The organism is Kosakonia sp. LAM2021 (genome assembly GCF_016620385.1).
Taxonomy (GTDB): Bacteria; Pseudomonadota; Gammaproteobacteria; order Enterobacterales; family Enterobacteriaceae; genus Kosakonia; species Kosakonia sacchari.
The window spans coordinates 1-56,416 of sequence record NZ_JAENHT010000013.1; the positions used below are offsets into that span (position 1 = coordinate 1).

At 55.2% G+C, this 56,416-nt stretch carries 58 protein-coding genes (1 of these 58 cut by a window edge); 32 read left to right on the plus strand and 26 right to left on the minus strand.

What is annotated here, in order from left to right; all coding sequences use genetic code 11:
• Positions 1-388 precede the first annotated feature (388 nt).
• The 6 genes from JKP81_RS20895 to opgB all read left to right on the plus strand — a co-directional run bounded on the left by JKP81_RS20895 (position 389) and on the right by opgB (position 5,881).
• Positions 389-844: a MarR family winged helix-turn-helix transcriptional regulator gene (locus JKP81_RS20895; RefSeq protein WP_200553223.1), complete on the plus strand. Its 456-nt coding sequence runs from the start codon at positions 389-391 to the stop codon at positions 842-844.
• A gap of 83 nt (positions 845-927) precedes the next feature.
• Positions 928-1,356, plus strand: coding sequence for an organic hydroperoxide resistance protein (locus tag JKP81_RS20900; RefSeq protein ID WP_200553224.1), 429 nt, complete (start codon positions 928-930; stop codon positions 1,354-1,356).
• Between the two features lie 160 nt (positions 1,357-1,516).
• Positions 1,517-2,056 (plus strand): primosomal protein DnaT, encoded by a 540-nt coding sequence (gene dnaT / locus JKP81_RS20905; RefSeq protein ID WP_200553225.1) that lies wholly within the window; start codon positions 1,517-1,519, stop codon positions 2,054-2,056.
• Positions 2,057-2,058: 2 nt separating this feature from the next.
• Positions 2,059-2,796: a DNA replication protein DnaC gene (gene dnaC / locus JKP81_RS20910; protein ID WP_017457818.1), complete on the plus strand. Its 738-nt coding sequence runs from the start codon at positions 2,059-2,061 to the stop codon at positions 2,794-2,796.
• A 75-nt stretch (positions 2,797-2,871) separates the two neighbouring features.
• On the plus strand, positions 2,872-3,369 hold the full coding sequence (locus JKP81_RS20915; RefSeq protein ID WP_200553226.1) for a DUF2501 domain-containing protein: 498 nt from the start codon (positions 2,872-2,874) through the stop codon (positions 3,367-3,369).
• Positions 3,370-3,592: 223 nt separating this feature from the next.
• Complete coding sequence (gene opgB, locus JKP81_RS20920) at positions 3,593-5,881, plus strand: phosphatidylglycerol--membrane-oligosaccharide glycerophosphotransferase (protein ID WP_200553227.1); 2,289 nt, start codon at positions 3,593-3,595, stop codon at positions 5,879-5,881.
• A 3-nt stretch (positions 5,882-5,884) separates the two neighbouring features.
• Here the strand turns inward: opgB and JKP81_RS20925 are convergent, their stop codons facing one another.
• Positions 5,885-6,697, minus strand: a complete 813-nt coding sequence (locus JKP81_RS20925; protein WP_200553228.1) for a GNAT family N-acetyltransferase — start codon at positions 6,695-6,697, stop codon at positions 5,885-5,887.
• Positions 6,698-6,782: 85 nt separating this feature from the next.
• Entirely contained in the window at positions 6,783-8,453 is a 1,671-nt protein-coding gene (tsr, locus tag JKP81_RS20930) for a methyl-accepting chemotaxis protein (protein WP_200553229.1), read from the minus strand.
• A 348-nt stretch (positions 8,454-8,801) separates the two neighbouring features.
• Here tsr and JKP81_RS20935 point away from each other — a divergent pair, with 348 nt between their 5' ends.
• From JKP81_RS20935 to yjiA, 3 genes are all read left to right on the plus strand, one after another.
• Positions 8,802-10,955: a carbon starvation CstA family protein gene (locus tag JKP81_RS20935; protein WP_200553230.1), complete on the plus strand. Its 2,154-nt coding sequence runs from the start codon at positions 8,802-8,804 to the stop codon at positions 10,953-10,955.
• 173 nt (positions 10,956-11,128) lie between these two features.
• Complete coding sequence (locus JKP81_RS20940; RefSeq protein ID WP_007373011.1) at positions 11,129-11,332, plus strand: YbdD/YjiX family protein; 204 nt, start codon at positions 11,129-11,131, stop codon at positions 11,330-11,332.
• Positions 11,333-11,342: 10 nt separating this feature from the next.
• The gene (yjiA, locus tag JKP81_RS20945) at positions 11,343-12,299 is read left to right on the plus strand and encodes a GTPase (protein ID WP_200553231.1); all 957 of its coding nucleotides are present in this window, start codon (positions 11,343-11,345) and stop codon (positions 12,297-12,299) included.
• Positions 12,300-12,327: 28 nt separating this feature from the next.
• Here the strand turns inward: yjiA and JKP81_RS20950 are convergent, their stop codons facing one another.
• The 3 genes from JKP81_RS20950 to JKP81_RS20960 all read right to left on the minus strand — a co-directional run bounded on the left by JKP81_RS20950 (position 12,328) and on the right by JKP81_RS20960 (position 14,401).
• Positions 12,328-12,633 carry a BrnA antitoxin family protein gene (locus tag JKP81_RS20950; protein ID WP_200553232.1) on the minus strand — a complete coding sequence of 102 codons (306 nt, stop codon included), beginning with the start codon at positions 12,631-12,633 and terminating at the stop codon, positions 12,328-12,330.
• Entirely contained in the window at positions 12,620-12,901 is a 282-nt protein-coding gene (locus JKP81_RS20955) for a BrnT family toxin (RefSeq protein ID WP_200553233.1), read from the minus strand. Before JKP81_RS20955 ends, JKP81_RS20950 begins: the two co-directional genes overlap by 14 nt.
• Before the next feature lie 129 nt (positions 12,902-13,030).
• Positions 13,031-14,401 carry an NAD-dependent succinate-semialdehyde dehydrogenase gene (locus JKP81_RS20960; RefSeq protein ID WP_200553234.1) on the minus strand — a complete coding sequence of 457 codons (1,371 nt, stop codon included), beginning with the start codon at positions 14,399-14,401 and terminating at the stop codon, positions 13,031-13,033.
• Between the two features lie 474 nt (positions 14,402-14,875).
• Here JKP81_RS20960 and JKP81_RS23665 point away from each other — a divergent pair, with 474 nt between their 5' ends.
• Positions 14,876-14,956, plus strand: a complete 81-nt coding sequence (locus JKP81_RS23665) for a SymE family type I addiction module toxin (RefSeq protein ID WP_234455754.1) — start codon at positions 14,876-14,878, stop codon at positions 14,954-14,956.
• 219 nt (positions 14,957-15,175) lie between these two features.
• Complete coding sequence (locus JKP81_RS20970) at positions 15,176-15,691, plus strand: VOC family protein (protein WP_200553235.1); 516 nt, start codon at positions 15,176-15,178, stop codon at positions 15,689-15,691.
• Positions 15,692-15,693: 2 nt separating this feature from the next.
• Here JKP81_RS20970 and JKP81_RS20975 read toward each other — a convergent pair whose 3' ends face one another.
• From JKP81_RS20975 to JKP81_RS20985, 3 genes are read right to left on the minus strand one after another with little or no spacing between them, the layout of a single operon-like run.
• Positions 15,694-16,797, minus strand: coding sequence for a M20 peptidase aminoacylase family protein (locus JKP81_RS20975; protein WP_200553236.1), 1,104 nt, complete (start codon positions 16,795-16,797; stop codon positions 15,694-15,696).
• A 17-nt stretch (positions 16,798-16,814) separates the two neighbouring features.
• Positions 16,815-17,282, minus strand: a complete 468-nt coding sequence (locus tag JKP81_RS20980; protein WP_200553237.1) for a YjiG family protein — start codon at positions 17,280-17,282, stop codon at positions 16,815-16,817.
• Entirely contained in the window at positions 17,275-17,958 is a 684-nt protein-coding gene (locus tag JKP81_RS20985) for a nucleoside recognition domain-containing protein (RefSeq protein WP_200553238.1), read from the minus strand. Before JKP81_RS20985 ends, JKP81_RS20980 begins: the two co-directional genes overlap by 8 nt.
• A gap of 377 nt (positions 17,959-18,335) precedes the next feature.
• Between JKP81_RS20985 and JKP81_RS20990 the strand changes: the two genes are divergently transcribed.
• From JKP81_RS20990 to JKP81_RS21025, 8 genes are all read left to right on the plus strand, one after another.
• Positions 18,336-19,232 carry a LysR family transcriptional regulator gene (locus JKP81_RS20990; protein ID WP_200553239.1) on the plus strand — a complete coding sequence of 299 codons (897 nt, stop codon included), beginning with the start codon at positions 18,336-18,338 and terminating at the stop codon, positions 19,230-19,232.
• Between the two features lie 42 nt (positions 19,233-19,274).
• Positions 19,275-20,045, plus strand: a complete 771-nt coding sequence (locus JKP81_RS20995; protein ID WP_200553240.1) for an AraC family transcriptional regulator — start codon at positions 19,275-19,277, stop codon at positions 20,043-20,045.
• 48 nt (positions 20,046-20,093) lie between these two features.
• On the plus strand, positions 20,094-20,735 hold the full coding sequence (locus JKP81_RS21000) for a LysE family translocator (protein WP_200553241.1): 642 nt from the start codon (positions 20,094-20,096) through the stop codon (positions 20,733-20,735).
• A gap of 40 nt (positions 20,736-20,775) precedes the next feature.
• Positions 20,776-22,056: a DUF445 domain-containing protein gene (locus tag JKP81_RS21005; protein WP_200553242.1), complete on the plus strand. Its 1,281-nt coding sequence runs from the start codon at positions 20,776-20,778 to the stop codon at positions 22,054-22,056.
• Between the two features lie 16 nt (positions 22,057-22,072).
• Positions 22,073-22,312, plus strand: coding sequence for a DUF2164 domain-containing protein (locus tag JKP81_RS21010; RefSeq protein ID WP_200553243.1), 240 nt, complete (start codon positions 22,073-22,075; stop codon positions 22,310-22,312).
• Positions 22,313-22,430: 118 nt separating this feature from the next.
• Complete coding sequence (locus JKP81_RS21015; RefSeq protein WP_200553244.1) at positions 22,431-23,582, plus strand: double-cubane-cluster-containing anaerobic reductase; 1,152 nt, start codon at positions 22,431-22,433, stop codon at positions 23,580-23,582.
• A 9-nt stretch (positions 23,583-23,591) separates the two neighbouring features.
• Positions 23,592-24,356: a putative 2-hydroxyacyl-CoA dehydratase activator YjiL gene (gene yjiL / locus JKP81_RS21020; RefSeq protein WP_200553245.1), complete on the plus strand. Its 765-nt coding sequence runs from the start codon at positions 23,592-23,594 to the stop codon at positions 24,354-24,356.
• Positions 24,356-24,592 (plus strand): DUF3343 domain-containing protein, encoded by a 237-nt coding sequence (locus JKP81_RS21025; protein WP_200553246.1) that lies wholly within the window; start codon positions 24,356-24,358, stop codon positions 24,590-24,592. Before yjiL ends, JKP81_RS21025 begins: the two co-directional genes overlap by 1 nt.
• An 87-nt stretch (positions 24,593-24,679) precedes the next feature.
• Here the strand turns inward: JKP81_RS21025 and JKP81_RS21030 are convergent, their stop codons facing one another.
• The 7 genes from JKP81_RS21030 to JKP81_RS21060 form a co-directional block, all read right to left on the minus strand.
• A complete protein-coding gene (locus JKP81_RS21030; protein ID WP_200553247.1) occupies positions 24,680-25,747 on the minus strand; it encodes a DUF2955 domain-containing protein in 1,068 nt (355 codons plus the stop codon).
• Entirely contained in the window at positions 25,737-26,804 is a 1,068-nt protein-coding gene (locus tag JKP81_RS21035; protein WP_200553296.1) for an HlyD family secretion protein, read from the minus strand. The genes JKP81_RS21030 and JKP81_RS21035 overlap by 11 nt, the downstream gene beginning before the upstream one ends.
• A 4-nt stretch (positions 26,805-26,808) precedes the next feature.
• Complete coding sequence (locus JKP81_RS21040) at positions 26,809-27,276, minus strand: MarR family transcriptional regulator (RefSeq protein WP_200553248.1); 468 nt, start codon at positions 27,274-27,276, stop codon at positions 26,809-26,811.
• Positions 27,277-27,369: 93 nt separating this feature from the next.
• Positions 27,370-27,786 carry a FosA family fosfomycin resistance glutathione transferase gene (locus JKP81_RS21045; RefSeq protein ID WP_200553249.1) on the minus strand — a complete coding sequence of 139 codons (417 nt, stop codon included), beginning with the start codon at positions 27,784-27,786 and terminating at the stop codon, positions 27,370-27,372.
• A gap of 77 nt (positions 27,787-27,863) precedes the next feature.
• Positions 27,864-28,913 carry a DUF1176 domain-containing protein gene (locus JKP81_RS21050; protein WP_200553250.1) on the minus strand — a complete coding sequence of 350 codons (1,050 nt, stop codon included), beginning with the start codon at positions 28,911-28,913 and terminating at the stop codon, positions 27,864-27,866.
• A 126-nt stretch (positions 28,914-29,039) separates the two neighbouring features.
• A complete protein-coding gene (locus JKP81_RS21055; protein WP_370568908.1) occupies positions 29,040-29,633 on the minus strand; it encodes an ATP-dependent Clp protease proteolytic subunit in 594 nt (197 codons plus the stop codon).
• Between the two features lie 103 nt (positions 29,634-29,736).
• Complete coding sequence (locus JKP81_RS21060; protein WP_017457790.1) at positions 29,737-29,898, minus strand: DUF1127 domain-containing protein; 162 nt, start codon at positions 29,896-29,898, stop codon at positions 29,737-29,739.
• Positions 29,899-30,073: 175 nt separating this feature from the next.
• Between JKP81_RS21060 and JKP81_RS21065 the strand changes: the two genes are divergently transcribed.
• Complete coding sequence (locus tag JKP81_RS21065) at positions 30,074-31,489, plus strand: PLP-dependent aminotransferase family protein (protein WP_200553251.1); 1,416 nt, start codon at positions 30,074-30,076, stop codon at positions 31,487-31,489.
• A gap of 2 nt (positions 31,490-31,491) precedes the next feature.
• Here JKP81_RS21065 and JKP81_RS21070 read toward each other — a convergent pair whose 3' ends face one another.
• Together JKP81_RS21070 and JKP81_RS21075 are read right to left on the minus strand one after the other, a co-directional pair.
• The gene (locus JKP81_RS21070; RefSeq protein ID WP_234455750.1) at positions 31,492-31,950 is read right to left on the minus strand and encodes a C40 family peptidase; all 459 of its coding nucleotides are present in this window, start codon (positions 31,948-31,950) and stop codon (positions 31,492-31,494) included.
• A gap of 223 nt (positions 31,951-32,173) precedes the next feature.
• Positions 32,174-32,857, minus strand: coding sequence for a FliA/WhiG family RNA polymerase sigma factor (locus JKP81_RS21075; protein WP_200553253.1), 684 nt, complete (start codon positions 32,855-32,857; stop codon positions 32,174-32,176).
• A gap of 402 nt (positions 32,858-33,259) precedes the next feature.
• Here JKP81_RS21075 and JKP81_RS21080 point away from each other — a divergent pair, with 402 nt between their 5' ends.
• Together JKP81_RS21080 and JKP81_RS21085 are read left to right on the plus strand one after the other, a co-directional pair.
• On the plus strand, positions 33,260-34,144 hold the full coding sequence (locus JKP81_RS21080; protein ID WP_200553254.1) for a winged helix-turn-helix domain-containing protein: 885 nt from the start codon (positions 33,260-33,262) through the stop codon (positions 34,142-34,144).
• A gap of 16 nt (positions 34,145-34,160) precedes the next feature.
• Complete coding sequence (locus JKP81_RS21085; RefSeq protein WP_234455751.1) at positions 34,161-34,586, plus strand: hypothetical protein; 426 nt, start codon at positions 34,161-34,163, stop codon at positions 34,584-34,586.
• Here JKP81_RS21085 and JKP81_RS21090 read toward each other — a convergent pair.
• Positions 34,540-35,229, minus strand: coding sequence for a hypothetical protein (locus tag JKP81_RS21090; protein WP_200553255.1), 690 nt, complete (start codon positions 35,227-35,229; stop codon positions 34,540-34,542). The genes JKP81_RS21085 and JKP81_RS21090 overlap by 47 nt on opposite strands.
• 326 nt (positions 35,230-35,555) lie before the next feature.
• Between JKP81_RS21090 and murQ the strand changes: the two genes are divergently transcribed.
• On the plus strand, positions 35,556-36,467 hold the full coding sequence (gene murQ, locus JKP81_RS21095) for an N-acetylmuramic acid 6-phosphate etherase (protein WP_017457783.1): 912 nt from the start codon (positions 35,556-35,558) through the stop codon (positions 36,465-36,467).
• On the plus strand, positions 36,467-37,906 hold the full coding sequence (gene murP / locus JKP81_RS21100; protein WP_200553256.1) for a PTS N-acetylmuramic acid transporter subunit IIBC: 1,440 nt from the start codon (positions 36,467-36,469) through the stop codon (positions 37,904-37,906). The genes murQ and murP overlap by 1 nt, the downstream gene beginning before the upstream one ends.
• 43 nt (positions 37,907-37,949) lie before the next feature.
• On the opposite strand, the gene JKP81_RS21105 is transcribed toward murP, so the two are convergent.
• From JKP81_RS21105 to JKP81_RS21115, 3 genes are all read right to left on the minus strand, one after another.
• Positions 37,950-40,043, minus strand: coding sequence for a TonB-dependent siderophore receptor (locus JKP81_RS21105; protein ID WP_200553257.1), 2,094 nt, complete (start codon positions 40,041-40,043; stop codon positions 37,950-37,952).
• A 142-nt stretch (positions 40,044-40,185) separates the two neighbouring features.
• Positions 40,186-41,136, minus strand: coding sequence for an AraC family transcriptional regulator (locus JKP81_RS21110; protein WP_200553258.1), 951 nt, complete (start codon positions 41,134-41,136; stop codon positions 40,186-40,188).
• Positions 41,137-41,254: 118 nt separating this feature from the next.
• Positions 41,255-42,175, minus strand: a complete 921-nt coding sequence (locus tag JKP81_RS21115; protein ID WP_200553259.1) for a LysR family transcriptional regulator — start codon at positions 42,173-42,175, stop codon at positions 41,255-41,257.
• An 87-nt stretch (positions 42,176-42,262) separates the two neighbouring features.
• Between JKP81_RS21115 and JKP81_RS21120 the strand changes: the two genes are divergently transcribed.
• The 8 genes from JKP81_RS21120 to JKP81_RS21155 all read left to right on the plus strand — a co-directional run bounded on the left by JKP81_RS21120 (position 42,263) and on the right by JKP81_RS21155 (position 51,688).
• Positions 42,263-43,048 carry an NAD(P)H-dependent oxidoreductase gene (locus tag JKP81_RS21120; RefSeq protein WP_200553260.1) on the plus strand — a complete coding sequence of 262 codons (786 nt, stop codon included), beginning with the start codon at positions 42,263-42,265 and terminating at the stop codon, positions 43,046-43,048.
• 265 nt (positions 43,049-43,313) lie between these two features.
• Positions 43,314-43,892 (plus strand): TetR/AcrR family transcriptional regulator, encoded by a 579-nt coding sequence (locus tag JKP81_RS21125; RefSeq protein WP_200553261.1) that lies wholly within the window; start codon positions 43,314-43,316, stop codon positions 43,890-43,892.
• Between the two features lie 115 nt (positions 43,893-44,007).
• Entirely contained in the window at positions 44,008-45,129 is a 1,122-nt protein-coding gene (locus tag JKP81_RS21130) for an efflux RND transporter periplasmic adaptor subunit (RefSeq protein WP_200553262.1), read from the plus strand.
• Positions 45,129-48,236: an efflux RND transporter permease subunit gene (locus tag JKP81_RS21135; RefSeq protein ID WP_200553263.1), complete on the plus strand. Its 3,108-nt coding sequence runs from the start codon at positions 45,129-45,131 to the stop codon at positions 48,234-48,236. Before JKP81_RS21130 ends, JKP81_RS21135 begins: the two co-directional genes overlap by 1 nt.
• Before the next feature lie 2 nt (positions 48,237-48,238).
• Positions 48,239-49,603, plus strand: coding sequence for an efflux transporter outer membrane subunit (locus JKP81_RS21140; RefSeq protein WP_200553264.1), 1,365 nt, complete (start codon positions 48,239-48,241; stop codon positions 49,601-49,603).
• 41 nt (positions 49,604-49,644) lie between these two features.
• Positions 49,645-50,805 carry a multidrug effflux MFS transporter gene (locus JKP81_RS21145; protein WP_200553265.1) on the plus strand — a complete coding sequence of 387 codons (1,161 nt, stop codon included), beginning with the start codon at positions 49,645-49,647 and terminating at the stop codon, positions 50,803-50,805.
• Between the two features lie 89 nt (positions 50,806-50,894).
• Positions 50,895-51,230 carry a type II toxin-antitoxin system PrlF family antitoxin gene (locus tag JKP81_RS21150; RefSeq protein ID WP_200553266.1) on the plus strand — a complete coding sequence of 112 codons (336 nt, stop codon included), beginning with the start codon at positions 50,895-50,897 and terminating at the stop codon, positions 51,228-51,230.
• 5 nt (positions 51,231-51,235) lie between these two features.
• Complete coding sequence (locus tag JKP81_RS21155) at positions 51,236-51,688, plus strand: type II toxin-antitoxin system YhaV family toxin (RefSeq protein WP_200553267.1); 453 nt, start codon at positions 51,236-51,238, stop codon at positions 51,686-51,688.
• On the opposite strand, the gene JKP81_RS21160 is transcribed toward JKP81_RS21155, so the two are convergent.
• The 5 genes in view from JKP81_RS21160 to JKP81_RS21180 are tightly spaced (at most 16 nt apart) and all read right to left on the minus strand, a layout consistent with a single transcriptional unit that may run on beyond the window.
• A complete protein-coding gene (locus tag JKP81_RS21160; RefSeq protein WP_200553268.1) occupies positions 51,685-52,578 on the minus strand; it encodes a MurR/RpiR family transcriptional regulator in 894 nt (297 codons plus the stop codon). The genes JKP81_RS21155 and JKP81_RS21160 overlap by 4 nt on opposite strands.
• A gap of 9 nt (positions 52,579-52,587) precedes the next feature.
• A complete protein-coding gene (locus JKP81_RS21165; protein WP_200553269.1) occupies positions 52,588-53,535 on the minus strand; it encodes an iron-siderophore ABC transporter substrate-binding protein in 948 nt (315 codons plus the stop codon).
• A 16-nt stretch (positions 53,536-53,551) separates the two neighbouring features.
• A complete protein-coding gene (locus tag JKP81_RS21170) occupies positions 53,552-54,604 on the minus strand; it encodes an iron ABC transporter permease (protein ID WP_200553270.1) in 1,053 nt (350 codons plus the stop codon).
• Positions 54,601-55,626, minus strand: a complete 1,026-nt coding sequence (locus tag JKP81_RS21175; RefSeq protein ID WP_200553271.1) for an iron ABC transporter permease — start codon at positions 55,624-55,626, stop codon at positions 54,601-54,603. Before JKP81_RS21175 ends, JKP81_RS21170 begins: the two co-directional genes overlap by 4 nt.
• A protein-coding gene (locus tag JKP81_RS21180; protein ID WP_200553272.1) for an ABC transporter ATP-binding protein crosses the window boundary here: on the minus strand, positions 55,623-56,416 show its 3' portion. 34 nt of this gene lie beyond the right edge of the window; only the last 794 of its 828 coding nucleotides appear in the window; its start codon lies off the right edge, out of view — the gene reads right to left on this strand; the stop codon is at positions 55,623-55,625. Before JKP81_RS21180 ends, JKP81_RS21175 begins: the two co-directional genes overlap by 4 nt.

The following is a 56,416-nucleotide window of genomic DNA, read 5'->3' on the forward strand; positions in this document are numbered from 1 at the left end:
ACAACCTGTTTGACTGCTTCAGTTTTAAACTCTTCGGGATAACGCTTACCGCTCATGGGCACCTCTCTTTAAGCCATCTTAAATGACTCTGAGGTGTCTGTTAAACCCGTGGCGATTCAAAGAGACTTAATGCTATTGCGTAACGCACAGCGTAATTCCATGATGCAGCTGGGATTCTTGCTCAAAACAGCGAGTTACCAAACACAGTAAACAATGTTCATTTTCACGTGATCGACAACATTTGCGCCTTCGCAATTTTTTGCAAAATTGCCCCGGTTCTGGTTACGAAGCGCCACTACCATGCTGAAAGGACGGCAAATTCTCGCGCACATGCCTTTTTGTAAAAAATAACTTGCAATAAAATCGCGCGCTATCTATATTCAATCCCATGAAGAAGACATCGACTCCAACCGCGAATGCGCAGCTCGCGTTAGATAACCAGTTTTGTTTTGCACTTTACTCAACAAATCTGGCGCTGCATAAGCTCTACCGGCAGCTACTGGCACCGATGAATCTCACCTACCCGCAATATCTGGTGATGCTGGTGCTGTGGGAGAAAGATGACATCACGGTATCGGAAATTGGCGAGCGCCTGTATCTCGACTCTGCCACGCTGACGCCGCTGCTGAAGCGTCTGGAAAGCGCAGGCCTGATTCGTCGTCAACGTTCGCGCCAGGATGAACGCCAGGTGGTGATCACCCTAAGCGAAAGCGGGCGTGACCTGCAGCAGCAAGCGACATCGATTCCGGAAGCGATCGGCTGTGCAATGGCTTGCGATACCGCAACGCTTGCCGATATCAAGCAGCAACTGGAACGGCTTCGCCAACAGTTTCAACGGGCATAAGCTCCCTTTGCAGGGAGTTTATTTCCAGCAACAAAATAGCACGCTACTTTATAGCAAACACTCTAGATAATAAGGAACCTGCCATGTCTTTAGAAAAAGTTGTTTATACAGCCAAAGCCAAAGCAACCGGAGGCCGTGATGGCCGCGCAACCTCTTCCGACGGCGTACTGGATGTCAAACTGGGCGTGCCGAAAGAGATGGGTGGCGCTGGTGGTGAAGCCACTAACCCGGAACAGCTGTTTGCTGCGGGCTACTCCGCGTGCTTCCTCGGCGCGATGAAATTTGTCGCCGGTCGCGACAAAATCGCCATGCCGAAAGATGCGTTTATCGAAGGCGAAGTGGGTATCGGCCCTTTGCCGACCGGCTTTGGTATTGAAGCCAAACTGAATATCCATCTGCCGGGAATGGACGCCGCTGAAGCCAAAAAACTGGTCGATGCCGCGCATATTGTTTGCCCTTACTCCAACGCCACTCGCGGCAACATCGACGTTACGCTGAATATCATTGCGTAACGCACAAAAGCCAACGTTTTGGGAAAATCACAAGCCGGGGAAACCCGGCTTTTTCATGCTGTACTGCCCTTTGCGCTCACTGTGTTACTATGTGTGATTATGCCTGTGTAAAAAAAACGCAGTGCACCGTATCCGTAGTAATCCTGTTTGAGAACGCGTTATGTCTTCCAGAATCCTGACGCCGAATGTCATTGGCATTGATGAATTTATGCGCGATCCTGCCTGCGTGCTGGCACGCACGGAAGGCGGCGCCATCGCCGTTTTTGCCAATAATAGCCCCGTATTTTACGCTATTACGCCGCAGCGCCTTGAACAGCTTCTGGCGCTTGAAGCACAGCTTGCGCGCCCGATGAGTGATATTTCACTCGATGCACAATTTTATGAAGAACCAGCCGCTACGCCGGTAAATGTGCCAATGGGCAAATTCGCCATGTACGCGGGCTGGCAGCCAGATGCTGACTTTCAGCGCCTGGCGGCGATGTGGGGCATTGCGCTGGCCCATCCCGCCACGCCGGAAGAGCTGGCCTCGTTCGTGGCTTACTGGCAGGCCGAAGGCAAAGTTTTCCATCACGTCCAGTGGCAGCAAAAACTGGCACGCAGCCTGCAAATGGGCCGTAGCAGCCAGAACGGCGCGGCAAAGCGGGACATTAACGCCCTGTCCGAACCAGATGATCAAATCCCACCAGGTTTTAGAGGATAACGATGAAAAACGTCGGCGAATTGATGAAGCGACTGCAAAAAATGATGCCTGCCAACACCGAGCCTGCTTTTAAAACCGGCGAAGAGTTGATGGCGTGGCAGAAGCAACAAGGCGAAATCCGTTCGGCGGCGCTGGAGCGCGAAAATCGCGCCATGAAAATGCAGCGCACCTTCAACCGTTCCGGCATTCGTCCCCTGCACCAGAACTGCTCTTTCGATAATTATCGTGTTGAGACAGAAGGCCAAATGCGGGCGCTGAGCCAGGCACGGCAATATGTGGAAGAGTTCGACGGTAACATCGCCAGTTTTATCTTTTCTGGCAAACCCGGAACCGGCAAAAACCATCTGGCAGCAGCTATCTGTAATGAACTGCTGTTGCGCGGTAAATCGGTACTGATCATTACCGTTGCCGACATTATGTCCGCCATGAAAGAGACTTTTGGTAACAAGGAAAACAGCGAAGAGCAGTTGCTCAATGACTTAAGCAGCGTTGACCTGCTGGTGATTGATGAAATCGGTATGCAGACAGAATCCCGCTACGAAAAAGTGATTATTAATCAGATTGTCGATCGCCGCTCTTCGTCCAAACGCCCGACAGGCATGCTGACCAACAGTAACCTGGAAGAGATGAATAAGCTGTTGGGCGAACGCGTGATGGACAGGATGCGCCTCGGCAACAGCCTGTGGGTGATCTTCAACTGGGAGAGTTACCGCAGCCGCGTCACCGGTAAAGAGTATTGAGAATTTTCCCATCCGTGGCGCGCCCGCGCCCGGGTGTATACTGACCGCCTTCGTTGACATCAGGATCCGCACGACATGAAATTCACCCAACGCCTGCTTTGCAGCGCCGCACTTGGTAGCGCGCTGCTCACCGGCTTCGCGCAAGCCGCCTCCTGGCAGGACACGCTTTCCAGCGCCGCCAGCGAACTCAGCCAGAAATCGACTACGTCACAATCCCAGCAAGGAGGCCTTTCACTCTCCTCCCTGACGGGTCTGCTTAATGGTGGTAACCAGGCGCTCAGCGCTGACACCATGAACAATGCGGCGGGCGTGATGAGCTGGTGTGCAAAAAACAAGCTCTCCACCCTGACCAACACCGAAAATGTGAAAAACCAGGTACTGGATAAACTGGGTCTGGGTGCCGCTCAGCAGAAACAGGACACCAATTATCTGGAAGGTATTCAGGGGATGCTGAACACCAAAAACGGTGAACAGCTGAATTTGAGCAACATCGGTAGTACGCCGCTGGCGGAAAAAGTGAAATCCAAAGCCTGCGATATCGTCCTCAAGCAGGGCGTTAACTTCCTCTCCTGATATCCCGCCGCGTTCAGCCAGAACGCGGCCTTATCCTTCCCCGCTTTACCGAAACGCCGCCAGTGCGACAGCTATCACTATTACGCCTTTCTAAACCAATTCTGAATAAGCCCGCTAAAAAGTGACACTACAATTGCAGATATGTGACATGAACATTAAATTATACGCCCTGTTACAAAAATTCATGGCCAGCAATATGTCTGGCGTTGATGAGGAATAACGGTTGTCCGAGTTGCTCTCTATCGCGCTGTTTCTTGCCTCTGTGGCTATCTATGCCTGGAAAGCGGGCCGTAATACCTGGTGGTTTAGCGCCACCCTGCTGGTGCTGGGTCTGTTTGTCATCCTGAATATCACACTTTACGCCAGCAATTATTTTACCGGCGACGGCATCAACGACGCGGTGCTATACACCCTGACCAACAGTCTGACAGGCGCGGGGGTCGGCAAATATATGCTTCCCGGCGCGGGGTTAGTGTTAGCGCTGGTGGCGGTGTTTTGCGCGCTCGGCTGGGTGCTGCGCCGTCGCCGCCATCTGCCGCACCATTTCGGCTATAGCTTACTTGCACTCGCACTGGCGCTCGGTTCGGTAGACGCCAGCCCGGCGTTCCGCCAGATTACCGAGCTGGTAAAATCCCAGACGCGCGAAGGCGATCCTGATTTCGCCACTTTTTATAAAGTGCCAGCAAAGCAGATCCCCAACCCCAAACTGAACCTCGTCTACATCTACGGTGAAAGTCTTGAGCGCACCTATTTTAACGAGGAGGCGTTTCCCGGCCTGACGCCAGAACTGGGCGCGCTTAAAGAAGAAGGCATTGATTTTAGCCATACCGAACAGCTACCCGGCACCGATTACACCATCGCCGGCATGGTCTCTTCGCAGTGCGGCATTCCGCTGTTTGCGCCGTTCGAAGGCAACGCGTCGGCCTCCGTTTCCAGCTTCTTCCCGCAGAATCTTTGCCTTGGCGACATCCTGAAAAACTCGGGCTACGAAAACCATTTCGTACAGGGCGCTAACCTGCGTTTCGCCGGGAAAGATGTGTTTTTGAAATCCCACGGCTTTGATTATCTGACCGGTGCAGAAGAGCTGAAAAACGAGGTCACGGACCCGCATTACCGTAACGACTGGGGTTTTTATGACGATACGGTGCTGGATACCGTATGGAAACAGTACGAGGCACTCTCCCGTTCCGGTAAACGCTTTTCGCTGTTTGCGCTGACGGTGGATACCCACCACCCGGACGGTTTTATCTCTCGCGGCTGCGAACGTAAAAGCTACGCCTACGATGGCAAGCCGAACCAGTCCTTTAGCGCGGTAACGTGTAGCCAGCAAAATATCGCTGCGCTTATCAATAAAATCAAAGCGTCGCCGTGGTTTAAAGACACGGTGATCGTGGTGTCGTCGGATCACCTGGCGATGAATAACACCGCGTGGAAATACCTCAACAAGCACGATCGCAGCAACCTGTTCTTTGTGCTGCGCGGCGATGAACCGCAGCAGGATATCTCCGGTATTAAGCGCAGCACCCTCGATAACGGCGCAACCGTGCTGGATATTCTCGGCGGCGATAATTTCCTCGGCCTTGGTCGCAGCAGCCTCTCCGGGCAGTCGCTTTCGGGTATTTTCCTTAATATGAAAGCGAAAATGCTGGCGTGGAAACCGGACATTATCCGGCTGTGGAATTTCCCGAAAGAGATGAAAGAGTTCACCATCGACACGAATAAACAGATGGTGGCGTTCTCTGGCAGCCAGTTCCGTTTGCCGCTGCTGGTGCGAGTGTCAGATAAAGTTGAACCGCTGCCTGAAAGCGAATATTCCGCACCGCTGCGCTTCCAGTTGGCGGATTTCGCCCCGCGCGATAACTTCGTCTGGATCGACCAATGCTACAAAATGGCGCGTTTATGGTCGCCGGAACTGGCACTTTCTACCGACTGGTGCGTCTCGCAGGGACAATTGGGCGGCGAACAGCAAGTCCAGCGTGTCGACAACGCGCAGTGGAAGGGGAAAACGGCGTTTAAACAAACAGTGATCAGTAGCGAGCGCTATCAGAAAAACGTCGATACCCTGAAGATCCTCGACGATAGCATTCGCTACAAAGCCGACAGTTTTGTCTTTAACGTGGCGGGCGCGCCGGAAGAGATAAAACAGTTCAGCGGCCTCTCCCGCCCGGAAAGCTGGGGGCGCTGGTCGAATGCCAATCTGGGCGAGGAAGTGGCCATCGAATATAACCAACCGCTGCCGGAACAGTTCGAGTTGGTGATCACCGCCAAAGCCTTTGGCCCGAATGCTAACCGGCCGATTCCGGTGCGTGTTGGCGATCAACAACAAACGTTGACGCTGGGTAATGAGCTCACCACCACCACACTGCACTTTAGCAATCCGTCTCACAGTAACCGGCTGGTCATCGTGCCGCCGGAGCCGCAATCGACCAACGAAGGCAATATCCTTGGTCATTCGCCACGCAAACTGGGTGTCGGTCTGGTGGAAATAAAAGTGGTGAGCCGGGAAGGCTGACCGCTACAGTTCCGCTTTCATTTCGTACTGGCTGATAGCCATGGTGGCGTAGCCCGCGCGCTGAAACAGAGATGAAAAACGCTCTGGCACTGCTACGGTGGTGCCAAGCGCCGGAAAATGCTGATTCAACGCCTGCAGCAACTCGCAGGCAAATCCTTTGCGCCGGTATTCTGACTCCACATACATAAACCGCAGCAGGGGTTTGTCGCCGAGGGTGGAAACCAGCGCATAAGCATGTTTGCGGTACTCGAACGCCCGCGCGGGCAGCGATACCGCAGTGAGCGGATCCACCTGCCACGGCAGCCGGTCATGGCATTCACTGATGGCGCTGCGCACCACTGCCAGCGGATCGCGCTCCTGTAACGTGCAGCTCTCTTCAGCCACATCGGCGCGTCCCTGGTAGCCAAACAGCGGCTGAACGGTGGCAAACCCCAGCGCATGATAAAGGGCGATACCGGCATGATTATCGCTCATTACTTCCAGCCACATCTGGCGAACGCCTTTGGTACGCAGTGCTGCCATCAGCGGTGGCAATATTTGTCTGCCCATGCCCTGGCCGCGAAATTGCGGGCAAATCGCAAAGGCTGCCAGCCGGGCGCAATCGCCACGCCGGGCGATCAAAGCCACAGCGGCAGGCGTGTCGCCCGCCAGCCAGACGCAGGAATCGACAAGGCTTAACCCTTCGGCAAGAAAGCGTTGTGCAAAAACATCGGGCGGCAGGGAAAACGGTACGCGATAGCCTTCAAAGCAGGCACCGGTGATAGTGGTCAGCGCTTCGCAACTATAGTGGATGGCAGGAATAGCGACGAGGTTCATAAGGCTTCTCCGCGACATGATGCAATGAGCATAGCACGGAGAAGCGGGTGAAAATGCGCCCCGACGGGCAGGGCGCGAATATCGATTAGAAGGTTTCCCAGTTCTCGCCCGCGTCGGTCGCAGCTTTACGCGGCAGCGCGGTTGCAGGTTCCGCTTTAACGAAACTGGTTGGCGTTGCGCCAGCGTTTTTACGCTGATCCTGCATGATGCGGAACACGGAAACGGCCTGCGTCAGGCGGCTGGCTTGTTCTTCCAGCGCGGCTGCAGCGGCGGCTGACTCTTCCACCAGCGAGGCGTTCTGCTGGGTAACGCGGTCCATTTCAGAAACCGCCAGGCCAACCTGGTCAATGCCGCGGCTCTGCTCATCAGAGGCAGAGGCAATTTCGCCCATGATGTCGGTAACACGCGTAACGGCGTTGACGATCTCATCCATGGTTTCACCGGCGCTTTCCACCAGTGTGGAACCCACTTCAACGCGGCCAACAGAGTCTTCAATCAGGCTCTTGATCTCGCGAGCCGCCTGGGCGCTACGCTGGGCAAGGTTACGCACTTCACCAGCAACCACGGCAAAGCCGCGACCCTGTTCACCCGCACGTGCCGCTTCAACAGCAGCGTTAAGCGCCAGGATGTTAGTCTGGAAAGCAATGCCGTCGATCACGCTGATAATGTCAGCGATTTTCTGCGAACTGGCGGTAATATCGCGCATTGTCTGCACCACGTTATCCACCACTTTACCGCCTTTCTGCGCGGTTTCAGACGCGCTCAGCGCCAGGTGGCTTGCCTGGCGGGCGTTTTCGGCGTTCTGTTTCACCGTGGCGGTCAGCTCTTCCATGCTGGCTGCGGTCTCTTCCAGAGAAGCGGCCTGCTGTTCCGTACGGGAAGAAAGGTCGTTGTTACCCACGGAAATTTCGCTGGCACCGCTGTAAATGGCGTTGGCACCGTTACGCACATCGCTAACGGTACGCACCAGTTCGCTTTGCATATGGCGCAGACTCTCTGCCAGCACGCCCATTTCATTGGAACCCTGCACTTCAATGCGCTGCACCAGATCGCCACCAGCAATATGGCGAATGTTGTCGATCAAATGGTTGAGCGGCTTAATCAGCGCCCCTTTGATCCCCACCCAGACACAGACAATCACCGCCAGTACCACGAGCAGTACGGTGATAATCACCCACACCGCAGAACCGTAGGAGCTTTCGCTATCGTGAACCGCTTGTTCATACAGACGGTCGTTCTGCTGCAAATAGTTAACGTATTGTTTCTCAAAACCATCCTGATAGCTCTGGGTCGGCTGGTCGAAGAAGTCATTAATTTTGCCAGCGCCCAGCAACTGGATCAGCTCCGCCAGCGCGTTGTGGTAGATATCGTAGTTACGTTTGATCTCTGCTGCGGCTTCTTCACTCTGGCGCGGATCGCGCGGCAGCGCCTGGTAAGCGTTCCAGTTAGCTTCCGCCTGTTTCAGCGAGGTGCTGGCAATCTGCATCAGATCCGACACGGTCGCGCCGCTGCCGATATTGCTCTGATCCATCATGTAGCGGATACCCGCGCGGTTAAGGGTGTTACGGGTTTGCAGCAACGCAACCCAGCTACCGTTCAGTGTGGATTGCTGCTGGCGAATGGTTTGTAAGACGGTGAAGTTTTCTTTGTCCTGTTTCAGCGCGTTGAAGAACAAGCCGCCAGAAGTGAGTTGTAACAAGCCAAATAAAGCCAATACCAGCAACAAACTGGTCACAAGTTTAATACGAGTCAACATGTTTTCTCTTTCCCTATAAACAGATACCAGGTTTTCGGCCTGGCATAGGAAAACTTTATGGTTTAACGTGCTATTTTTTCACCAGTTACACATTGATTACAGTGCGGCAAAAATCGCGCTATCCCTTACCAGACAAGGGTTCAGCGTGACGAACATCACAGATTTCCGTCCCCTTTCGCCCACTGAAAACCGCTTATGACGCATCCGTTACCGCTCACCACCTTTTTCCAACCACTCAGTCAAATCGCTGCCGATTCGCGCGCGTAATTTGCCATCATAAATGCCAGCATTTCAGCCAATTCAACATTTCAAATCCCATTCACTATTTCTGCTAAAACCAGGTCTGATATGGATACTAAAAAACTACTCAAGCACATACCCTGGGCAATCCTCGGGATAATCGGTGCATTTTGTTTATCCGTTGTCGCATTACGCCGGGGCGAGCATGTCAGCGCGCTGTGGATCGTGGTTGCGTCCGTTTCCGTTTATCTTGTGGCCTACCGCTACTACAGCCTTTACATCGCCCAGAAGGTGATGAAACTCGATCCCACCCGTTCCACCCCGGCGGTAATCAATAACGACGGCCTCAACTATGTGCCGACCAACCGCTACGTGCTGTTTGGTCACCACTTTGCCGCGATTGCTGGCGCTGGTCCGCTGGTTGGCCCGGTACTGGCCGCACAGATGGGTTATCTGCCGGGCACGTTGTGGCTGCTGGCGGGCGTGGTGCTGGCCGGTGCGGTGCAGGACTTTATGGTGCTGTTTATCTCTTCACGCCGTAACGGCGCGTCTCTTGGTGAGATGGTGAAAGAAGAGATGGGCCGCGTGCCGGGTACCATCGCGCTGTTTGGCTGCTTCCTGATTATGATCATCATCCTTGCGGTGCTGGCGCTGATTGTGGTGAAAGCGCTGGCGGAAAGCCCGTGGGGTGTGTTCACTGTCTGCTCCACCGTGCCGATTGCCCTATTTATGGGTATTTATATGCGCTTCCTGCGCCCGGGACGTGTAGGCGAAGTATCAGTTATCGGTATTGTGCTGCTGGTGGCGTCCATCTGGTTTGGCGGCGTTATCGCCCACGATCCTTACTGGGGACCGGCGCTGACCTTTAAAGACACCACCATCACTTTCGCGCTGGTCGGTTACGCCTTTGTCTCCGCACTGCTGCCGGTGTGGCTGATCCTCGCCCCGCGCGACTACCTGGCAACCTTCCTGAAAATCGGCGTGATCGTCGGTCTGGCGCTGGGCATCGTGATCCTCAACCCGGAACTGAAAATGCCTGCGGTGACGCAGTACATCGACGGTACTGGGCCACTGTGGAAAGGTGCGCTGTTCCCGTTCCTGTTTATTACCATCGCCTGCGGTGCGGTCTCTGGTTTCCACGCTCTGATTGCTTCCGGCACCACGCCGAAACTGCTGGCTAACGAAACCGACGCGCGCTTTATCGGTTACGGTGCAATGCTGATGGAATCCTTTGTGGCGGTGATGGCACTGGTTGCCGCGTCCATTATCGAACCGGGTCTCTACTTCGCCATGAACACACCGCCAGCAGGGCTGGGCATTACCATGCCGAACCTGCATGAGCTGGGTGGTGATAACGCGCCGATGATTCTGGCGCAGCTGAAAGATGTCACCGCGCACGCAGCGGCGACCGTTAGTTCCTGGGGCTTTGTGATTTCGCCAGAGCAGATCCTGCAAACTGCGAAAGATATCGGCGAACCGTCCGTACTGAACCGCGCCGGAGGCGCACCGACGCTGGCTGTCGGTATTGCCCACGTGTTCCACAAAATTATCCCGATGGCGGACATGGGCTTCTGGTACCACTTCGGTATTCTGTTTGAAGCGCTGTTTATCCTCACCGCACTGGATGCCGGTACGCGTGCGGGCCGCTTTATGCTGCAAGACTTGCTGGGTAACTTCGTGCCATTCCTGAAGAAAACCGACTCGCTGGTTGCCGGCGTCATTGGTACAGCGGGCTGTGTGGGTTTGTGGGGTTACCTGTTGTATCAAGGCGTGGTTGATCCGCTGGGCGGCGTGAAAAGCCTGTGGCCGTTGTTCGGTATCTCTAACCAGATGCTCGCAGCCGTCGCGCTGATGCTGGGTACCGTGGTGCTGGTGAAAATGCAGCGTACCAAATACATCTGGGTCACCGTGGTTCCTGCCCTGTGGCTGCTGCTGTGCACCACCTGGGCGCTGGGTCTGAAACTGTTCAGCACCAATCCTCAGTTGGAAGGTTTCCTGTATATGGCTAACCAGTACAAAGAGAAGATTGCCGCTGGTGGCGGTGATCTGACCGCGCAGCAGATTGCCAACATGAACCATATCGTGGTGAACAACTACACCAACGCAGGGCTGAGCATTCTGTTCCTGGTGGTGGTGTACAGCATCATCTTCTACGGCATCAAAACCTGGCTGCAGGTACGCAACAACACCGTGCGTACCGACAAAGAAACGCCGTATGTGCCGGTGCCGGAAGGCGGCGTGAAAACGTCATCTCACCATTAAACCTGATGCCGGATAGCGCTACGCAATCCGGCATACAACACATCATGATGTAAACCACCCTGAGGGTGGTTTACATCCGTTTCACAGGCGTCAGTTTGAGCGCATACAGCGCGCAGTAGATCCAGGTTCAAAATCGCCTGCAACGCCGGAACCACCTATATCTGGGACACATAATGTTTGGTAACTTAGGCGAAGCAAAAAAGTACCTCGGTCAGGCGGCAAAAATGCTGATTGGCATCCCGGACTATGACAACTACGTTGATCATATGAAAACCAACCATCCGGATAAGCCGTACATGACTTACGAAGAGTTCTTCCGCGAACGCCAGCAAGCGCGTTACGGCGGAGATGGCAAGGGCGGAGTCCGCTGTTGCTAAAGGAGAATCTATGACCCCGATTGCAGTAACCCTGTTGACCGGCTTTCTCGGCGCCGGCAAAACCACCCTTTTACGCCATATCCTTAATGAGCAACACGGCTACAAAATTGCCGTTATCGAAAATGAGTTCGGCGAAGTTTCTGTTGATGATCAACTGATTGGCGATCGCGCCACGCAAATCAAAACCCTCACCAATGGCTGTATCTGCTGTAGCCGATCTAATGAGCTGGAAGATGCTTTGCTGGATCTGCTCGACAGCCTCGATCGCGGTGATATCGCCTTTGATCGGCTGGTGATTGAGTGTACCGGCATGGCCGATCCTGGGCCGATTATTCAGACCTTTTTCTCCCATGAGATCCTCTGCCAGCGCTATCTGCTGGATGGCGTCATTGCGCTGGTTGATGCGGTACATGCCGATGAGCAGATGAATCAGTTCACGCTGGCACAGTCGCAAGTGGGCTACGCCGACCGTATTCTGCTGACCAAAACGGATGTCGCAGGCGAGTGCGAAAAACTGCGCGAACGCCTAAGCCGCATCAACGCCCGCGCGCCGATTTACACCGTGACGCACGGTGATATCGAGCTGGCGCAGTTGTTTAATACCAATGGGTTTATGCTGGAAGAGAACGTGGTGGCGGCAAAACCGCGCTTCCATTTTATCGCCGACAAACAGAACGACATTAATTCGCTGGTGGTCGAGCTGGATTACCCGGTAGATATCAGCGACGTCTCCCGCGTGATGGAAAACCTGTTGTTGAGTTTTGCCGACAAACTGCTGCGTTATAAAGGCATGTTGTGGATTGACGGTGAGCCAAACCGCCTGCTGTTTCAGGGCGTGCAGCGCCTTTACAGCGCAGACTGGGATCGCCCGTGGGGCGACGAAGCGCCACACAGCACGCTGGTGTTTATTGGCGTACAACTGCCAGAAGATGAGATCAGAGCCGCGTTTGCGGGTTTGAAGAAGTAACAAAGGCCACCCACAGGTGGCCTGCTCATCATTTTTTGTTTTGCAAATCGCGCAGCATTGCTTCACGTAAAATTGCGTTAAGCCGGGTCTGATACCCTTTTCCCGGCCGCTTCAGCCATTCCATAACATCCGCATCAATACGCACCGATGCCTGCGTTTTTAAAGGGCGGAAAAATTTACCGCGAACCGCATCCGCCCAAAGCGCCTCTTCCGTCGCGGGAATATCGCTGTAATCAATCTCATCGTCAGTTTTATTTGCCAATGCTTTGAGTTCAGCTTCACGCTGCTTATTGCGCGCAGGCATCTCGCCCTGCTTATGTTTAACCATGCTCATAACGGCTCCTCTCCTTTCTGTCAGCCTTACGCGCGCTGATAATACGAACGACTTCGTGCCCACTTTCAAAACGGATGGTATGCGCGACCAAAATAACGATCACACCATGAACCAGCCCGATGGTTTGCCATCGATATTCGCCGTTTTCAAACCTGTCTTGTATCGACAGATGTTGCGGGTCAACAAAAACAAATACGGCATCTTCAAAGCGAATACCATGCTTGCGCAGATTGCTGGTCGCTTTTGTTGCGTCCCATTCGAACTCCATGTCACGTTTCTCATCCTTGAGTGTATATACAGTAAAGTATATACAACGTTGTCATGCAATGCTTATTTTATTCAGTGCCGAAAAGGGTTTCCTCTCCCATGTGGGAGAGGAAAAAGGGAAAGGAGACAATTACTGGCGCACCACCACCAGCTTCTGATTCACAAACTCTTTGATGCCTAAATCAGACAGCTCGCGGCCAAACCCGGAGCGTTTCACCCCGCCGAATGGCAACTCTGCGGCGGTATCCGTCAGCCAATTGATATAGACCATGCCGGTTTCAATGCGTGACGCCATCTGTTTAGCACGCTGAATATTGCGGCTGAAGATCGCCCCACCGAGTCCATAGTGTGAATCGTTGGCCAGGCGTACCGCTTCGTCATCATTATTCACCACATAAATTTGCGCCACCGGGCCAAAGAACTCTTCAAAATAGGCCGGGTTGTCGCGCGTAATGTGCGTCAAAATGGTGGGTTCGAAGAAGTTGCCTTCGCTGTTCGCCGGTTTGCCGCCAAAATGCAGTTTTGCCCCGTTTTGTACCGCTTCACTCACCTGTTGGCTCAGCGTATCAAGCGCCTCTTTCGAGGAGAGCGGGCCAAGCGTGGTGCTTTCATCCAGCGGATCGCCCAGCTTCACTTGCTTGAATGCGTCGGTGAACTTACGCAGGAACTGATCGGCAATATCCTGATGGATAATAAAACGTTTCGCGGCAGTACAAACCTGCCCGGCATTCGCCAGACGCGCTTGCACACCAGTCTCAACCGCTTTTTCCAGATCCGCATCGTCCAGCACGATAAATACGTCATTACCGCCAAGTTCCAGTGTCGATTTCTTAATGTGTTTCGCCGCTTGCGCTGCCACCGCGCTACCGGCTTTTTCCGATCCGGTCAACGCCGTACCCTGTACGCGCGGATCGGCAATGATCGCGGAAACCTGATCGGAAGAGATAAACAGATTCGTCCACGCGCCTTCCGGCGCGCCCGCTTCCCGCACCAGCTGCGCAAAGGTTTCGGCACATTGCGGCACAATGCTGGCATGTTTACAGATAACCGGGTTACCGGCAGCGAGATTCGGTGCCAGTACACGCATCAACTGGTAGTAAGGGAAATTCCACGGTTCCACCGCCATGATCACGCCGATTGGATGATGCTCAACCCACGCCTCTCCCAGCTCCGTTTCATACTTAACAGGCGCAAGGAATTGTTTTGCGTTATCCGCGTAGTAGCGGGCGATCTGCGCGCAGATCTTCACTTCGCTGCGGCTTTGCTCAATCAACTTCCCCATCTCCCGGCTGGCGATTTTCGCCAGTTCTTCCTGCTGGTTTTCCAGCAAGTCAGCAAGTCTGTACAGTATCGGCAGCCGCTGTTCGATATCTCCCTTTGACCAGGAAGAGTGGTATAGCGCGTCCGCCTTGCGCAGCGCGACCTCAATATCGGCGTCGCTGTGGTTCGCATACTCTTTAATGAGCTGGTTGTTAAAAGGATTCACTGTCTGGTAAGCCATATTTGTCTCCTTATTTACCGCTTAGGGTAATAAGGGTAGTAAAAATGACCGGGTCTGAAAGTAAAGTTGGGTATATGCAGACGTTTCTGATGCAGAAAATAAAAGCAAACACTGCTTTTATAAATAGCACTATCATTAAAATTACCGAAGCGTTAGTTATAATAAAAAATAAACATCATCATTTTTATTTTTTCAGACTTCATCGCATTACTTTTCAATCTATTTATATGTGGATTTTGACGTTGTTTCCTTGGGTTTGGCATCTGTTTTCAGTGTGAATGCGCTGGCGCATATCCGCACCGCTAATCACAATCTCTGGTTTCAAGGAATAGCGACTATGACTGTTTTGCATTCTAATGTGGTTTATGTTGTTGCAGAAACACCCACTTTTAAAATACGCAATTTAACAATAAGTTATGCAATCCATCGTCCAAAAATGATGCCATCTCCGGCGATTCTTTTATTGGGTGACAGCTGGAGAAAGCGGGTTTTAAAATCGGTGCGAAGGTGGATATTAAGGTTACGAACGGCTGTATTATCATCGCTGTGAAATAATTTCTCCGGGGCATCTAATCGGTGCAAAAATTATATTGAGAAATATTATTCAAACAATTCAGCATCAGTGCTGATATCGGTAAATACCGCGACTCTTTATCTTTATTGATGCCATAAATTAAAAAACAATCACCACCGAAATGTTTTTCACGACTAACCAGCAAAAACACTCCATGCATCTGTTCTATGCTTTAAAAAGAGCAATTAACAGGAGGAAACATGAGCATTCGCGGCATCGATCATATTGGTATCACCGTCCCGGATATTGAAGAGGCAACCCGTTTTCTGATTGAAGCACTGGGTGCAGAGCTGATTTATCAGTCCGTCTCGCCAGAAGATGAAGATCTTGATAACGAGGCGCAGCAAAAAACGTTGCGCCTCGTGCCGGGTACGACGATCACATCCATACGCATGCTCAAACTTCAGCACGGCCCCGGTATCGAACTCTTCGAAATGCACGGGCCAGAACAGCGCGAGCCGCTGCGGGCCAGCGATTTTGGTCTGCAACATTTTGCGGTTTATACCGCTGATATCGACGTTGCGCTGCAACGCTTTGCGGATGCGGGCGGCGAGGTGTTTACCGCGCCGCAGCCGCTGGGTTTTCCCACGGAGAAAGGCCAAGGCAACTGCTTTTGCTATGGCCGCACGCCCTGGGGCAGCATCGTCGAGTTTATTACCTGGCCCACGCCGATGCCCTATGAGCAGGAGACCACGCTGCGCCGCTGGAAGCCATAAAATCAGCCCAGCACATCGTGTACGCAGGCTTTAAACACTTTCACGCCGAGCGCCAGCGCGTCGCGGTCAAAGTGCATCTCCGGGTGATGCAGACCCGGCATCAGGTTGGCACCGAGCCCCCAGAAACCGCCTTTCACCTGTGGGCGCAGGCGCAGGTAGTGGAAAAAGTCCTCGCTGCCGGGTGTCGATTTTGGCGCGGTCAACCCGGTATCGCCAAACACGCTGCGGATGGCGCGGGAAACCACCCCGGTTGCCTCGTCATCAATGATCGCCGCAGGCATCTCTTTCAGAATGCGGATCTCAGCACGTGCGCCGTACGCCGCCGCACTGCTTTCAATGGCGCGAATGACCTGCGGTTTCAACGCATCCATGGCGTCGTTTTCCGCCGCACGCAGATCCCAGCACACCAGCGCGTTGTCAGGAATCGAGTTGGTCACCCCGGCGTCGCAGAGAAAACGCGTCGCTTTGGCGCTCCAGGTGAGCGATGGCGCAAGATGAATGCCGTTTACCGCCTGCACCGCGTGAGCGGCCGCGTCCAGCGCGTTCACACCTAAATGGGGTCGCGCCGCGTGCGCCGCTTTGCCGTGGAACACCACTTCCACCGTGGCAGACGCCGAGTAATACATGGCCGGCACCGCCTGGCCCATCGGGCACTCTTCCAGCGGGCGCAGGTGGAAACCAAGCAGCATGTCAACATCGTCCAGCACGCCAGCCTCCGTCAGCGCAATCGCGCCAGTACCCAGTTCCTCTGCGGGCTGGAAGATGAACTTCAACTGACCCTTTTTCACTAACCCTTCGGCGATGACTTCCTGCGCCGTGGTCAGCACCACCGTGGAGTGTCCATCATGACCACAGGTGTGACGCGCGACATGCTCGCCGTCAATAATATGCCCAAGCGCATCCATATCGGCGCGCAGCGCCAGTACTGGCCCCGGTTTACCGCTGTCCAGCACCGCGACAATGCCGGTCGTGTTATTGACCTGGCGCGTCACCTGATAGCCCGCCGCCTCCAGTACCCCGGCGATATAAGCGGAGGTTTTATACTCTTCGAACCCGAGTTCCGGGATCTGATGCAGGTAATTAAAATGCTCAAGTGTGCGTGACACGTCTGACTCCTTGGTACTCAGGCAATAACGCGCATAATCAGCATGGCGATTACGGCATTGAGAATGCTGACCGCCATCAGTAACGGCCAGTACTTCTTCGGCACATCGGCAACGCCCAACAGGCGGCCCATATACTGTAGCTGCGAACCCATTAAAAAGATGGCGGGCGCGAGAATGGTGATTTGCCCCATATCAAGCTGGCCCTTGCTGAGCAGGCTGACCGCCACGCCAGTTCCCGCAGAAGACGAAAGCCAGGCGGTGAGCAACACGGTAATCGCTTCTCCCGGCAGACCGAACAGCCCCATTAACGGCGCGCAAAGATGGCCGATAATCTGCATCACGCCGAGTAAATTGAGCATTTCGGCGATCACGTAGGCCATTAATACATTGGGCATCAGATTATTAATGGCGATATTAAAACCTTTACGCGCACCAATAACGAAAATATCGAACGGATTACCAGAGACTTTTACGGAATTATTCATTGTCGAAATCTCGCTTATAAACAGTATTTAATGCCAGACGAACCACGGCTGCGCCCACGAATTTAAGGACAAACATTAAAACCAGCGGAACAATAATCGGGATGGTTAATGATGCGAACATCGCCGAGCCAATCGAAAAATAGTTATTGATTAATGCCGCGCCGGAATATTGCCACGCCCCCATAATCACCACATCTTTACGGGTAATTTTATCGCTGTCGTATAACTCTTTGGTTAATGCCGCCCCGGCATCGGTGCTTTGCAGGTCGGTAATCAGCGCCAGCCCCGTATAACCCGGAATACCCAGCAGCGGTTTAAGCAAGGGCGTCAGCAATTTATGCGCCGCGCGGATCGCGCCGTAATGGGTAAAAATCTCCAGCAACCCCAGCGCCAGCATTACCGTTGGCACCAGCGACAGCGCAAACAGGAAACCGGCCTTCGCGCTGATGCCGCCGCTGCCGATAAAGGTGTTGGTTTCCGGTGTCTTCATGGTGCCGAACGCGCCACCCAGCGTGGTAAAGTCAAACGCGCCCAGCCACGCCATCCCCTCGACTTTGAAAAAGAAGCCGGAAAAAACCAGCAGAACAATCACTAACGAAATCCAGGCGCCTGGTCCGACTTTCCACTCTTCCGCGTGCTCTTTCGCGGGTTGCTCCAGCGTTTTCGATTCACTCATAACATCTCTCTTTGAAATAATTAGATGACAATGACTTATTACTAAGCAGGATCCGTGCCTGAATAGCCCGACGCTAAAATAAAAATCTTTTATCGCGAATTATTTCGCAATAAAAAACCTTCCCGTGAAATACCGAGAATAAAAAGCAAAGTAACTAAAAAATTATTTAATTAAGCACCAAGAACATCCTAATAAAATAATCTCTCACCGTTATTGGGCACCCTTTTGGTGCAAAAATGCAGATTCATCTTTTCATTTTCTTTCACTCACAAAACAAGCCGGTTATTTCGATTATCACTATTCAATCCGGATGATAAATATCCGCTTAATGGTGTTATTGTTGCTTTCAGGTCAACAGTTGAGAAGGAATGCGGCGGATGTTCCAGGACAAGCAGGTGGGTTATTTATATGAAGTGGGTAACCAGGGCGGGATTCGTCGCGCGGCGGATATCCTTGGTGTTAACCCCTCGGTGGTCAGCCGCCAGATCGCGCAACTGGAGCGTGCGCTCCAGCTCCCGTTACTGGAGCGGCGCGGGCGTAACGTGGTGTTAACCGAGGCGGGACACCTGCTGGCAGAGGACTATTTTGCCAGCCGCCAGCGACGCGAAAAACTGGAAAGCCAGCTAAAAGATCTGCGCCATATGCGCGGCGGAACAATCTCGGTGCGTATTGGCGGTGGGCTGATCACCGCCTTTATCGAAGGGGTAATGCGCGAGTTTGCCAGGTCGTACCCGCAGGTTTTTGTCGATATCGTGGTGGGCAGCATGCAGGAGATGCTCAACGATATCGTCAGTGGCGAAGCGGATATGGCGCTGGCCTTTGGCCCAATCGGTACGCCGGAGCTCAAGCGCCACAGCTTTCAGTGGGGACCAATCTGTGCCGTGGTCTCGCCACAACACCCTATCGCGCAGCGGCAAAGCATCACCATTGAAGAGCTGCTCGATTATCCATTGATAGCCCTGACGGAAAACTTCGGCCTGCAACGCCATATGAATGCCATGTTCAAAAGCCAGGGTTTGCAATTTCATCCGGCGTATCGCTGTAACCAGTTCTCCACCGCGATGGGGCTAAGCCAGGCGGGGCTGGGCATCTCGTTTATGACCGCTTATGCCGCCGCCGCTCCCATTCGCCTTGGCGCGCTGGTGGCCGTACCGCTCGATCATCCCATCGCCAGTAGCGCTCAGTGCCACCTGCTGCGTAACTCCGATCGGCGCTTTACGCCAGCCGCCCACCATATGTGGCGGCTTCTGCATAATGCCTTTCGCGATAAATAAAGGGGTGTGGTATACCAGAAAGCCAACCAAATGAGGCAAAGCATGTCGATGACGCGCGATATACAGCAATCATTTTGCCGCCCGCTGGCGTTACCGGGCGTCGAGCTGCGCAGTACCTGGCACAGCCAGCAAGCCTATAAGCGCCATCGCCATGCGGAGCTATCAATCGGCGCGATTGTTGAGGGGCAAACCCGCTGCCTCTGCAACGGGCAGGAATACCTGCTCCAGCCGGGCGATCTGATGGTCATTCCACCGCACGCGCCTCACAGTTGTAACCCTCTTTATGGGCAGCCACGCAGCTACCATATGCTTTACCTGCCGCAGGAAAACAGCCAACAACAGGTAATTCGCGACCCTATGTTATTTCAGTTGTACTTGCGTATCGTGGCGTTGATTGAGCGTGACGACTCGCCGCCATTACCCGCAGCACTCGATGCCCTTCTCAGCGCTTTACCTCGCGGTTCGCATCACTGCGCGCCGCTGCGCCCCGTAAGCCAGCAGGTGCAGGCGGCATTGACCCACGATTTGCAGCAACCGCCAACGCTGGATGCGCTGGCCAGCGCCTTTTCCCTGCGCAAAGAGACGTTAATCCGCACCTTCAAGCAGGATACCGGCCTGACGCCGGGCAGCTTTTTGAATATCGCGCGCGTTGAGTTTGCCAAAAGCCGCCTGCGCGCGGGCGATACGCTGGCGGATGTCGGCTACCAGAGCGGGTTTGCCGATCAAAGCCATTTTCACCGAACCTTTGTGAGTTACACCGCTGCCACGCCGCGCCAGTACGCGTATGGCCGATCAATATCCGACAATAAATAGCGCCGACGCGCCGCTAAGGTGAGCTTCACTTTTTTTGTGGAGGTCACTATGGCGTTGTTTCCCACCGCGTTTCCCGCGCTGGCGCTGGCACATTTTGTCGCCCTGCTCAGCCCCGGTCCGGATTTCTTTCTGTTAATGGGGTTTGCGATCCGCTATCGCCTGCGCGGTAGCGCCGGGCTGTGCGCGGGCATCGCCGCAGGTAACGCCTTTTATATTCTGATAGTGATTATCGGTGCGAGCGCGCTACGCCAGTTCACGGTGCTCTTTAGCGCCATTGAACTGCTGGGCGTTTTCTATTTGCTGTGGATTGGCTGGCACCTGCTGCGCAGCCGCGCGCAGGCGCTTAGCGTCAGTGAAACCCGTCAGCCGTGCCCGAGCCTGAGAAAACAGTTTTTACTCGGGCTTGGCTCCGCACTGCTCAACCCCAAAAACACGCTGTTTTACCTTGCACTCATGGCTGCCCTGCTCGGCCCGGACGTCACGCTGCTCCAGCAATCGGTGAGCGGCGTGTGGATGGTGATGGTCGTTCTGGTGTGGGATCTGGCCGTGGTATCGCTAATTGGTCAACCCGCCGTACAACAGCGGCTGAGCCAAAGCGTGTGGTGGATCGAGCGCGTCGCAGGCGCGGTGTTAATGGTGTTTGGGGTGTCGATTTTGTGGAGCATGCTGCGTAATCTGCTTAGGATTTAACCTTTTGCAAGAACCCGGCGTTGGGTTATATGCTTAAACCATGAATAAATTCGCAGAACTTAAGCGCGCCAAGCGTCTGGCGCTGTCGCTGTTGCTGGTTGCGGCCGCGACATTTATCACCACACTGTTCCTGCCGCCCAACTTCTGGGTAAGCGGGGTGAAAGCCATTGCCGAAGCGGCGATGGTCGGCGCGCTGGCGGACTGGTTCGCGGTGGTCGCGCTGTTTCACCGTGTGCCGTTCCCGTTTATTGCCCGCCATACGGCGATTATCCCGCGTAATAAAGAGCGGATTGGCGACAATCTCGGCCAGTTCGTGCAGGAAAAATTTCTTGATACCCAATCGCTGGTGGCGTTAATTCATCGCCACCAGCCTGCGCAGATGATTGGTATCTGGTTCAGCCAGCCCGAAAACGCGCAGCGCGTGGGCGTGCATCTATTGCAGGTGATGAGCGGCTTTCTCGAGATGGCCGACGACAGCCGCATTCAGCGTCTGTTACGCCGCGCGGTGCACAAAGCCATCGACAAAGTGGATCTCACCGAAACCAGCGCCCTGTTGCTGGAAAGCCTGACCCGCAACAATCGCCACCAAAAGCTGCTGGATACCTTAATTGCGCAATTGATCGCCCTGCTGCAGCGGCAAAGCAGCCGCGACTTTATTGCCCGTCAGATTGTGCACTGGCTGAAAACCGATCACCCGATGAAAGCGAAGATCCTGCCCACCGAATGGCTGGGCGAGCAGAGTGCCGACTGGGTTTCCGAGGCGGTCAATTCGCTGCTCGACGACGTCAATGCCGACAGCACACATCAGATCCGCCAGGCGTTTGATCGCGCCACTATGAAGCTGATCGCCAATCTGAAAAGCGATCCGGAAATGGCCGAGCGTGCGGAAAACATCAAAGAGTATTTGAAAAACGACGAGACGTTTAACCGCTACGTTGGCGAGATGTGGGCAGATCTGCGTAACTGGATGAAAGCGGATATGCAGTCTGACGATTCGCGGATGCAAAAACGCATCACCGACGCGGGCCTGTGGTTCGGCGAAACACTGCTGGCGGATGGCGCGCTGCGCGCCTCGTTAAATGAGCATCTGGAACAAGCCGCGCACCGTGTGGCACCGGAGTTCGCCGCGTTTCTTACCCGCCATATCAGCGACACGGTGAAAAGCTGGGACGCGCGGGATATGTCACAGCAAATCGAGCTGAATATCGGTAAAGATCTGCAATTTATCCGCATCAACGGCACGCTCGTCGGCGGAACGATCGGCCTGATCCTCTACTTACTGTCGCAGTTGCCCGCGCTGCTGCACGTGAGCGCTTTCTAATTTGCCAGGAGAAACGATGGCCGACATTACCCTCACCACCAGCGAACGCGAGCAGTTACGCAGAAAGTTGCAGACCTATTGTGAGCAGAATTTTGAGCTGGAACTGGAGCAGTTTGATGCCGAGTTCTTTATCGATTTCATTGCCGAACAGATTGGCCCGGCTTTCTATAACGCAGGCATCGACGAAGCGATTCGCACACATGCGCTCTACAGCGAGCGCATTCAGGAAGAGATGGATCTCAAAAAAATAATCTGACCGGACTGAAAACAGTTTTTCCCCTTTTCATCCGCCGGAGATCAATATCTCCACACTTTTTGCATGACTATAATGCGGCCTCTTTTCAATCTCTCCCGTGTCACGGGGAAGGAAAATTATGTCGCTTATCACCGCCCTGCCAGATGTTTTCGAACAGTTTTCTGAAGCCCGCCAGAAAGGTTTTCTCACCGTGATGGATCTTAAAGAACAAGGGATCCCGCTGGTTGGCACCTACTGCACGTTTATGCCGCAAGAGATTGCCATGGCCGCCGGCGCGGTGGTGGTTTCCCTCTGTTCAACCAATGATGAAACCATTGAAGAGGCGGAAAAAGATCTGCCGCGCAACCTCTGTCCGCTGATCAAAAGCAGCTACGGCTTTGGCAAAACCGACAAATGTCCCTACTTCTATTTTTCCGATCTGGTGGTGGGTGAAACCACCTGCGACGGCAAAAAGAAAATGTATGAATACATGGCGGAGTTCAAAGCGGTCCATGTCATGCAGTTGCCAAACAGCGCAGCAGACGCCGCTTCCCGCGCGTTGTGGAAAGCAGAGATCCTGCGTTTACAGCACGCGATTGAGCAACGTTTTGGCCAGCCGATTAGCGAAGCAGCGCTGCGCGAGGCCATCGCGCTGAAAAACCGCGAACGCCAGGCGCTGGCGAATTTCTACCGCGTTGGACAGCTCAACCCGCCTGCGCTCAGCGGCGCGGATATCCTGAAAGTGGTGTACGGCGCGACCTTCCGTTTTGATAAAGAAGCGCTGATCGACGAGCTTAACACTATGGCTGCGCGGATCCGCGACGAGTGGCAAGCGGGTAAACGGCTGGATCCTCGCCCACGCATTTTGATAACGGGTTGCCCGATTGGTGGCGCGGCGGAAAAAGTGGTGCGTGCCATTGAAGAGAACGGCGGCTGGGTGGTGGGCTATGAAAACTGTACCGGCGCAAAAGCGACCGAGCGCTGCGTGGAGGAGAGCGGCGATGTTTACGACGCACTGACCGACAAATATCTGGCGATCGGCTGCTCCTGTATCTCCCCTAATGATGAGCGCCTGAAACTGCTCAGCCAGATGGTAAACGAATACCAGGCCGATGGCGTTATCGATGTGATTTTGCAGGCCTGCCACACCTACGCGGTGGAGTCGCTTGCGATCAAACGCCATGTTCGCCAGCAGCACAACATTCCCTATATGGCGATTGAAACGGATTATTCGACAGCGGATATCGGTCAGCTCAGCACCCGCGTTGCCGCGTTTATCGAGATGTTATAAGGAGTGGGCGTGACGTTTACCGTGGGTATTGATTCCGGCTCGACCACCACCAAAGGAATTTTGCTCGAGGGCGAGACGATTGTGCGGCGCTTCCTGTGCCCGACCTCGTTTCGCCCGGCGACATCGATTGTCGACACGTGGGAAACGCTGCGCGCAGGGCTCGATGAAAAACCCTTTCTGACACTCACCGGTTACGGACGGCAACTGGTCGATTTCGCTGATAAACAGGTCACCGAAATCTCCTGTCACGGACTCGGCGCACGTTTGCTGCTCGCGCAAACGCGCACGGTGATCGACATTGGCGGGCAGGACAGCAAAGTGATCGCCCTGGATGAGCAGGGCAACCTCACCGACTTTCTGATGAATGACAAATGCGCCGCCGGAACCGGGCGTTTTCTGGACGTTATCTCGCGCACGCTGGGTACGCAGGTGGAACACCTGGACGCCATCACCGAAGGGGTGGAACCGCATCCGCTAACCAGCATGTGTACGGTGTTTGCCGAATCCGAAGTGATCAGCCTGCGCTCGGCAGGCATCGCGCCGGAAGCGATCCTCGCCGGGGTGATCAACGCCATGGCGCGGCGCAGCGCACATTTTATCTCGCGGCTTTCCACGCAAGGACCGTTACTGTTTACCGGCGGCGTCAGCCACTGCGCCACCTTCCGCCGCATGCTGGCCGGGCATCTTGCCAGCGATGTTTTTACGCATGACGACGCCCAGTACGCGGGCGCGCTGGGCGCAGCGTTAATCGGCCAACGGCAGAGGAAACGCTAATGGCGGAATATCTATTGCTGTTTCACTCCACACCCGGCGTACTGCAAACGCGCAAAGCGATGCAAACGGCGGGGATCGCTTTTCGCGTGCAGGATATTCCGCGCCAGCTCAAAGGCGGCTGCGGATTATGCATCCGTTTTCACAGCGAAGCGGATGCGGTCAATCAGTGGCTGATGCCCAATGTCACCGAGGCGGTTTATCGCTGTGACGGTGACGAATTCACACGAGTGGGATAACGAGCGGACGCTGTAGACGGCCTGTAAAATCGCTGCGGCGCAATGACTTAGGCCCGAAAGACACTGGTTTTTCGGGCGCATTACCCCTTACTGCTCCTCAATCACAAACCGTGTGGCTTCAAAGCGATTCAGGATCAGATGTACCAGATAGATCATCGTTAAGGTCGCCAGCAGCGCCACCGTCACGGAGACGATGCGATAGAGATCGCTGAACACCAAATCTGTGTCCGGATGCAGGTTCTGCCCAAACATGATGCCGATGGTGGTCACACTGGCAAAACCAACGCCTGCGCCAACTTTCTCCATCACATGCAGCCTCGCGCTGAATGCCAGCCCGAGGCCAATCAGCGGCATCATCAGCAGCATATGGCTACTGTGGTTGTAGAGGATCAACTGCACCAGCAGGATATAGAGGCAGGCGAGCACCACGCCGACCACGCGCCACACAGAACTCATTACCGCGCCGCGATAATGCATCGGGAACAGGATCAAGATCCCGGCCATCAGCGCGGATAACGAATCGCTGAGATCGCTCAGTTGAAAAACCACAAAGATCATCGTCGCTACAGTGCCGGAGAGCAGAGATTCGTGGCGCACGCGCGCGGCGTTTTTCTCGATCATCGGCGGACGGGTGCGCGGCTCGACATCCGGGATCAGATAGTTCATCAGCGCACTCAGCGTCACCGCCATGATGCTGGCTTCAATATTGGAAAACAGCAGCGTGTGCCAGTCGCTTGAGGGGTAGCTCATAAAGTTGAGCATCGTACTCTGACAAACCACACCCGCCGAGCCAAACAGAAACAGCGCACCTTTGCTCATAAAGCGAAAACGCATCACATACAGTGCAAATACCACCAGCGTCATGATCACCGGCCAACGCGACAAATAGCCGATGATAAACACCATTTCGATGCAGTTAATCACTGCGCTGAAAATGAACTGTTTCGCCACATGGCGATTAAATACAGGCACCAGTGACAGCAACATCACTGGATAGACGACATAAAACACGCCGTACTGGGTGTTATAAAAACTCGATACGCTGAGCGCGATCATCCCGGCAAAGACGATACGCAGCGTCTGGCGAAAGTCATTCGCCGTGTAAACGATATTGCCGTGAGGCGTAAAAACCCGCGCCAGCGTATTAATAGACATAGTGCAACAGGCTCACCAGACGGATTTGCAGGCCCGAGAAGAAACGCGCAAACACACCTTCACTGTTATACAACTGCACCGTGGCGCGTGCGCCGGTTGGCAGCTGTTTCGGCAACGGTTCATCCAGCGCCACGTGGATACGCATACGCTGCGCGTCACGCACCCAGCGGTTAGAAGTTTGCGGCTCAGAAAGCTCGCCGTTCACCGCCTGTTGCCCGGCCAGCACTCCGGCATCGCTGCTGGTAACATGAGCCTTGAACACATGACCCGGCAGCGCATCAAACACCACTGCCGCATCGGTGCCAACGCGCGTGTGGCGCAGGCTCTTCTCACGGAAATCCGCCACGATATCGGTTTTATCGTGCACCAGAGCCAGCGCGGCTGTACCGGTCGCGGCATAAAATCCGGGGCTTAATTGCAGGTTACTCACGGCACCATCGGCTTCGGCGCGAACCTGTGTCCAGCTCAGGTTCAGTTGTGCTTGTTGCAGAGTATTGCGGTATTTTTGCAGCGTCACGTTGCGGGCGTCATCGCGATCGCCACGCTCAATATTCAGCGCATCAATTGAGGCATTCAGGTTATTCACCGACTGCACGCTGCTCTGCCAGGTGGTGCGCACTTTATCAAGGTCGGACTGCGAAACATTGTGCATCGCATTCAGGTTCTGGTAGCGCTCGAAGGTCACCCGATCGTTTTGCGCGATAAGCTGCGCGGTCTTCAGGCTGGCCTGCGCGGCAACGATTTGCGCATCCAGTTGTTGATGGGTGAGCTTTGCTTGGGCCAGCGCGATTTGCGCGGCTTCCACCTGGTTGTTAAACGGCGTGGCATCCAGTTCGAACAGCAGATCGCCCTTCTTCACCTGGCTGTTATTTTGTACGTACACTTGCGCGACATAGCCGGAAACGCGGGCGGAAACCGGCGTGACCACGCGCATCACGGTGGAGTCTGGCGTCAGCGGGATCCAGATGTCGGCAACGATAAAATAAACAAACATCAGCAGGAAAGAGGCAATACTCACCCTTACCCAGCGGGCAAACTTTTGTTCTGGCGTCATGATTTTCTTATTCGGTGTTGTTGTCTTCTTCGCGCATCACACGCAAATTACAGGCGATTTGATTCAATGTTTCGCTAAAGGCGAGCAGATCCGCTGGCGGAATATTTTCCGCAGCCCGCTGTTGGCAGACTTCGATCACTTGCGTGATTTTACCCAGCATACGCGTCCCCTCAGCAGTAAGCGCCAGCAGGCGAATGCGCTTGTCGTACGGCGATGTCGTACGCACAATCAGCCCCTGGTTTTCCAGCTGTGTCAGTGTGCGCATCAACGGCGGCAACTCAATGCCCTGCACTTCCGCCAGTTCGCTGACAGAGACGTTATCCCCCAACTGGTGAAGCTGCATCAGTACCGTCCAGCCCGACTGCGTGATACCCGTATCGCTCAATGCGTGATCGATAGTCGCGCGCCACTGGCGCACAACCATCGCCATACGCATACCCAGCGGTCGGCGGGCGAACAGTTCACCTTCAGTCATCGCGATCCCCTCGTTTCACAGGCGGGGTACGATAATAGTTATCAGGGTAAGTATCAAGAAACAGGGATGGCAAAGAGCATGGATTGCGAAAGCCTAATCAAAAAACACCATTCCCTTATAAGGTTTCTCGCGGCAGGCCGCCAGCCGCTGCACAAGGTTGCCGACATGCGCTTCGAGTTTGTGTCCGTCGGGATCGAGGAAATAGCAGGAGTCGCCTTCGCTTTTGTTCGCTTTCCAGCTCACCACGCCAGCCTGCTCAAGGCGAGTAACAAAGCGGGCGAAATCGCGCTCATCAACGCTGAACGCATAATGGGTGTAGTCACTTTGTGTTGGCGCTACATACTGGCGCTGCGCGTCGAGCGATAAGCAAAGCCACAACTCACCGCAGGAGAGATAAGCGCCATTGTCCCAACGCGCATGGAGTTTCAGGCCAAGAAGTTGATGATAAAAATCGACGCTGCGGGCAAGGTCGCTAACCGCCAGGGTCAGGTGGTTGAGGCTGTTTAACATGCGTTGTACTCCGACCATGGAAAGAAAAACGCTGTACTCAACAAAAGCGTTGAATACAGCGTTCACCGGGCTGCTAATTACTTCGCCTCTTTCACTTCCGAAACGAATTCTGGTAAGTCCCAGGTGCCGCCCGCACGTACATAGCGGCACATGCCGGAGGTGGATTCGCTGCTCTTGCGGAAAGTTTTCCCGTCCCAAACCCACTCCGCTGAAGCCCAGCAGTCACCAATGCCGCGACCACGCTGGCCCAACGAGATCACGCCATCGCTGTAATCAGACGCGGAGTTAGTAATAAATTGCGGCGTTCCCTTGAGTGCTTTATCCACCACCCAGTAGCCATAACCCTCGTTGTACGCCCCGCGCCAGCAAAGGGTGGAAATCAGCACCTGTTTGCCATCCAGTGGCGTCAGGGTAATGTCGTTATCGCCGTCGATAACCGGTTCCTGCGGGGAGACAAGGCGGTCGCACTCATTACCACTGGTAAGTGCCGCCAGCAAACGCGGTTTCAGCGCTGCGGTTTCGGCTTTGGTGAGCGTGCGATCTTCGCCGCCTTTCACTTCCACCGCCTGAATCACCGGCGCGGCAACCGCAGGCGTCACCGAGCTTTCCGCTTTATCGCCCTTTTTACTCAGCGCGCCAGGCGTGCCCACGCGCCCTTGCACGTCATCCAATTTCAGCAACACGGCGTATGCGCCGTCTCCGGAGAGCACAAACGGTTTCGCACCGCCTTTGAATTCGACTTTACCGCTACCTTTCACGGCATCGATCATGCTGCGCGCCTGCGCATCGGATAAGCGCCAGCTATCGTTATCCTCGGTGGAGATTTCACCCTGTGATTTACCCTCGATCCACAGGCTGAGTTTTGCCTGTTGCGTGGTTTCATCGGCGTCCATTTCTGCCAGCACCACATCAACGGTCACCGGCGTGTCTGGCCCGGCTTTTCGCGTGATCAACACCGAACCGGTGGCTTCTTCTTCCGCGCTGTAACCTGCAGCACGGCAGGTCAGGGTGTTATCGCAAACCACTTCCCAGTCTTTATGGTCAAACGAGACGCCGCTTTGCTCTGCCAGCACGGGCGCACTTAGCGTTGCTGTCATCACCAGCGCCGCTTTGATACTGCTTTTCATGCCATCACTCCGTAATGAGAAATGCGCACAGTGTGCAGAAATTATGTGTCAGGGAGAAGTGTATTTTGGCGGGCGTGAAGAGAAAAAAGGCGAGCAAAAATTCTCGCCTCAAGGTCGCTAACGAACTTAATCCAGATTCAGCTCGCCGTAGGATTTCACCACGCGGGAAACAATGCCGTAATCAATGGCTTCTTTGGTGTTCATCCAGTAGTTGCGGTCGGTATCCTGCTTCACTTTGTCCACCGGCTGGCCGGTCGCGTCAGCGATCATGCGGTTAACGCGCTCCAGCGTGCGGATGATCTCTTTCGCTTCAATTTCAATGTCGCTTGCCTGGCCGCGAACGCCGCCCAGCGGTTGATGGATCATAAAGCGGGTGTTCGGCAGCGAATAACGGTGCTCTTTTTTAGCCGCCAACAGGATGGTGATCCCGGCGCTTGCCACCCAGCCGGTGCCAATGATGTGCACTTCCGGGGTGATGAATTTAATCATGTCATGAATGGTATCCGCCGCTTCAACATGACCGCCCTGGCTGTTGAGATAGATTTTAATCGGCGCATCGCTGATGCCCTGCAACAGCAGTAACTGGGTGACTACTTTTTCTGTCAGTGCCTGGTTGATCTCGCCAGAGATAATGATCGAGCGGGCATCCAGCAGTTTTTGCTGCATCAGCTGTGAGACGTTACCGGTCTCTTTCTCTTTTTTCTCGTCGTCTTCGTTCATAAAGTGCATGCGCTTTCTCCCCTTCAGGTTGTGGAGCTAAGCATAGCCCAACGCCGGTTGGGCGGAAATAACAAGATGTTATCTCCGCGCGTTATCGCACTTATCACAGTTCACTGCGGCGTAACCCCAGGTCTTTTAGCTGCTCGTCGCTTAATGCGCGCAGCAGCCGCCGCGTTTTCACGCGTTCATGCAGCCGTTGCAGTTTGCGCCAGAGTAAAACAAACCCGAAAAACGGGCGGTTGGGTCGATTTTCAAAAAATTCCATGGTGCTCTCCTCGCCTGAAAAGAGCTCTATCTTCGCCGTTCTCGCCCATTACAATACAGATTCAGAAATCACTTTTCTTTAACATACAGATCGCTTAAAACAACGTCTGAATCGCGAATTTCACGCCAATCTGTACTGGTTCTTAAATCTGTATGGTGAATTTTAAGGATACAGCATGACACGCTACCAACATCTGGCCACGCTGCTGGCAGAACGCATTGAACAGGGATTGTATCGCCACGGCGAAAAATTGCCGTCAGTGCGCAGCCTGAGCCAGGAGCACGGCGTGAGTATCAGCACCGTGCAACAGGCTTACCAGGTGCTGGAAAACCTGCAACTGATAACACCCCAGCCGCGTTCCGGCTACTTTGTCGCACCACGCAAGGCAAAACCGCCCGTGCCCGCGATGTCGCGTCCGGTACAGCGGCCGGTAGAAGTCACACAATGGGATGAAGTGCTGACGCTGCTGGATGCGCGCACCGATAAAGCGATTGCTGCGTTTGGCGGCGGCGCGCCGGATATCACCCAGCCAACCCTTAAACCGTTATGGCGCGAGATGAGCCGTATCGCCCAACACCAGGTGATGGATGCATTAAGCTACGACACGCTGCCAGGCCGCCGTGAACTGCGTGAGCAAATCGCCCGGCTGATGCTGGACGGCGGCGCATCGGTCAGCGCCGACGATATTGTCATCGCCAGCGGTTGCCACCCGGCGCTGGCGCTCGCTTTGCTGGCGGTGTGCCAGCCGGGGGATATTGTCGCCGTTGAATCCCCCTCGTATTACGGCACGATGCAGTTGCTGCGTGGTCTGGATATTAAAGCCATTGAAATTCCGACCGATCCCGAAACCGGCATCAGCGTGGAAGCTCTGGAACTGGCGCTGGAACAGTGGCCCATTAAGGGTGTGATTCTGGTGCCGAACTGCAACAACCCGCTCGGGTTTATCATGCCGGACGCACGGAAAAAAGCTGTGCTGGCGCTGGCGCAGCGCCACGACATCGTGATTTTTGAAGATGATATTTACGGCGAGCTGGCAGCCGAATATCCGCGTCCCAGTACCATAAAATCCTATGATATTGATGGTCGCGTGCTGCTGTGCAGTTCCATCACCAAAACCGTGGCGCCGGGTCTGCGCGTCGGCTGGATTGCGCCGGGGCGTTATCTGGATCGAGTACTGCATAAAAAGTATGCCGCCATCGGCACCAATGTACCGGGAACACAACTGGCGGTTGCAGCGTTTATTCGCGACGGCCACTACCATCGACATGTACGGCGTATGCGCCAGGTTTATCAGCAGCAACTGGAAACTTACACCTGCTGGGTGCGCCAGTATTTTCCCTGCGGTATCTGCGTAACACGCCCGCAAGGCGGTTATCTACTGTGGGTTGAGTTGCCGGAAACCGTCGATATGGTTTGTGTTTCCCGCGCGCTGTGCCGCCTGAAAATCCAGATTGCGCCCGGCTCGTTATTCTCCGCGTCCGGTAAGTACCGTAACTGCCTGCGCCTGAATTGCGCCCTACCGCTAACCGACGCTAATCGCGAGGTGATCAAGCAGTTGGGCGAAGCAATTCATAACGCGCTGGAAGCGTAAGTTCAGATCACGCGTTTGCCTGTCAGAATACGGCGCGCGCCGAGGTAGTGATCCTGCCAGTAATCATCAAGAAAATGGCTGATACGGATATTCAACCCGGTGCGCGGCGCTTCGATAAAGCGGTTATTACCCAGATAAACACCGACATGATCGACCTGACCGCGTAATTTGCTGCGAAAGAACAGCAAATCCCCCTGGCGCAAGTTTGCGGTTTTTACCCGCATCAAGCGTTTGTCATGGAACATGGCTTTGGTGGTGCGGGGTAATTTATTACTCAGCACTTTGTTGTAGGCATAGAACACCAGCCCACTACAGTCGAAGCCGCGCGCCGGCGAGACGCCGCCAAAGACGTAAGGTTTACCCAACTGTTTTTTAAGGTGATGCACAACCTTGTCAACTTTAGACTTACGCGTCGCCGCGAGCGTCTCTTCACGGGTGGGCTTGCGTTGTTCGGCAAGCATTGTTGGCGCCTGTGTACGGCTAACCGGTTTAGACTGCGTACAGCCGGTCAGGAACACAGAAAGCAAAATAAGAAAAAAAAGCCCCAAAAACCCGCGGAGCACGCTCTGCCTGGGGGCAACGATGGATGATACAGTCAAATATTTCACAACATTAATACTAATAAAAATAAAGGGTTAAGATTTTAAATACCTTTTTCATTCCTTCGCGGAAGGAGAAACGTACTCACTCGTCAAAAAATGCCCGTAACTTTTGCACTATCACTTTATTAAGCTGACAAATACGGGCTTCTGTCAGTCCAAGCATTGAGGCAATCTCTTTCAGGCTTAATTCATGGTGGTAATACAATCCCAGAATCGTCTGTTCACGCTGTGTCAGGCTTGCTATCGCGCTTTTTAGCGCGTGGCTGCTCAATACTTCAGTTTCAAGCGGGCGGCTTTCCAGCGCGTGGGCATGAAGATCGTTATCCAGACTCTCCAGTTCACTGGCGGAGTCGAGCAATAAATAGTGCTGATACTCCTCTGGCGTAATAGAAAGCCGCTCGCTTAATTCATTAAAATTAGGCACATAGCCAAGTTCACGCGCCAGATCACGAATGGCGTCGTTGAACTTGTACATTTTTTGGCGCAGCCGACGTGGCCGCCAATCCTGCTGGCGTAGCTCGTCAAGAATTGCCCCACGAATACGCTGGACGGCGTAACCGGCAAATTGCGCATCCGGTTGTCCATAGCGACGCAATGAAAAGAGCAAACCCGTCAGGGCGACTTGTCGCATATCGTCTTTATCCATTACGCTGCTGGTCTGCCAGGCGAACTGTTTCACCACTTTATGCACCAGCGGCAAATAATCGCGGACATAGCGTGCTTCATCGGGAAACGTTATCGTTTCAGAGGTAATTACACTCATCATTATTTAACGGCGCAGACTAGATTTATTAAATAAAAACAGAAGCATGCTGTTTTTACATTTTTAAGGCTGACCTTTCTCATTAGTTCAATGGATGAAAAGATTAATTAAATAAACAACAATAAATTAACAACAAGCAGTTACAACAAGCGGTACTACACGTCTTCCCGTCTTAACTGGTGTAAAAAGATACACTACATCCCCAATTCTTAATCCCCCGAAAAGCGGCAATTAATGAATTTGCATATAATTCATCTACCGCACAGTAGTATTATTAATATCTCATATGGAATGATTACTGAGGCCAGAAGATTTGCTCACGCGCCTTCACGTTAATTAATTCTCAATTACTGTTAACAACCTTAATAATCGCTTATTCCAGGATGGAGCTACTCGAAATTTGTCATGAAAAAATATTGTTGTGCTATTAACAATTGGTTAATTGATTTGCCTTCCGGCTCAATTATTCATTTGGTCACCGGAGAACATAAGCGGCTAGGCGCGTACCAGCTCAAATTACTGGATCTGCTACAACAGAACCCAGGTAAGGTTTTTACGCGCGAAGAGCTGACAAACCAGGTCTGGGAGGGGCGGGTTATCGGCAATAATAGCCTGCCAAACGCCATTCACGCCCTGCGCGCAGCGCTGGAAGATGACGGCAAACAGCAACGCATTATTCGCACCGTGCCTAAACGGGGCTATGTGCTGGATGCAGAATATTGCCAGCAGGTTGAAAGTCCGCAGGAAGATATTTCATTAGATAATGAGAAATCTCTCACAGAGGCGGACGCAGCCAATATACCGCCGCACTCTTCTGACGTGACATATAAAACGTCTGGACAACCAACGCGTTATCGACGTGGCGTCGTCGTATCGCTATTACTGGTTGTCGCGCTTTTTGTCGCCTTTATCGGTTATTTGAAAATCGATCGCGACCAGACCATAAAACCTGAAGAGCTGGCGAAGAACGAGTACAGCAATATTCGTCTGTATACGCTCGTTGAACCCGGCGAGCGTCTGCAAGATCAAGCCACGGTCTACAACCGGCTCAAGGATACCTATCACCTTTTAAATGAGCAGATAAAAAAGGAATCCATCAACCTGAGCATCTATTCACGAAGTGATAACCAAACGCTGAACTTCACCCTGCGCTTACACAGTACCTGTGGGCAGAATATTCTGGCGATGCAGATCTATCACTGGCGGGCCAATTTGGCTTCGCTTAATGAATTGATACTTGATGAAACGCGGAGAAAACTCGATGAAATGGCGCCTTGTAAGACCGCATAAGTACGGGGTGATGCTGATGCTCACGGCGCTGATTATCGCTGCCTGCGGCTATTTTTGGCATCGTTCCCAGCCCCCATTAAAACCGGGCAGTAACATGACGCAGCAATTCGGTTTTTACGATTTGCCGCAGCAGCAAAAAGAGCTTTATGACGTCCGACTGTCCACCGTTGGAGAGACGATCGTAAGCCATGTCAGCAGTCCGAATAACCCTCAGTTCAGGCTCAAAGGGAGCTTCGTGCAGAAAAATCAGGCGGGTGAGAAACGCATTTTTACCTATACCCCCATTCATTTCGTCCCCTCGCCGGACACCCCGCTGCTTGCCAGCAACATTGATTTACTGATGCATTCGCAAGTGCGTATGCAGCAACTTTGGCCAGATGGCGTGCCGCTGGTCACTATGCAAAACGGAATGATCTTTCTCTACCCGCTGGACGACAGGTAGGAACCAGCGTGGGGTTGTTATCACGCCAGCTAACCAGGCCCGGATTCACCGCCAGCCAGCAATGTTTCCCCATTAATAATGGCCAAATTTCATTAAGGCTGGCAGCATGCTCTATCGCACGATGGTAAGCATTTAATAACACAGGGTAATAGCTGGCGTTAACGGCATAGGCTGCAGCGCTATCAGCGTGATGCACACGCGCAATGCCAGGTAGCGCCAGCAACGGCGAGAAATGCTGATAATGCCCGCCCAGCAGCAACGCATGCCAGTCCAGCCGATTAAGGCTCGTAAAGATACGATTCGCCTGGGCGAACACCCTTTCATCCTGCGTCAACTGAAAGCCGACATCGAACAGCAGGACATTGCGCCACCCTTGCCGTTGTGCTTCGCTCAATACCATGCACTGTGTCTGTAATTCAGCCAGTCGGCCATCACCACCCGACGCTCTGGCAACGGGCCAGAGCTGTTCCGCGCTTATACCTGCCTGGCTTAACACTGCGCATTGCGCACTGAGCAATGCCTCCTCCTGCATATCAAAGAGCACCGCTACCTTTGCAAAACTGCGCCACTGTAAATTGCAACGCAGCGACAGCTGCGGGCTCTGCCAGTGAGGGAAAGTAGCGGCGTAATTCAACTTATGCATTGCATCATCCTTGCAGATAACAGGCGTCATAATGGTGTTTGTGACTGACCACGGAGTGATAAAGCCGGTGGGTCTTTTAACGCAGACAGGAAGAAAAGTCCCATCAATCAATGACATTAAATAATTAAGTCTTAGAAAACATGCCGGTAAGTAAAATCTATGTGCAATATTGCCGTATGAACGGCATCACATTTCTGGCGTAATAAGCAAATAAGAATAAATTATTCTTATTAAACATTTTATGAGTAATATATTATTCCTTACCGGGTGCCTGAGCCGCAGCGCAGCAGGCAAAGAACAGTGAAACCGAGTTGAGCGAAACGTTGATGAACATTGATCTCTCCAGACTGACTACCGAAGGCCGCAATACCGCCAGCGCTGACATTGACATGCTTGATACCGAAGCGATGTTGAGAGTTATCAACCGTGAAGATCAAAAAGTGGCGTTGGCGGTGGAAAAAACGATCCCGGCGATCGCACAGGCGGTGGACGCCATTGTGGCAGCTTTCCAAAAAGGTGGGCGCTTGATTTACTGTGGCGCCGGCACATCCGGGCGGCTTGGGATACTTGATGCCAGCGAATGCCCGCCAACATATGGCACGCCGCGCGAGCAGGTGGTTGGTCTGATTGCCGGTGGTCATCGCGCCATTTTGCAGGCGGTAGAAAACGCCGAAGATAGCCTGACGCTCGGCGTTGACGATCTTAAAGCGCTCAATTTTAACGCGAGCGACATCCTGGTCGGCATCGCCGCCAGCGGCCGCACCCCGTATGTCATTGCCGCTATGCAGTACGCCCAAAAACTCGGTGCGACCACCGTGGCGCTGACCTGTAACGCAGGCAGTGAAATGGCGCAAATCGCCGATATCGCCATCGTGCCGGTGGTGGGTGCGGAAGTCGTTACCGGCTCGTCGCGAATGAAAGCCGGAACGGCGCAAAAACTGGTGCTGAACATGCTGACCACCGGCGCGATGATCCGCAGCGGCAAAGTGTACGGCAACTTAATGGTTGATGTGGAAGCCACCAACCAGAAGCTGGTGCAGCGGCAAATCAATATCGTGATGGAAGCGACCGATTGCGACAGCGCCACCGCGACCCAGGCGCTGCAAGCCTGCGATGGGCATTGTAAAACCGCCATCGTGATGGTGTTAGGCGGACTGAGCGCTGAACAGGCAGCACGCCTGTTAGCCGATAACGGTGGGTTTATTCGCCAGGCGCTGGCTCACGCGGGAGTCAACTAATGGCCAAAATCAGCGAACAGTTTATTGCCGCTATCCTGCAATTGGTGGGTGGCAAAGAGAATATTAAAACCTGCGGCAACTGCATGACGCGGCTGCGCCTGACGTTAAACAACGATGCGCTGGTTGATAACGCCGGGCTCAAAGCGCTGCCCGGGGTTCTTGGCGTGGTCAATAGCGAGGATCAGTTGCAAATCATCGTTGGCCCCGGCAAAGCGCAAACGGCGGCAGAAATGATGAGCGCGATGACAGGCAACGTCAGCACGTCTGTGGAAGCGGCGTCGCTAAAAAGTATCGCCAGCGATACCAAACAGCAGATGAAAGCGAAACAGACCAGCGGCGTGCATCAGTTTCTGGCGAAATTTTCGACCATTTTCACCCCGTTAATCCCTGGCTTTATCGCCGCCGGAATGCTGCTTGGCTTCGCTACCCTGATTGAACAAAGCCTGATTATCAATGCCGCCGAAAAAAATGCCACCCTTGTCCATATCGTTGGTTATATGAAAGTTTTCGGCAAAGCGCTGTTCACTTTCCTGCCGATTTTAATTGGCTATAACGCGCAAAAAGCCTTTGGCGGCAGCGGCGTTAATGGCGCGATCATCGCCGCGCTCTTTGTGCTCGGTTACGATCCAAAAGCGACAGTGGGCTATTTTTCCGGCATCGATAACTTTTTTGGTATGGGTATCGATCCGCGCGGCAACATTATTGGCGTGTTGATCGCAGCAATCACCGGCGCCTGGATCGAGCGGCAGATCCGTAAATTTATGCCGGATAACCTCGACATGATCCTCACCTCGTTGCTGACGCTACTGATTACCGGCGCGTTAACCTTCACGGTGATTATGCCGATCGGTGTTGAGCTGTTTAAAGGCATGTCGTGGCTCTTCCTGCACCTTAACGGCAACCCGTTCGGCTGCGCGGTGCTGGCCGGGCTGTTCCTGATTGCCGTGGTTTTTGGCGTGCATCAAGGCTTTATTCCGGTCTATTTCGCGCTGATGGATGCGCAGGGCTTTAACTCGCTGTTCCCGATTCTGGCGATGGCGGGCGCTGGTCAGGTAGGCGCGGCACTGGCGCTTTATTTCCGCTCGGCGCGCGAGTCGATTCTGCGCAATCAGATTCGTGGCGCGATCATTCCCGGCCTGCTCGGAGTTGGAGAACCCTTGATTTACGCCGTCACGCTGCCGCGCGTAAAACCGTTTGTCACGGCCTGTATCGGCGGTGCCTGTGGTGGTTTCTTTATTGGCACTTTCGCCTGGTTCGGTTTGCCGGTTGGGCTCAACACCGTGTTTGGCCCGTCCGGCCTCGTGGCGCTGCCGTTGATGACTTCCGGGCAGGGGATCTACACGGGAATGGCGGTTTACGCGGCAGGTGTGGTCGTCGCCTACGTGTGCGGTTTTCTCGCGACCTGGTTCTTTGGTCACAAAAACGTGGATTTGAGCTAATGCCAGGCTTTCACCCGGCGCAAAGCCGGGTGAAATCTCTGCATCAGAAGCGGTACGAGAGGCTGCCGACGATGCTGCGTTCCGCACCGAAATAGCAGTAAGAGAGTGAGTTACACGCCGCGACATAGCGTTTGTCAGTCAGGTTGTTGACATTAACCTGCGCGCTCAACCCTTTCAATCCCACATGACTCAGGTCATAACCCACCGCCAGATCAACCAGCGAGTAAGACGGCAGCGTGTGCGTGTTCTGGCGATCGGAGGTGATGCCATTGACATAGCGCACGCCGGAACCGACGGTCAGCCCATTCAGCACCCCCTCTTTCACGTCATAACTGAGCCACGCGCTGGCCTGGTTACGCGGCGCGTACACCGCGCGGTTGCCCTGCTCCTGCGCGCTGCTCTTCTTGTAGCGAATGTCGTTGTAGGTATAGGCCGCCTGCAAACGCAGGTTGTCCGTCAGTTGCCCCACGGCTTCCAGTTCAACACCTTCGGATTCGATCTCGCCAATGGAACGGTAGGGATCGGTCGGCTCCACTTTGGTGGCGATGTTCTCCTGGTTGATGCGATACACCGACGCGCTGTACAGGGTTTGCGAGCCTTCCGGCTGGTATTTCAGCCCCGCTTCCCACTGTTTACCTTTCATCGGTTGCAGGATCTTGCCGTACTCGTCGGTAAAGCTGGTCGGCGTGAATGCGGTCGAATAGCTGACATACGGCGCAAAACCGCTATCAAACAGGTACATCAGCGCCGCGCGGCTGCTGAAGTGGTTCTTATCCAGCGTATCGCTGGTGTCGTTGATCTTATTGACGTTCGTGATCTTCACCTGATCGTGACGACCGCCGAGCGTCAGACGCCATCTGTCGAGTGACATCTGATCCTGGGCGTAGATCCCGGTCTGCTCAAGTTTGTGCTTTTCGCGGCTATAAACGCTGATCGACAGTGGATCGGCACCATAAACCGGGTGGAAAGCGTCGATCGCCGGGAAGCTGCCATAAGAGGCGGTGACGTTATTGCTGCGGCGCTGATAGTCCACGCCGAACAGCAAGCGATGGTTGATCACGCCGGTATCAATACTGCCATCGATCTGGTTATCCAGCGTCACCGCCGAGAGCGATTCATCCGAGCCGGAGTAACCCCGGTTCAGCTCGCTATCGTTCAGCCAGCCCGAGGCATACACCTGATTCAGATCGACAGTGGTGTGCAGGTAGCGCAGTTTCTGGCGCACCGACCAGCCGCTGTCAAAGGCGTGTTCAACGTTATAACCGACCATATTTTCGCGGCGATCGTATTTGTCGTAATCGTCTTCGCCTTCAAAGAAGGTGTTGGAAATTTTCTTGCCCGCGTGCGGCACCACGGTGCCTTCATACGGCAAACCGGAGTGGCTGCCGCCTTCGGGATCGCGATGCAGGTAAGCCATCAGCTCCAGGCGCGTGTGATCGGTAATGCGCCAGGTCAGGCTCGGCGCGATGGCGTAACGCTGCTCTTTGAGGTGGTCAAATTGCGAATCCGCATAGCGCGTCATACCGGTTAAACGCACCGCCACACGGTCGTTATCATCAACCGGGCCGGTGACATCAAACGCCGCGCCGCGCTGGTTGTTATTTCCGGCGAACAGCTTCACTTCACCGCCGGGGTCAAACGATGGCTTGCGCGAATTCAGCGCCACAATACCGCCTGGCGATGAGCGCCCGTACAGCACCGATGCCGGGCCGCGCACCACTTCCACGCTATCCAGGAACCACGGATCGATAACCAGCGAGCTGTGAGAGTTGGTGTCACCCATCATTTTCAGCCCGTCGAGATAGACGTTATCCAGGCTGCCGTCAGAAAAACCACGCAGCACGATATAGTCAAAACGGTTGGATGCGCCAATCTGGTTGCTGTAGACACCCGGCGTATAGCTCACCGCCTGACGCACGCTGATGGCGCCCTGCTCTTCATACTGCTGGCGGGTGACAATTGATACCGCCTGCGGCGTTTCAATATCCGGCGTCTCCAGCTTGGTCGCGCCGCTTTGCATTTGTGAAGTCACTACCACGGTATCGTTGGTGGGGGTTGTCTCTTGTGCCAGCACCGTTACGCTCATCCCGCCGGTTATGCAGCCAATCATCAGCGCCAGTCGCGTTTTTGCGAACATGAAAATCTCCAGAAGCCATTATTATTGTAAATAAGAATTATTACCCTTTTGAATTCGCCGATAGCTATGCGCAGTGATGATTCACGTATGCGCGATGATAAAACCGAGCACGCATCAGCAAAGCTGGTCTACACAGGGGAAATCAGGACGCGCGCATTTCGCTGGGTGCTATACCGTAGCGGCGGCGAAACGCGGTGGAAAAGTTGGTGGCGTGTTGATAACCGGACATCCACGCGGCCTGCTGTACGCTGTAGCCTTCCGCCAGATAGCGACGCGCCAGTTCAAGACGGCAGTCGCGCAGGTAATCAAACACAGAGTGACCGTACGCCTGGCGGAACTTCACGCGCAGGCTGCTGGCGCTCATCGCCGCCAGTTGCGCCAGTGCTGCCAGGGTGTACTCTTTTTCGGGGTGCTGTTCCAGTAAACGGCGCACGTTTTCCAGCCGCTGCTGTGCACCGCACGGGATTGTGCGGCGTCTCTCCTGCCCTTGCATGCGCTGCGACAGCGCGTTACCCAGCAGTTGCAGCATCACGCCTTCAAGCATCAGTTGGCGGGAGAGCGCAGGCAGCGAGGTTTGCTGCGTTTGCTGTAAACCAGACAGTAAAAAGCCCGGCACCTGCCATAAAAAGGTCGGTGCGCCGTGCGCTTCCCACTGTTGTAAAAGTGCGGAGAGGAGCGGCGATTGCCAGCAGCTTGCCGGATCGACGCCCAGTGATAACGTACGCAGATGGCAATCCGCCAGATGGCTGGCGTTCATCACCTGATGCTCGCTCAGGCGCGAGGTAAACGCCATGCCGGAGCGCACGACAAACGCTTCGCCGTTCAGGCGCAGCATCACGCTGCCTTCCAGCACCACCAGCATATAGAGCGGGCAACTGTGCAGCGAGGTGGTTTCATAAGGTTGCAGAACGCGAATATCAGAACGGGTAAGGTTGATACCAGAAGAGAGCGTCATCTCTTCAACGTCGCCCTGAATCACAATGCGCTGCGCTTGACTGACAAGACCGGTTGCCAGCGACGGGAAGCGGTAATCAATCCCATAACGCTCGCCAAACCCGATAAAGTCTTCAATTGAAAAGTGTCTTTTTTGCATAGACGGCAGCCATCGCTATCTGTCGAACCCTCACCCACGCGCGGGCGAAACGGCCTACACCTTATCATTCGCCCTGATGCGCTTCAATAATGTTGAGAATTATTCTCAACATACTCTATTACGGCGCGTTAGTCCGGTCGGCGTTTCCCAACGTAGCGAGAACCTGCTGGCGCAGCCATTTATGTCCGGGATCGCGGTGCAACCGCTCATGCCAGAGCATCAGCATATCGAAGCCTGGCAGATCAAGAGGCGGATCAACGACCTGCAATGCGCCAGTGTTGGCGACAAGCCGCTCCGGCAGCACCGCGACCAAATCTGTGCGCGCCAGCACATCCAGCATAAACAGGAAGTGCGGCACCGAAAGCACCACATTGCGCGTCAACCCGCGAGCCGCCAGCGCATCGTCCGTTGCCGCCTGAAAACCGCCGCCCTCCGGCGAGACAATCACATGCTCCAGCTTGCAGAACTGTTTGAGCGACGGGCGACGTTTAAGCGCCGGATGGCCTACACGACCGGCCAGCACATAGCGCTCAGTAAACAATAACCGCTGATGCAGCGATGCCGGCGCGCCTTCACGCAAATGGAAGAACAGATCGATATCGCCCTGCTCGGCCTGGCGCTTAATCTGCCCGGGGTTAAGTTCAAACACCGCGAGGCGACTGGCGGGCGCGTCGCGACGCAAAATGTTAAGCAGCGGCAGCAGTACCGCCGATTCGGTGTAATCCGTTGCCGCAATACGCCAGGTGACACTGGCGCGGGCGGGATCAAACGCGTTGACTGGCGATACCGCGCGCTCCAGCGCTTCCAGCGCCTGGCGTAACGGTTCACGTAGTTCGTCTGCCCGCACTGTCGGCTGCATACCGCGCGGGCCGGGGAGCAGCAGCGGATCGTCAAAGATCTCACGCAACCGCGCCAGTTGCACACTCACCGACGGCTGGGAAAGGTTCAGCCGCTGCGCCGCGCGCGTGACATTGTGCTCACGGAGCAAGACATCCAGCGTCAGCAGCAAGTTCAGATCCAGGCGGTTGAGATTAATCATGACTATACCTGTGATATCAGCAATTAATTTCTACTATATCTGCGCTTCACCTACCCTGCAGCTTCAACCTTATTGCCGGGAGTTGTTATGAATGTCTTGATCGTTTATGCCCATCCGCAGCCGCATTCGCTGAGTGGCGCGCTAAAAGAATTCGCCGTGCAGCATCTTGAAAAAGCAGGCCACCATGTCGAGGTTTCCGACCTGTACGCCATGCAGTGGAAAGCGCAGCTCGATGCGAACGACAGCCTTGATGCGCCCATTGGCGATGTTTTCAACCCGTCGGCAGATTCGAAACACGCCTTCGAGCAGGGCCGACAAGCTGCGGATATCGCCGCCGAACAGGCCAAACTGCTGTGGGCCGACGCGGTTATTTTCCAGTTTCCACTGTGGTGGTTTTCCATGCCCGCCATCATGAAAGGCTGGTTCGACCGCGTGTACGCCTGCGGCTTTGCCTACGGCGTGGGCGAGCACAGCGACACGCACTGGGGCGATCGCTACGGTGAAGGTAGCCTGGCCGGTAAGCGCGCCATGCTGCTGGTCACTGCTGGCGGTTGGGAATCGCACTACAGCCCGCGCGGCATCAACGGCCCTATCGACGACATTCTGTTTCCGATCCAGCACGGCATGCTGTTTTACCCTGGTTTTGAAGTACTGCCGCCGCTGGTGATTTATCGCACCAGCCGCGTTGATGACACGCGATTCGCCGCCCACCGTGAAGAACTGGCACAGCGGCTGGATACGTTATGGCAGACGTCACCGCTACCGTTTCGCCAGCAAAACGGCGGGGATTACACCATTCCGACGTTAACTTTGCGCCCGGAGATTGCGCCGGGCGAAAGCGGGCTGGCCATTCATCAGCAGAGAAAAGAATAAACGCACAAAAATAACCGGCGCCGATAAATGGCGCCGGTTTACTCTATTTGCAATCCATCACAATCTCTTCAAATTAATATCAACTCTCTTCGCTATTATTTTCTGGCGCATTTCTCCATTGTTTTTCATTATTTCTTCACAATAGCAAGTTTTGTAAATTCCAATAATTTGCGCAGGAAATGTTTACGCGAAAAATATAAATTCGTTTAATCTATCCGAAGTTGAGAACGATCACTCTCAAAAAGCAATCAACCGAGGGTTACCGATGCCGCCGAAAACCACGCAGGAACAACGCCATCAGCAGCGTAAAGATGAGATTATCGCCGCCGCCCGTCGGCGTTTTCGCGTGAGCGGCTTTCACGCCGCCAGCATGTCGCAAATCGCCCTGGAAGCGCAGTTGAGCGTAGGGCAGATCTACCGCTATTTCAGCAGTAAGGATGCCATTATTGAGGAGATTGTTCGCCGTATCATCGACTATCGCATCGCCGAAATGGAAAACAAAGCCGAAACCACGCACCTGCCGGAGGTGCTGGCCTGGCGGCAAACGCTCAGCCCGGATGACGACGCGTTAATGCTGGAGATGTCGGCTGAAGCGACGCGCAACCCACAAGTACAGGCGATGATGGTCGAAGCCGATGCCCGCATGTTTAACAATGCCTGCAACCATATGCAGAGCCGACATCCACATTTAAGCGCCGAGCAGGTGCGCTGCCGCGTTGAGCTGCTGGCAGGCCTGATGGAAGGCGCGACATTGCGCCGTTTAACGCCACAAAAATGCGACCCGGCACAGTTAAAAGAGCTGTATCAGGAAATTATCACAATGGTATTTCTGCCAAAGAAATAATCCGACAAATATAAATCCGCGCTTATTTCCAGCCCTTCGGAAATAAGCGCCAACTCGCCTGCTTATGATCCTGTTTTAAAAACGGGCAGGCTTCGCTTATGCCAGGAAAATAGTCATGAAGTTAATAACAACAACGTTGATGGCCGCATTCGCGCTGGTTGGATGCGATAACGCCACACCACCTGCACAACACCCCACTCAGGAAGTCGGCGTCGTCACTCTGAAAAGCCAGCCGCTCGCCGTGACCAGCCTGTTAACCGGGCGTACCGCCGCGTCACTTTCCGCAGAAGTGCGACCGCAAGTTGGCGGCATCATTCAAAAACGCCTATTTACTGAAGGCGATACGGTAAAGGCCGGGCAGGCGCTTTACCAGATCGACCCTTCCAGCTACCGCGCCACGTTTGATGAAGCCGACGCCGCGCTGAAACAGGCGCAGGCGCTGGTAATATCCGATTGCCAGAAAGCCACCCGCTACGCGCAACTGGTGAAAGAGGATGGCGTCTCGCGCCAGGACGCTGACGATGCGCAATCGACCTGCGCGCAGGACAAAGCCAGCGTGAGCGCGAAGAAAGCGGCGCTGGAAAGCGCGCGCATCAATCTGAACTGGACCACCGTCACTTCACCGATCAGCGGGCGCATTGGCATCTCGTCCGTCACACCTGGTGCGCTGGTCACGGCGGAACAAACCACGGCTTTGGCGACCGTGCGCGGGCTCGACACCATGTATGTCGATCTCACCCGTTCAAGTGTGGATCTGCTGCGTCTGCGCCAGCAAGCACTGGCCAGCGACAGTAACACGCTCGCCGTCACGCTGACGCTGGAAGATGGCAGCACTTACAGCGAAAAAGGCCGCCTGGCGCTGACCGAAGTCGCCGTCGATGAATCCACCGGCTCCGTTACGCTGCGCGCGGTGTTCCCCAACCCGCATCAGCAATTGCTGCCGGGGATGTTTGTGCGCGCCCGTGTGGAAGAAGGGGTAATGGCAAACGCGATCCTCGCACCGCAGCAAGGCGTCACGCGTGATGCGAAAGGCAATGCCACTGCGCTGGTCGTCAATGCGAAGAATCAGGTTGAGCAGCGCAACATCGAAACCGGCGATACCTATGGCGATAAATGGTTAGTGCTGAAAGGTCTGGAAAATGGCGACAAACTGATTGTTGAAGGCACCGATAAAGTCGCTGCGGGATCCACTGTGAAAGCCGTTGAAATCCCGCAAGACAACGGAGGAAAAGCCTGATGTTCTCCAGCTTCTTTGTGCGCCGCCCGGTTTTCGCCTGGGTGATCGCCATCCTTATCATGATGGCCGGTATTCTGGCGATCCGCACCTTACCGGTAGCGCAGTATCCGGATGTTGCGCCACCTGCGATAAAAATCAGCGCCACCTATACCGGCGCATCGGCGCAGACGCTGGAAAACAGCGTCACCCAGGTAATCGAACAGCAGCTCACCGGGCTGGATAACCTGCTCTATTTCACCTCCACCAGCAGCTCCGATGGCCAGGTGGATATCACCGTCACCTTTGAGCAGGGCACCAACCCGGATACCGCGCAGGTGCAGGTGCAAAACAAGGTGCAGCAGGCGGAATCCCGCTTACCAACGGAAGTCACTCAATCCGGCGTGACGGTGGTGAAATCCCAGAGCAATTTCCTGCTGATCATGGGGCTGTACGATAAAACCGACCGCGCTACCAGCTCCGATATCGCCGACTGGCTGGTCAGTAACATGCAGGATCCGCTGGCACGCGTGAACGGTGTCGGTAGCTTGCAGGTGTTTGGCGCAGAATACGCGATGCGAATCTGGATGGATCCCGACAAACTCGCCTCGTACTCGCTGATGCCGTCCGATGTGCAATCGGCGATTGAAGCGCAAAACGTACAGGTTTCTGCCGGTAAAATCGGTGCATTACCCTCTTCCGGCCAACAGCAACTGACCGCCACGGTGCGCGCCCAGTCGCGCCTGCAAACTGTGGCGCAGTTCCAGGACATTATCATCAAAAGCGAGAGCAGCGGCGCTGTCGTGCGGGTGAAAGATGTCGCGCGCGTGGAAATGGGCAGCGAAGATTATGTCGCTTCAGCGAAGCTGAACGGCCACCCGGCTGCAGGTCTGGCGGTGATGCTGGCACCTGGTGCGAACGCGCTGGATACCGCTACGCTGGTGAAAGATAAAATCGCCGAGTACCGCCACAGCATGCCGCAGGGCTACGATGTGGCATACCCGAAAGACAGCACTGAATTTATTAAGATCTCGATTGAAGACGTGGTGCAAACGCTGATTGAAGCCATCATTCTGGTGGTCTGCGTGATGTACCTGTTTTTGCAAAATATCCGCGCCACGCTTATCCCGGCGCTGGCGGTGCCGGTGGTGCTACTGGGGACGTTTGGCGTGCTGGCGCTGTTTGGCTACTCGATCAACACCCTGACGCTATTCGCCATGGTGCTGGCAATCGGCCTGCTGGTGGATGACGCCATTGTGGTGGTAGAGAACGTCGAGCGCATCATGCGCGACGAAGGCCTGCCCGCCCGCGAAGCCACTATAAAATCGATGGGCGAAATCTCCGGGGCGCTGATCGCTATTGCACTGGTGCTCTCCGCCGTCTTCCTGCCGATGGCCTTTTTCGGCGGCTCCACAGGGGTGATTTACCGCCAGTTCTCCGTCACCATTATCTCGGCGATGACGCTGTCGGTCGTCGTTGCGCTGACCTTAACGCCAGCGCTCTGCGGCTCGGTAATGCAACACAGCACACCGCACAAAAAAGGGTTTTTCGGCGCGTTTAACCGCTTTTACAACAACACCGAGCACAAGTATCAACACGGTGTGTTACGCGTGCTGCGCCGTACGGTTACCGTGGCCGGCACGTACGCCGTGCTTTGCGCAGCCATGGCGTTTGTGATGTGGCGTCTGCCTGGCAGCTTCCTGCCGACAGAAGACCAGGGCGAAATCATGGTGCAGTTCACCCTGCCCGCCGGGGCGACCGCCACGCGTACCGACGCGGTGGCCAGCAAAGTCACCGACTGGTTCCTCAATACAGAGAAAGCCAACACCGAGGCTATCTTCACCGTGACCGGTTTTAGCTTTAGCGGCAGCGGACAGAATGCCGGGATGGCCTTCGTTTCACTGAAAAACTGGTCGCAACGTAAAGGCGCGGAAAATACCGCACAGGCGATTGCCCAGCGCGCCAGCCGCGAGTTAAGCAGCATCCGCGATGCCAGCATCTTCGCTATGACGCCGCCTTCGGTGGACGGGCTCGGTCAAAGCAACGGCTTCACCTTTGAGTTGCTCGCCAGCGGCAGTACCGATCGCGACCAGTTGCTGAAGCTGCGCAATCAGTTGCTGGCGAACGCTAATCAGAGCAGCGAACTTACCGCCGTGCGCGCCAACGCGCTGCCGGAAACGCCGCAGTTACAGGTCGATATCGACAGCAACAAAGCGGTGGCGCTGGGGCTTTCACTGAGCGATGTCAGCGACACGCTCTCCAGCGCCTGGGGCGGCACGTATGTGAATGACTTTATCGATCGCGGACGCGTGAAAAAGGTCTATATCCAGGGCGAAAGCGATTCCCGCGCCTCACCTGCGGATCTGAATAAATGGTTTGTGCGCGGCAGCAATAACGACATGACCCCGTTCTCGGCCTTCGCCACCACCCATTGGGAATACGGCCCGGAAACGCTGGTGCGTTACAACGGTTCCGCGGCGTATGAGATTCAGGGCGAGAATGCCAGCGGCTTCAGTTCCGGCGTGGCGATGACCAAAATGGAAAACCTCGCCAACACCTTACCGGCCGGGACAACCTGGGCGTGGAGCGGCTTATCATTGCAGGAGAAACTCGCCAGCGGCCAGGCCATGAGCCTGTACGCCATCTCCATCATGGTGGTGTTCCTGTGCCTTGCGGCGCTGTATGAGAGCTGGTCCGTACCGCTTTCGGTGATCCTGGTTATCCCGCTGGGCTTGCTGGGCGCGGCGCTGGCGGCGTGGATGCGCGGGTTGAGTAACGATGTTTACTTCCAGGTCGCGCTGCTGACCACCATTGGCCTGTCGTCGAAAAACGCCATCCTGATTGTTGAATTCGCCGAAGCAGCAGTGCACCAGGGCAGCTCTTTGTCACGCGCGGCGCTGCGTGCGGCGCGGACTCGTCTGCGCCCGATCATGATGACCTCACTGGCGTTTATCGCCGGGGTCACACCGCTGGCTGTCGCCACTGGCGCAGGCGCGAACAGTCGCGTCGCTATCGGCACCGGGATCATCGGCGGGACGCTCACCGCGACGCTGCTGGCAATCTTCTTTGTCCCTCTGTTCTTTGTGCTGGTGAAAAAACTGTTCACCGGTAAACGCGCACGTCAGGAGTAATTATGTTGCGTATCAGTGTCCTTTTCCTCGTCCTGCTGAACGCCGGTTGCGTCTCTCTCGACCCGACTTACCAGCGCCCGCAGGCGCCAATCCCCGCGACGTTACCGGGCGCGCAAGGCCAGGCGAAAGCCGTGGCCGCCGACTGGCAGCAGATCGTTAACGACAGCCGCCTGAAACAAGTGGTCAGCAGTGCGCTGACCCATAACCGCGATGTACAAAAAGCGATTGCCGATATCGATGCCGCGCGCGCGTTGTATGCCGAAGACCGCGCCGCGCTGTTCCCGACGCTGGATGCCGAACTCAGCAGCACGCGCAGCCGCACCGTTGCCACTGGCTTAAGCAGCAGCGCCGAAGCCGATGGCGCGGTTTCCAGCTTCGAGCTGGATCTGTTTGGCCGTAACCAGAGCCTGACCCGCGCAGAGCGTGAAACCTGGCTTGCCAGCGAATACACCGCGCAAAACACGCGCCTGAGCATGGTGGCGGAAATCACCACCGCCTGGGTGACGCTGGCGGCGGATAACAGCAATCTTCAACTTGCGAAACAGACGATGGAGAGCGCGCAAAACTCGCTGAACATTGCTAAGCGTAAACAGCAGATCGGCGTGGCGGCCGCCAGCGATACCGCCGATGCGATGGCGGTGTTCCAGCAGGCGCGCGCCAGCGTCGCCAGCTATCAAACGCAGGTGGCGCAGGATAAAAACGCGCTCAATTTACTGGCGGGCGACACGGTTCCTGAGTCGCTGCTGCCGGGTACGCTGGAAAGTCTCGCCGACAACAGCATTACGCTGACGCCAGCGGGCGTGTCTTCTTCCGTGCTGCTGCGTCGCCCGGATATTCAGGAAGCGGAACATAACCTGAAAAGCGCGAACGCCAATATCGGCGCAGCGCGGGCGAACTTCTTCCCGACCATTTCGCTGACAGCCAGCGCCGGGGTGGGCAGCGATTCGCTCTCCTCCTTGTTTAGCCACGGCCTGCAAGTGTGGTCTTTCGCGCCGTCCATTTCGCTGCCGCTGTTTGCCGGGGGGAAAAATGTCGCGCAGTTGCGTTACGCCGAAGCCGAGAAAAAAGGGCTGATCGCGACCTACGAAAAAACCATTCAGAGCGCGTTTAAAGATGTTGCCGATGCGCTGGCGCGGCGCGAAACGCTCAACGAACAACTCGACGCACAGCGTGAATATGTCGCCGCCGAGCAGAAAGCGCTGGATATCGCCCAGCGCCAGTACAGCGCCGGAACCGGCGATTACTTGTCGGTGCTGACCGCGCAGCGCGCGCTGTGGACGGCAAAAGAGTCGCTGATTTCGCTGCAACAAACCGATCTGCAAAACCGCGTAACGCTCTGGCAATCGCTGGGCGGTGGCGTCAGTTAATCCCTTTGCGCCGGGCTGACCGGCGCGTTTTCGGAGCAGTTATGTCACGGATCTCTCCCGCCTTTGCCATCGTGCTGGGCATGCTCACGGCCATGGGGCCGATTTGTACCGATCTTTACCTGCCCGCGTTGCCGGATATCAGCCAACAGTTGGGCACATCAAACACGCTGATCCAGCTTTCGCTGACTGCTTCGCTTATTGGCTTAGGGCTGGGACAGCTTTTTTTCGGGCCACTCAGCGACCGGATGGGGCGCAAACGCCCGCTGCTGTTGTCGCTGTTGCTGTTTATCGTCTCCTCGGTGCTGTGTGCCACCACGCAGAGCATCTACTGGCTAATTTTTTGGCGCTTTATTCAGGGCATTGCCGGAGCGGGCGGTTCCGTGCTCTCCCGCGCCATCGCGCGCGATAAATATCACGGCACGCTGCTGACGCAATTTTTCGCCCTGCTGATGACCATTAACGGCATTGCGCCGATTGTTTCCCCGGTGCTCGGCGGGTATATCACCTCCACCCTGCACTGGCGGGCGCTGTTCTGGACCATGGCGGCCATCGGTGTGGTACTGCTGCTTTCTGCCATGCTGGTGTTAAAAGAAACCTTGCAGGAGAAAAACAGCGGCGGCTCGCTGTTAAAAACCTCCGTCAATGTGCTGAAGAACAAGCCATTTTCCATGTACTGCTTTATCCAGGCCTTTATGCTGGCCGGGCTGTTTTCCTATATCGGTTCGTCCTCATTTGTGCTGCAAAACGAATATGGCCTTACAGCAATGCAATTCAGCCTGCTGTTTGGCTTCAACGGGATTGGCTTGATTATTTCCGCACTGATTTTCGCCCGCCTGGCGCGGCGTATTGACGGGCAGAAACTGCTCGGCATCGGGCTGATGCTGGCGGTGATCGTCGCGTTGCTGACTGCTTTTTTTGCATGGCGCGGCATGGCAATGCTGGCGCTGGCAGGACTATTTTTCACCGTCGCGCTGAACAGCGGGATTTCAACCATCGCCGGTTCGGCGGCAATGAACAGCGTAGAAGCACGCGATTCCGGCACCGCCTCGGCGCTACTGGGCATGCTGATGTTTGTCTTCGGCGGCATCGCCACGCCACTTTCCGGCATCGGCGGTGAAGCGATGTGGAAAATGTGCCTCGCGATTGTGATGGCTTACAGCGCCGCGCTGGTGTTTTATTTGTATGGGCGGCGTCGAGGTTGAAGAACAGCAAAGCAATGCATTTGCATTGGTTGATGAAGTGAATTACACTTTGCGCAAAAGTTGTACATGTTTAAGAGAAGGAAAACCCCATGCTGGCTTATGTTCGTGCTGAGGATATCGCTCTGGAAGCGGACTCAAAATTGACTGAGCGCCACCAGACAACAATCCCTGTAAGTATCCGTGATGCGCTTCACCTCAGCGGTGGTGATCGTATCCGTTACAAGCTCTTATCCAATGGTGAGGTCCTGATAACCCGCTATGAAGAGCAACAAGAAGATCCCGTGATGCAGTCATTCCTCAACTTCATCGCTCAGGATATAAGCAACAACCCGCAAAATATCAAACAGCTCGACCTGTCTCGCGGTTTTGACCTGGTAGCTGGCATGGACGTCAATCTTGACGATGACATCATCGACGAAGAATAAAACCTATGGAATTTCCGGCTGCTCTCAACGGGTGGACAATCTATGCCCACCCGTGTTTTTCCGATGCTTACCACCAGTTGATTGCGAGCGTTGAGGCACTTGTGCTAAAGCACCCCGACGACTACCAAAAGAAGAAAGAAACCAAATTATTAGCCCATCTGCTGAAAGCAATTTCCGGCATTACTCGCGACCCGCGAGCACCTGAATATCGCCCCGGTGGTGCCATTGGGGAAAATTATACCGACTGGTCGAGAGCAAAGTTTGGAGGGCAACGGTACCGTCTATTTTTTCGCTACAGCTATAAGCAGAAAATTATCGTACTCGCATGGGTCAATGACGAAGATACGCTACGAACGTATGGCAAAAAAACGGATGCTTACAGAGTCTTTGCGAAAATGCTGGCAAATAACCGCCCGCCAGATGACTGGGCTTCACTGCTAAAAGCTAGCCAGTCTTAACCCTTCTTCCCGCCCGGTTTTAACCCACGGTGAAACTCATTAATGCGTTTCACCGTTTTAATTGCCCGCTGCGACGTCGCTGACGCGACCGACAAGATGATCATCTCCAGACACAGCAGCACGGTGCCATGAAGCGGGATTTTGCCCTTCTCGCCGCCGCGCGGAACGTGGATCACCACATCGGCTTGCTGGCTAAAGCGCGAATCGACAGCGTTGGTCAATAAAATCACCGGGATCCCCAACCGCCGCGTCTCTTTCAGCGTGGTCAGCCCTTCCCGATGCGCCGATTTCTGCGCCATCATGATCAGCACATCGCCGCGCTGTAAATTGATAAGCTGCTCCGACAGGGCAATGCCGGTGCGGTTGAGGGGGGATGCGGGTAACCCGATACGGCTGAACAACCGCGCGGCGTACTCGGCGAGGATCCCTGATGCGCCAATGCCGAAAATCGCCACCTGCCGCGTCTCGACCAGCAGCGCCACCGCCTGGGCAATCGCGTAGCGGTTATCCGGCGCGGAGAGGATTTCGCAGGTGTGCTGATGCCCTTCGAGCACGAAATCGATGCCGGAATTGACGTCGCACGAGAGCGCACTCACCGTGGTGCTCATCTTTTCCGCCGAGGAGACCGACGGGCCGAACCAGTGCTCCAGCGTCTGCTTCAAATCACGAAGCCCGGCGAAACCCAGCGCCTGAATCGCGCGCACCACCGTGGCGTCGGAGGTTTGCGTCGCCCTGGCTATCTCAATCGCCGTTTGCTCCAGCACCCCTTCGCGGTTTTCATTGATATAACGCGCCACCGCCTGCAAACGCGGCGACAGCGTATGCGCCCGCGCCCGAAAGCGTTCCCCATACACATCCACGCGCGTTTTCACTTTTTTGCTGTTCAGCATCGTGCGCCCTTATTTGGTCGCCGGTAACGGTCGACCGGCAATTTGCGACTGCACCTGCGCCACCATCAGGCTCAGTGAGGCAAACGAGTTGGAGATCGCCTCTTCGCGCGAAATCAGCACGTAATGCCCGCGGCGACAGGCCGTGAGGAAATCACACCAGCCCGGCATCACCGCATCCATGGCCGCCATTTCATCCTGTGGTTTACCGCCGGTATCGCCGCGCCAGGTGGCAAAAACGAAATCGGCATCCAGTTCCGGCAACCGCTCGGCGCTGACGTCAATGCGCCCGCCGTCTGGGATGCTGTCGATAAGCGGCGGAAAACGAAAACCAGCATCGCGCAGCACTCGCCCCAGCGAGTGATAACTGTGCAGCGCGTTGATTTTCCCGTTGTTAGCCTGAATAACCGACACGGTTATCTTGCTGGTATCGATGGTTTTTTTCAGCGCAGCGATCTGCTCGTGATAACGGCGCTCAAGGATCGCAAAGCGCGCCTGTGTCCCCGTTAATTGCGCCAGCTTGCGGTAGATCTCCGGCGCACCACCCTCCAGATGATCAATGCTGACGGTGGGCGCGATTTTCGCTAACTGCTCCACCGGCGTGTTGCGGCTGGGCTCGGTGATGATCAAATCCGGTTTTGCCGCCGCCACCGCTTCAATGTCGATATCCGCTGAACCAATAAATGTAATTGCTGAATTGTCAAAATCGACACCGGTCAACATGCCGCTGGAGCGCAGCACATGGGTGCCGTCCGGGCGCGTACGCCCGTGGCTGGCGACCGGCGGTACGCCAAGCTCAATCAACGGAATAGTGATATCGAGATCGTGTAACGACACAATGCGTTTTGGGTGCAATGGCACCGTCACCACGCGCCCGAGATCGTCGGTGAAAACCTGGGTCGGTTCCGCGGCGCTGGCACTCAGACCAACCAGCACCAGCAGCGAAAAAAGTAAGCGCATATAAGACCTTTAAGCGTTATAAACGATCGCGCCGCTGCCAGAGCAGCAGCAAGAAAAATGGCCCGCCAATCAGCGAGATAACAATCCCGGCGGGAATTTGCAGTGGCGCAAAAGCCAGCCGCCCGAGCGAATCCGCCAGCAGCACCAGTAACCCGCCCAGCATCGCACTGCCCCACAGCAGCGCACGTTGGCCGCCGCGCAGCAGAAAGCGCGCCATATGCGGGGCAATCAGGCCGACAAAACCGATACTGCCCACGCAAGAAACGCTGGCGGCGGTGAGCAGCACCGGCGCGATAAAGCGCAGCAGTTGAAGGCGCGCAAGGCGCACGCCCAGCCCGGTCGCCGCCTGATTACCAAGCAACGCCACATCCGCTGCGCGCGCGGTTACCAGTAAAATCAACGTTGCCGGAACCGCCCAGCACAGCGCCACCATCAACAGCGGCCAGGTGGCAGCGTGCAGGCTGCCCGCCAGCCACATCATCGCGGTCTGCACATCGCGCACATCGGCGGTGGTCATAAACGCGCCAATCCCGGCGGCGAAGGTCCAGGAAACCCCAATGCCGAGCAGCACAAAGCGCGGGCGGGAAACATCGCGCGCCAGTGCCATTACCAGCCCGGCAGCAAACAGCCCACCTGCCATACCGGCCAGCGGTCGCCAGACTAAACTGGCAGCCGGAAAGCACAGCACCAGCGTCAGTACGACTACGCTCGCCCCCTCTTTCACGCCAATCAAGCCAGGATCCGCCAGCCCGTTACGGGTGATCGACTGCATCGCCGCGCCCGCCATGCCGAGCATCGCCCCGCACATTAGCGCCATCAGCACGCGCGGCAGGCGAATGTCCCACACCACGTATTGCTGCTCACCGCTCAGTGCCTGAGGAAAAAATAACGCGCGGCCAATAGAAGATGCCGGAACCGGCAACGAACCCTGTGTCACGCCCGTCAGCAGTAACGCCAGCGCCACGATGACGAGGCCAAAAATCCACATCAGCGCATGCGGGCGCAGCAGGCGGGAAAAACCACCCACCCGCAAACGGCGTAATCCGGCGCGCGGCAACAGGTCGCTCATTTGAAAAACTTCGCCGCCAGCGCAATAAACAGCGGTGCCCCCACCAGCGCGGTCATCACGCCGGTTGCCAGTTCCTGCGGCGCCAGCAGCGTACGAGCGGCAATATCTGCCACCAGCAACAACAGCGCGCCGCCCAACGCCGAGAGTGGCACGACAACACGTAAATCATCCCCGGCAAGACGGCGCACCATATGCGGCACCACCAGACCAATAAAACCAATCGGTCCGGCCACCGACACCGCCGCACCGCACAGCAACGCAATCGCCGCCAGCGACAATGCGCGCGTGCGCATCAGCGACACACCTAACCCCCGCGCCATGTTGTCGCCCAGCGCCAGCATGTTCAGTGCCGGAGCCAGCCATAACGCCATCGCAAAACCGATAACGGCAGCTATCGCCGCATGCTGGATCTGCGCCCAGTTCAGCCCGGCGAGATCGCCCGCCAGCCAGGTGCGCATACTGAGCAGCGTTTGCTCATCAAGGATCAGGATCGCGGCGGTAATCGAGGAGGCAAACGCCGAGATGGCCACGCCGCACAGCGTCACTTTCATCGGCGTAAAACCCGAACGCCCCGCAGATGAAAGCGCCATCACCAGCGAAAAGAGCAGTGCAGCGCCACCTGCGGCAATCAACGGGCGGCTGAATGCAGCATCGCCGGGGCTAATGCCTAGCGCCGTGCACGCAACTACCGCCAGCGCGGCACCGGAATTCAGCCCCAGAATATGCGGCTCACCTAAGGGATTACGGATGACCGATTGCAACAATGCTCCAGCTACGCCGAGCGCCGCGCCGGTAAATAGCGCCGCCACCAGGCGCAGCAAACGCAGGCTGATAATGACGCGGTGATCGAAGTTGCGCGGATCGAAATCCAGCAGCGCCTGGATGACCGTCGGCGGTGCGATATAGCGCGCGCCAAGGCCGAGATGCGCGACCGATGCCGCCAGCACGAACAGTGTCAGCAGTAGAGAGGCCATACCAACGCGCCCGACGCGGCGGCGGGCGGAAAACGCGACGCTACTCATGCGCTCGTTCCAGCCGGTTTACGAAACGGCATAAAAAAGGGTTTTCCGGTCAGTGGGTTAATCGACATTTGCACATCAACATCAAACACCCGTTTGATAAGCTCTGGGGTACAGGCCTCGCCTTCATCAATCACACCTTGTAAGCGCCCCTGTTTCAGGAACACCAGCGTGTCGGCGTAGTTGACCGCAAAATTGAGATCGTGCAACACCGCAACCACAGTACGTCCATGATCGCGGGTCAGGGAATGCAGCAGTTCAAGGATCTCCACCTGGTAGCGCAGATCGAGAAATGTTGTCGGCTCATCAAACAGGATCACCGGCGTTTGCTGGGCCAGCGCCATTGCTATCCAGCAGCGCTGGCGCTGACCGCCAGAGAGACTGTCTACCGTTTGATGCGCGAACTCCGCAGTACCGGTCAGATTTAGCGCCTCAACGACTGCCTGTTCGTCGTCTTCAGACCACTGGCGCATAAAGCTCTGCCACGGAAAACGCCCGCGCGACACCAGTTCGAACACGGTGAGCCCTTCCGGCACAATCGGCGATTGCGGCAAAATACCTAACTGACGGGAAACGGCTTTGGTGGGTTGTTGATGAATGGCTGTGCCATCAAGCAGCACGCTGCCACCGATCGGTTTGAGCATCCGGGCGATGGTGCCGAGCAGTGTGGATTTGCCGGAGCCGTTCGCGCCGACCAGCACGGTCATTTTCCCCGAGGGGATCGAAAGCGTAATGTCGTCGACAATCACCTTGCTGTGATAGCCCGCCGACAGGCTTTCCAGCACGATCCCTT

Excerpts from the sequence above, each read along its gene's own strand:
- JKP81_RS20980 (WP_200553237.1), bottom strand. The coding sequence starts at position 17,282 with ATGAATAATTCCGTAAAAGTCTCTGGTAATCCGTTCGATATTTTCGTT.
- JKP81_RS21045 (WP_200553249.1), bottom strand. The coding sequence starts at position 27,786 with ATGTTAAACAGCCTCAACCACCTGACCCTGGCGGTTAGCGACCTTGCC.
- JKP81_RS21170 (WP_200553270.1), bottom strand. The coding sequence starts at position 54,604 with ATGAGCGACCTGTTGCCGCGCGCCGGATTACGCCGTTTGCGGGTGGGT.
- tsr (WP_200553229.1), bottom strand. The coding sequence starts at position 8,453 with ATGTTGACTCGTATTAAACTTGTGACCAGTTTGTTGCTGGTATTGGCT.
- JKP81_RS21015 (WP_200553244.1), top strand. The coding sequence starts at position 22,431 with ATGTCGCTTATCACCGCCCTGCCAGATGTTTTCGAACAGTTTTCTGAA.
- JKP81_RS20985 (WP_200553238.1), bottom strand. The coding sequence starts at position 17,958 with ATGAGTGAATCGAAAACGCTGGAGCAACCCGCGAAAGAGCACGCGGAA.
- JKP81_RS20955 (WP_200553233.1), bottom strand. The coding sequence starts at position 12,901 with ATGGAGTTCGAATGGGACGCAACAAAAGCGACCAGCAATCTGCGCAAG.
- yjiA (WP_200553231.1), top strand. The coding sequence starts at position 11,343 with ATGACCCCGATTGCAGTAACCCTGTTGACCGGCTTTCTCGGCGCCGGC.
- JKP81_RS21075 (WP_200553253.1), bottom strand. The coding sequence starts at position 32,857 with ATGATGAGTGTAATTACCTCTGAAACGATAACGTTTCCCGATGAAGCA.
- JKP81_RS21115 (WP_200553259.1), bottom strand. The coding sequence starts at position 42,175 with ATGATTAATCTCAACCGCCTGGATCTGAACTTGCTGCTGACGCTGGAT.
- JKP81_RS21125 (WP_200553261.1), top strand. The coding sequence starts at position 43,314 with ATGCCGCCGAAAACCACGCAGGAACAACGCCATCAGCAGCGTAAAGAT.
- JKP81_RS20970 (WP_200553235.1), top strand. The coding sequence starts at position 15,176 with ATGAGCATTCGCGGCATCGATCATATTGGTATCACCGTCCCGGATATT.
- JKP81_RS21145 (WP_200553265.1), top strand. The coding sequence starts at position 49,645 with ATGTCACGGATCTCTCCCGCCTTTGCCATCGTGCTGGGCATGCTCACG.
- JKP81_RS20935 (WP_200553230.1), top strand. The coding sequence starts at position 8,802 with ATGGATACTAAAAAACTACTCAAGCACATACCCTGGGCAATCCTCGGG.
- JKP81_RS21090 (WP_200553255.1), bottom strand. The coding sequence starts at position 35,229 with ATGCATAAGTTGAATTACGCCGCTACTTTCCCTCACTGGCAGAGCCCG.
- JKP81_RS21070 (WP_234455750.1), bottom strand. The coding sequence starts at position 31,950 with ATGCTTGCCGAACAACGCAAGCCCACCCGTGAAGAGACGCTCGCGGCG.
- JKP81_RS21175 (WP_200553271.1), bottom strand. The coding sequence starts at position 55,626 with ATGAGTAGCGTCGCGTTTTCCGCCCGCCGCCGCGTCGGGCGCGTTGGT.
- JKP81_RS21150 (WP_200553266.1), top strand. The coding sequence starts at position 50,895 with ATGCTGGCTTATGTTCGTGCTGAGGATATCGCTCTGGAAGCGGACTCA.
- JKP81_RS21155 (WP_200553267.1), top strand. The coding sequence starts at position 51,236 with ATGGAATTTCCGGCTGCTCTCAACGGGTGGACAATCTATGCCCACCCG.
- JKP81_RS21065 (WP_200553251.1), top strand. The coding sequence starts at position 30,074 with ATGACACGCTACCAACATCTGGCCACGCTGCTGGCAGAACGCATTGAA.
- JKP81_RS21000 (WP_200553241.1), top strand. The coding sequence starts at position 20,094 with ATGGCGTTGTTTCCCACCGCGTTTCCCGCGCTGGCGCTGGCACATTTT.
- JKP81_RS21085 (WP_234455751.1), top strand. The coding sequence starts at position 34,161 with ATGCTCACGGCGCTGATTATCGCTGCCTGCGGCTATTTTTGGCATCGT.
- JKP81_RS20900 (WP_200553224.1), top strand. The coding sequence starts at position 928 with ATGTCTTTAGAAAAAGTTGTTTATACAGCCAAAGCCAAAGCAACCGGA.
- JKP81_RS21005 (WP_200553242.1), top strand. The coding sequence starts at position 20,776 with ATGAATAAATTCGCAGAACTTAAGCGCGCCAAGCGTCTGGCGCTGTCG.
- JKP81_RS21160 (WP_200553268.1), bottom strand. The coding sequence starts at position 52,578 with ATGCTGAACAGCAAAAAAGTGAAAACGCGCGTGGATGTGTATGGGGAA.
- murP (WP_200553256.1), top strand. The coding sequence starts at position 36,467 with ATGGCCAAAATCAGCGAACAGTTTATTGCCGCTATCCTGCAATTGGTG.
- JKP81_RS21055 (WP_370568908.1), bottom strand. The coding sequence starts at position 29,633 with ATGAACGAAGACGACGAGAAAAAAGAGAAAGAGACCGGTAACGTCTCA.
- JKP81_RS20895 (WP_200553223.1), top strand. The coding sequence starts at position 389 with ATGAAGAAGACATCGACTCCAACCGCGAATGCGCAGCTCGCGTTAGAT.
- JKP81_RS20995 (WP_200553240.1), top strand. The coding sequence starts at position 19,275 with ATGTCGATGACGCGCGATATACAGCAATCATTTTGCCGCCCGCTGGCG.
- JKP81_RS20915 (WP_200553226.1), top strand. The coding sequence starts at position 2,872 with ATGAAATTCACCCAACGCCTGCTTTGCAGCGCCGCACTTGGTAGCGCG.
- murQ (WP_017457783.1), top strand. The coding sequence starts at position 35,556 with ATGAACATTGATCTCTCCAGACTGACTACCGAAGGCCGCAATACCGCC.
- JKP81_RS20925 (WP_200553228.1), bottom strand. The coding sequence starts at position 6,697 with ATGAACCTCGTCGCTATTCCTGCCATCCACTATAGTTGCGAAGCGCTG.
- dnaC (WP_017457818.1), top strand. The coding sequence starts at position 2,059 with ATGAAAAACGTCGGCGAATTGATGAAGCGACTGCAAAAAATGATGCCT.
- JKP81_RS20950 (WP_200553232.1), bottom strand. The coding sequence starts at position 12,633 with ATGAGCATGGTTAAACATAAGCAGGGCGAGATGCCTGCGCGCAATAAG.
- JKP81_RS21080 (WP_200553254.1), top strand. The coding sequence starts at position 33,260 with ATGAAAAAATATTGTTGTGCTATTAACAATTGGTTAATTGATTTGCCT.
- JKP81_RS20960 (WP_200553234.1), bottom strand. The coding sequence starts at position 14,401 with ATGGCTTACCAGACAGTGAATCCTTTTAACAACCAGCTCATTAAAGAG.
- JKP81_RS21060 (WP_017457790.1), bottom strand. The coding sequence starts at position 29,898 with ATGGAATTTTTTGAAAATCGACCCAACCGCCCGTTTTTCGGGTTTGTT.
- JKP81_RS21105 (WP_200553257.1), bottom strand. The coding sequence starts at position 40,043 with ATGTTCGCAAAAACGCGACTGGCGCTGATGATTGGCTGCATAACCGGC.
- JKP81_RS21165 (WP_200553269.1), bottom strand. The coding sequence starts at position 53,535 with ATGCGCTTACTTTTTTCGCTGCTGGTGCTGGTTGGTCTGAGTGCCAGC.
- JKP81_RS21130 (WP_200553262.1), top strand. The coding sequence starts at position 44,008 with ATGAAGTTAATAACAACAACGTTGATGGCCGCATTCGCGCTGGTTGGA.
- JKP81_RS20990 (WP_200553239.1), top strand. The coding sequence starts at position 18,336 with ATGTTCCAGGACAAGCAGGTGGGTTATTTATATGAAGTGGGTAACCAG.
- JKP81_RS21140 (WP_200553264.1), top strand. The coding sequence starts at position 48,239 with ATGTTGCGTATCAGTGTCCTTTTCCTCGTCCTGCTGAACGCCGGTTGC.
- JKP81_RS21120 (WP_200553260.1), top strand. The coding sequence starts at position 42,263 with ATGAATGTCTTGATCGTTTATGCCCATCCGCAGCCGCATTCGCTGAGT.
- JKP81_RS21040 (WP_200553248.1), bottom strand. The coding sequence starts at position 27,276 with ATGACTGAAGGTGAACTGTTCGCCCGCCGACCGCTGGGTATGCGTATG.
- JKP81_RS21025 (WP_200553246.1), top strand. The coding sequence starts at position 24,356 with ATGGCGGAATATCTATTGCTGTTTCACTCCACACCCGGCGTACTGCAA.
- JKP81_RS20940 (WP_007373011.1), top strand. The coding sequence starts at position 11,129 with ATGTTTGGTAACTTAGGCGAAGCAAAAAAGTACCTCGGTCAGGCGGCA.
- JKP81_RS21010 (WP_200553243.1), top strand. The coding sequence starts at position 22,073 with ATGGCCGACATTACCCTCACCACCAGCGAACGCGAGCAGTTACGCAGA.
- JKP81_RS21050 (WP_200553250.1), bottom strand. The coding sequence starts at position 28,913 with ATGAAAAGCAGTATCAAAGCGGCGCTGGTGATGACAGCAACGCTAAGT.
- JKP81_RS21135 (WP_200553263.1), top strand. The coding sequence starts at position 45,129 with ATGTTCTCCAGCTTCTTTGTGCGCCGCCCGGTTTTCGCCTGGGTGATC.
- JKP81_RS21110 (WP_200553258.1), bottom strand. The coding sequence starts at position 41,136 with ATGCAAAAAAGACACTTTTCAATTGAAGACTTTATCGGGTTTGGCGAG.
- dnaT (WP_200553225.1), top strand. The coding sequence starts at position 1,517 with ATGTCTTCCAGAATCCTGACGCCGAATGTCATTGGCATTGATGAATTT.
- JKP81_RS21030 (WP_200553247.1), bottom strand. The coding sequence starts at position 25,747 with ATGTCTATTAATACGCTGGCGCGGGTTTTTACGCCTCACGGCAATATC.